Annotated in this window: 58 protein-coding genes and 1 pseudogene (2 of these 59 running past the window's edge); 28 read left to right on the top strand and 31 right to left on the bottom strand. The window is 61.1% G+C overall.

The window, feature by feature from the left end; genetic code table 11:
• The 10 genes from sucD to sdhC all read right to left on the bottom strand — a co-directional run.
• Positions 1–142 carry the start of a succinate--CoA ligase subunit alpha gene (sucD, locus tag NE851_RS31510; RefSeq protein ID WP_063473779.1) on the bottom strand. It extends 761 nt beyond the left edge of the window, so only the first 142 of its 903 coding nucleotides appear in the window; it begins with the start codon at positions 140–142; its stop codon lies beyond the left edge, outside the window.
• Between the two features lie 13 nt (positions 143–155).
• On the bottom strand, positions 156–647 hold the full coding sequence (locus tag NE851_RS31515) for a DUF1579 family protein (protein ID WP_254959739.1): 492 nt from the start codon (positions 645–647) through the stop codon (positions 156–158).
• A gap of 8 nt (positions 648–655) precedes the next feature.
• Positions 656–1,849, bottom strand: coding sequence for an ADP-forming succinate--CoA ligase subunit beta (gene sucC / locus NE851_RS31520; RefSeq protein WP_132574293.1), 1,194 nt, complete (start codon positions 1,847–1,849; stop codon positions 656–658).
• Positions 1,850–1,883: 34 nt separating this feature from the next.
• Positions 1,884–2,846 (bottom strand): malate dehydrogenase, encoded by a 963-nt coding sequence (mdh, locus tag NE851_RS31525; protein ID WP_007822364.1) that lies wholly within the window; start codon positions 2,844–2,846, stop codon positions 1,884–1,886.
• Between the two features lie 177 nt (positions 2,847–3,023).
• A complete protein-coding gene (zapE, locus tag NE851_RS31530) occupies positions 3,024–4,187 on the bottom strand; it encodes a cell division protein ZapE (protein ID WP_047615585.1) in 1,164 nt (387 codons plus the stop codon).
• A 47-nt stretch (positions 4,188–4,234) separates the two neighbouring features.
• Positions 4,235–4,753 (bottom strand): protease inhibitor Inh/omp19 family protein, encoded by a 519-nt coding sequence (locus tag NE851_RS31535; protein WP_047616025.1) that lies wholly within the window; start codon positions 4,751–4,753, stop codon positions 4,235–4,237.
• 383 nt (positions 4,754–5,136) lie between these two features.
• Positions 5,137–5,916: a succinate dehydrogenase iron-sulfur subunit gene (locus NE851_RS31540; RefSeq protein ID WP_003567268.1), complete on the bottom strand. Its 780-nt coding sequence runs from the start codon at positions 5,914–5,916 to the stop codon at positions 5,137–5,139.
• Between the two features lie 18 nt (positions 5,917–5,934).
• Positions 5,935–7,776 (bottom strand): succinate dehydrogenase flavoprotein subunit, encoded by a 1,842-nt coding sequence (gene sdhA / locus NE851_RS31545; protein WP_254959785.1) that lies wholly within the window; start codon positions 7,774–7,776, stop codon positions 5,935–5,937.
• A 7-nt stretch (positions 7,777–7,783) separates the two neighbouring features.
• Positions 7,784–8,164, bottom strand: coding sequence for a succinate dehydrogenase, hydrophobic membrane anchor protein (sdhD, locus tag NE851_RS31550; protein ID WP_047615588.1), 381 nt, complete (start codon positions 8,162–8,164; stop codon positions 7,784–7,786).
• Between the two features lie 10 nt (positions 8,165–8,174).
• Positions 8,175–8,570, bottom strand: a complete 396-nt coding sequence (gene sdhC, locus NE851_RS31555) for a succinate dehydrogenase, cytochrome b556 subunit (protein ID WP_047616030.1) — start codon at positions 8,568–8,570, stop codon at positions 8,175–8,177.
• Between the two features lie 315 nt (positions 8,571–8,885).
• On the opposite strand from sdhC, the gene NE851_RS31560 reads away from it, so the two are divergent.
• The gene (locus NE851_RS31560; protein ID WP_254959789.1) at positions 8,886–9,380 is read left to right on the top strand and encodes a hypothetical protein; all 495 of its coding nucleotides are present in this window, start codon (positions 8,886–8,888) and stop codon (positions 9,378–9,380) included.
• Between the two features lie 166 nt (positions 9,381–9,546).
• On the opposite strand, the gene NE851_RS31565 is transcribed toward NE851_RS31560, so the two are convergent.
• The 6 genes from NE851_RS31565 to NE851_RS31590 all read right to left on the bottom strand — a co-directional run bounded on the left by NE851_RS31565 (position 9,547) and on the right by NE851_RS31590 (position 15,032).
• Entirely contained in the window at positions 9,547–9,900 is a 354-nt protein-coding gene (locus NE851_RS31565; protein WP_047616157.1) for a RidA family protein, read from the bottom strand.
• Between the two features lie 175 nt (positions 9,901–10,075).
• Positions 10,076–10,945, bottom strand: coding sequence for a LysR family transcriptional regulator (locus tag NE851_RS31570; protein ID WP_174824500.1), 870 nt, complete (start codon positions 10,943–10,945; stop codon positions 10,076–10,078).
• A gap of 121 nt (positions 10,946–11,066) precedes the next feature.
• Positions 11,067–12,131 carry an ABC transporter ATP-binding protein gene (locus NE851_RS31575; protein WP_183904474.1) on the bottom strand — a complete coding sequence of 355 codons (1,065 nt, stop codon included), beginning with the start codon at positions 12,129–12,131 and terminating at the stop codon, positions 11,067–11,069.
• 10 nt (positions 12,132–12,141) lie between these two features.
• Complete coding sequence (locus NE851_RS31580) at positions 12,142–12,981, bottom strand: ABC transporter permease (protein WP_047615593.1); 840 nt, start codon at positions 12,979–12,981, stop codon at positions 12,142–12,144.
• Positions 12,978–13,862, bottom strand: coding sequence for an ABC transporter permease (locus tag NE851_RS31585; protein ID WP_127431285.1), 885 nt, complete (start codon positions 13,860–13,862; stop codon positions 12,978–12,980). The genes NE851_RS31580 and NE851_RS31585 overlap by 4 nt, the downstream gene beginning before the upstream one ends.
• A 93-nt stretch (positions 13,863–13,955) precedes the next feature.
• The gene (locus NE851_RS31590; protein ID WP_027682553.1) at positions 13,956–15,032 is read right to left on the bottom strand and encodes an extracellular solute-binding protein; all 1,077 of its coding nucleotides are present in this window, start codon (positions 15,030–15,032) and stop codon (positions 13,956–13,958) included.
• A 260-nt stretch (positions 15,033–15,292) separates the two neighbouring features.
• Here NE851_RS31590 and speB point away from each other — a divergent pair, with 260 nt between their 5' ends.
• The 5 genes from speB (at position 15,293) to lhpI (ending at position 19,818) form a co-directional block, all read left to right on the top strand.
• The gene (gene speB / locus NE851_RS31595; RefSeq protein WP_063473786.1) at positions 15,293–16,354 is read left to right on the top strand and encodes an agmatinase; all 1,062 of its coding nucleotides are present in this window, start codon (positions 15,293–15,295) and stop codon (positions 16,352–16,354) included.
• Between the two features lie 84 nt (positions 16,355–16,438).
• Complete coding sequence (locus tag NE851_RS31600; protein WP_047615601.1) at positions 16,439–17,236, top strand: transporter substrate-binding domain-containing protein; 798 nt, start codon at positions 16,439–16,441, stop codon at positions 17,234–17,236.
• A 140-nt stretch (positions 17,237–17,376) separates the two neighbouring features.
• Positions 17,377–18,045, top strand: coding sequence for an amino acid ABC transporter permease (locus tag NE851_RS31605; RefSeq protein WP_047615602.1), 669 nt, complete (start codon positions 17,377–17,379; stop codon positions 18,043–18,045).
• A complete protein-coding gene (locus tag NE851_RS31610) occupies positions 18,042–18,689 on the top strand; it encodes an amino acid ABC transporter permease (protein WP_027682549.1) in 648 nt (215 codons plus the stop codon). Before NE851_RS31605 ends, NE851_RS31610 begins: the two co-directional genes overlap by 4 nt.
• A gap of 157 nt (positions 18,690–18,846) precedes the next feature.
• Positions 18,847–19,818 carry a bifunctional Delta(1)-pyrroline-2-carboxylate/Delta(1)-piperideine-2-carboxylate reductase gene (gene lhpI / locus NE851_RS31615; protein WP_254959798.1) on the top strand — a complete coding sequence of 324 codons (972 nt, stop codon included), beginning with the start codon at positions 18,847–18,849 and terminating at the stop codon, positions 19,816–19,818.
• Positions 19,819–19,954: 136 nt separating this feature from the next.
• On the opposite strand, the gene NE851_RS31620 is transcribed toward lhpI, so the two are convergent.
• Positions 19,955–20,638, bottom strand: a complete 684-nt coding sequence (locus NE851_RS31620) for a GntR family transcriptional regulator (RefSeq protein ID WP_063473790.1) — start codon at positions 20,636–20,638, stop codon at positions 19,955–19,957.
• Between the two features lie 112 nt (positions 20,639–20,750).
• Here NE851_RS31620 and NE851_RS31625 point away from each other — a divergent pair, with 112 nt between their 5' ends.
• The 10 genes and pseudogenes from NE851_RS31625 to NE851_RS31670 all read left to right on the top strand — a co-directional run bounded on the left by NE851_RS31625 (position 20,751) and on the right by NE851_RS31670 (position 32,170).
• Complete coding sequence (locus NE851_RS31625; protein ID WP_174824501.1) at positions 20,751–21,404, top strand: GntR family transcriptional regulator; 654 nt, start codon at positions 20,751–20,753, stop codon at positions 21,402–21,404.
• 115 nt (positions 21,405–21,519) lie between these two features.
• Positions 21,520–22,356 carry an ABC transporter substrate-binding protein gene (locus NE851_RS31630; RefSeq protein WP_127431288.1) on the top strand — a complete coding sequence of 279 codons (837 nt, stop codon included), beginning with the start codon at positions 21,520–21,522 and terminating at the stop codon, positions 22,354–22,356.
• 77 nt (positions 22,357–22,433) lie between these two features.
• Complete coding sequence (locus NE851_RS31635; RefSeq protein ID WP_127431289.1) at positions 22,434–23,126, top strand: amino acid ABC transporter permease; 693 nt, start codon at positions 22,434–22,436, stop codon at positions 23,124–23,126.
• Positions 23,127–23,141: 15 nt separating this feature from the next.
• On the top strand, positions 23,142–24,032 hold the full coding sequence (dapA, locus tag NE851_RS31640) for a 4-hydroxy-tetrahydrodipicolinate synthase (RefSeq protein ID WP_063473794.1): 891 nt from the start codon (positions 23,142–23,144) through the stop codon (positions 24,030–24,032).
• Complete coding sequence (locus NE851_RS31645; RefSeq protein WP_127431335.1) at positions 24,029–26,977, top strand: FAD-dependent oxidoreductase; 2,949 nt, start codon at positions 24,029–24,031, stop codon at positions 26,975–26,977. The genes dapA and NE851_RS31645 overlap by 4 nt, the downstream gene beginning before the upstream one ends.
• Positions 26,974–27,702, top strand: a complete 729-nt coding sequence (locus tag NE851_RS31650; protein ID WP_063473796.1) for an amino acid ABC transporter ATP-binding protein — start codon at positions 26,974–26,976, stop codon at positions 27,700–27,702. Before NE851_RS31645 ends, NE851_RS31650 begins: the two co-directional genes overlap by 4 nt.
• Before the next feature lie 11 nt (positions 27,703–27,713).
• Complete coding sequence (gene hydA, locus NE851_RS31655; protein WP_254959806.1) at positions 27,714–29,147, top strand: dihydropyrimidinase; 1,434 nt, start codon at positions 27,714–27,716, stop codon at positions 29,145–29,147.
• Complete coding sequence (locus NE851_RS31660; RefSeq protein WP_063473798.1) at positions 29,144–29,557, top strand: DUF3830 family protein; 414 nt, start codon at positions 29,144–29,146, stop codon at positions 29,555–29,557. Before hydA ends, NE851_RS31660 begins: the two co-directional genes overlap by 4 nt.
• A gap of 476 nt (positions 29,558–30,033) precedes the next feature.
• Positions 30,034–30,204 (top strand): annotated as a pseudogene (locus tag NE851_RS31665) (bifunctional Delta(1)-pyrroline-2-carboxylate/Delta(1)-piperideine-2-carboxylate reductase); the annotation flags it as partial.
• A gap of 163 nt (positions 30,205–30,367) precedes the next feature.
• The gene (locus NE851_RS31670; protein WP_127431290.1) at positions 30,368–32,170 is read left to right on the top strand and encodes an adenine deaminase; all 1,803 of its coding nucleotides are present in this window, start codon (positions 30,368–30,370) and stop codon (positions 32,168–32,170) included.
• Positions 32,171–32,253: 83 nt separating this feature from the next.
• Here the strand turns inward: NE851_RS31670 and NE851_RS31675 are convergent, their stop codons facing one another.
• From NE851_RS31675 to tsaD, 5 genes are read right to left on the bottom strand one after another with little or no spacing between them, the layout of a single operon-like run.
• Positions 32,254–32,901 (bottom strand): class I SAM-dependent methyltransferase, encoded by a 648-nt coding sequence (locus NE851_RS31675; protein WP_127431291.1) that lies wholly within the window; start codon positions 32,899–32,901, stop codon positions 32,254–32,256.
• On the bottom strand, positions 32,898–33,329 hold the full coding sequence (locus NE851_RS31680; protein ID WP_127431292.1) for an EVE domain-containing protein: 432 nt from the start codon (positions 33,327–33,329) through the stop codon (positions 32,898–32,900). Before NE851_RS31680 ends, NE851_RS31675 begins: the two co-directional genes overlap by 4 nt.
• Before the next feature lie 2 nt (positions 33,330–33,331).
• Positions 33,332–33,625 carry a YciI-like protein gene (locus NE851_RS31685; RefSeq protein WP_127431293.1) on the bottom strand — a complete coding sequence of 98 codons (294 nt, stop codon included), beginning with the start codon at positions 33,623–33,625 and terminating at the stop codon, positions 33,332–33,334.
• 9 nt (positions 33,626–33,634) lie between these two features.
• Entirely contained in the window at positions 33,635–34,618 is a 984-nt protein-coding gene (locus tag NE851_RS31690; RefSeq protein ID WP_127431294.1) for an NAD(P)H-dependent glycerol-3-phosphate dehydrogenase, read from the bottom strand.
• The gene (tsaD, locus tag NE851_RS31695; protein ID WP_127431295.1) at positions 34,615–35,712 is read right to left on the bottom strand and encodes a tRNA (adenosine(37)-N6)-threonylcarbamoyltransferase complex transferase subunit TsaD; all 1,098 of its coding nucleotides are present in this window, start codon (positions 35,710–35,712) and stop codon (positions 34,615–34,617) included. Before tsaD ends, NE851_RS31690 begins: the two co-directional genes overlap by 4 nt.
• A 72-nt stretch (positions 35,713–35,784) precedes the next feature.
• Here tsaD and hemC point away from each other — a divergent pair, with 72 nt between their 5' ends.
• From hemC to NE851_RS31725, 6 genes are all read left to right on the top strand, one after another.
• Positions 35,785–36,714, top strand: a complete 930-nt coding sequence (gene hemC, locus NE851_RS31700; protein WP_127431296.1) for a hydroxymethylbilane synthase — start codon at positions 35,785–35,787, stop codon at positions 36,712–36,714.
• 8 nt (positions 36,715–36,722) lie between these two features.
• A complete protein-coding gene (locus NE851_RS31705) occupies positions 36,723–37,430 on the top strand; it encodes a uroporphyrinogen-III synthase (protein WP_127431297.1) in 708 nt (235 codons plus the stop codon).
• Between the two features lie 68 nt (positions 37,431–37,498).
• Positions 37,499–38,782, top strand: coding sequence for a COG4223 family protein (locus NE851_RS31710; RefSeq protein ID WP_254959807.1), 1,284 nt, complete (start codon positions 37,499–37,501; stop codon positions 38,780–38,782).
• A gap of 4 nt (positions 38,783–38,786) precedes the next feature.
• The gene (locus tag NE851_RS31715) at positions 38,787–40,403 is read left to right on the top strand and encodes a heme biosynthesis protein HemY (protein WP_127431298.1); all 1,617 of its coding nucleotides are present in this window, start codon (positions 38,787–38,789) and stop codon (positions 40,401–40,403) included.
• A 17-nt stretch (positions 40,404–40,420) separates the two neighbouring features.
• A complete protein-coding gene (locus tag NE851_RS31720; protein WP_028757788.1) occupies positions 40,421–40,906 on the top strand; it encodes a tellurite resistance TerB family protein in 486 nt (161 codons plus the stop codon).
• Positions 40,875–41,648 (top strand): glutamine amidotransferase, encoded by a 774-nt coding sequence (locus tag NE851_RS31725; RefSeq protein WP_254959808.1) that lies wholly within the window; start codon positions 40,875–40,877, stop codon positions 41,646–41,648. Before NE851_RS31720 ends, NE851_RS31725 begins: the two co-directional genes overlap by 32 nt.
• 31 nt (positions 41,649–41,679) lie before the next feature.
• On the opposite strand, the gene NE851_RS31730 is transcribed toward NE851_RS31725, so the two are convergent.
• On the bottom strand, positions 41,680–42,915 hold the full coding sequence (locus NE851_RS31730; RefSeq protein ID WP_127431300.1) for an MFS transporter: 1,236 nt from the start codon (positions 42,913–42,915) through the stop codon (positions 41,680–41,682).
• Positions 42,916–43,055: 140 nt separating this feature from the next.
• Between NE851_RS31730 and NE851_RS31735 the strand changes: the two genes are divergently transcribed.
• Positions 43,056–43,346 carry a YggT family protein gene (locus NE851_RS31735; protein WP_028757791.1) on the top strand — a complete coding sequence of 97 codons (291 nt, stop codon included), beginning with the start codon at positions 43,056–43,058 and terminating at the stop codon, positions 43,344–43,346.
• Positions 43,343–43,654, top strand: coding sequence for a DUF167 domain-containing protein (locus NE851_RS31740; protein WP_028757792.1), 312 nt, complete (start codon positions 43,343–43,345; stop codon positions 43,652–43,654). Before NE851_RS31735 ends, NE851_RS31740 begins: the two co-directional genes overlap by 4 nt.
• A gap of 4 nt (positions 43,655–43,658) precedes the next feature.
• Here the strand turns inward: NE851_RS31740 and ppa are convergent, their stop codons facing one another.
• From ppa to NE851_RS31760, 4 genes are all read right to left on the bottom strand, one after another.
• A complete protein-coding gene (gene ppa, locus NE851_RS31745) occupies positions 43,659–44,195 on the bottom strand; it encodes an inorganic diphosphatase (RefSeq protein ID WP_028757793.1) in 537 nt (178 codons plus the stop codon).
• A gap of 182 nt (positions 44,196–44,377) precedes the next feature.
• Positions 44,378–44,884 carry a GNAT family N-acetyltransferase gene (locus tag NE851_RS31750; RefSeq protein WP_127431301.1) on the bottom strand — a complete coding sequence of 169 codons (507 nt, stop codon included), beginning with the start codon at positions 44,882–44,884 and terminating at the stop codon, positions 44,378–44,380.
• Between the two features lie 205 nt (positions 44,885–45,089).
• A complete protein-coding gene (gene typA / locus NE851_RS31755; RefSeq protein WP_018243938.1) occupies positions 45,090–46,910 on the bottom strand; it encodes a translational GTPase TypA in 1,821 nt (606 codons plus the stop codon).
• Between the two features lie 157 nt (positions 46,911–47,067).
• Entirely contained in the window at positions 47,068–49,155 is a 2,088-nt protein-coding gene (locus tag NE851_RS31760; protein ID WP_127431302.1) for a M3 family metallopeptidase, read from the bottom strand.
• Positions 49,156–49,384: 229 nt separating this feature from the next.
• On the opposite strand from NE851_RS31760, the gene NE851_RS31765 reads away from it, so the two are divergent.
• The gene (locus NE851_RS31765; protein ID WP_127431303.1) at positions 49,385–49,816 is read left to right on the top strand and encodes a hypothetical protein; all 432 of its coding nucleotides are present in this window, start codon (positions 49,385–49,387) and stop codon (positions 49,814–49,816) included.
• A gap of 26 nt (positions 49,817–49,842) precedes the next feature.
• On the opposite strand, the gene NE851_RS31770 is transcribed toward NE851_RS31765, so the two are convergent.
• Entirely contained in the window at positions 49,843–50,484 is a 642-nt protein-coding gene (locus tag NE851_RS31770; protein WP_028757797.1) for a LysE family translocator, read from the bottom strand.
• Positions 50,485–50,833: 349 nt separating this feature from the next.
• Between NE851_RS31770 and NE851_RS31775 the strand changes: the two genes are divergently transcribed.
• Positions 50,834–51,334 (top strand): GFA family protein, encoded by a 501-nt coding sequence (locus tag NE851_RS31775; protein WP_047615624.1) that lies wholly within the window; start codon positions 50,834–50,836, stop codon positions 51,332–51,334.
• Positions 51,335–51,557: 223 nt separating this feature from the next.
• On the opposite strand, the gene NE851_RS31780 is transcribed toward NE851_RS31775, so the two are convergent.
• Positions 51,558–52,781 (bottom strand): argininosuccinate synthase, encoded by a 1,224-nt coding sequence (locus NE851_RS31780; protein WP_127431305.1) that lies wholly within the window; start codon positions 52,779–52,781, stop codon positions 51,558–51,560.
• A 177-nt stretch (positions 52,782–52,958) separates the two neighbouring features.
• Here NE851_RS31780 and NE851_RS31785 point away from each other — a divergent pair, with 177 nt between their 5' ends.
• The gene (locus tag NE851_RS31785) at positions 52,959–53,810 is read left to right on the top strand and encodes an SDR family NAD(P)-dependent oxidoreductase (RefSeq protein ID WP_127431306.1); all 852 of its coding nucleotides are present in this window, start codon (positions 52,959–52,961) and stop codon (positions 53,808–53,810) included.
• Positions 53,811–53,895: 85 nt separating this feature from the next.
• Positions 53,896–54,537 (top strand): LysE family translocator, encoded by a 642-nt coding sequence (locus NE851_RS31790; RefSeq protein WP_028756603.1) that lies wholly within the window; start codon positions 53,896–53,898, stop codon positions 54,535–54,537.
• A gap of 33 nt (positions 54,538–54,570) precedes the next feature.
• Here the strand turns inward: NE851_RS31790 and NE851_RS31795 are convergent, their stop codons facing one another.
• The gene (locus NE851_RS31795; protein WP_254959818.1) at positions 54,571–55,365 is read right to left on the bottom strand and encodes an ABC transporter ATP-binding protein; all 795 of its coding nucleotides are present in this window, start codon (positions 55,363–55,365) and stop codon (positions 54,571–54,573) included.
• A protein-coding gene (locus NE851_RS31800; protein WP_127431307.1) for an ABC transporter permease crosses the window boundary here: on the bottom strand, positions 55,362–55,702 show its 3' portion. 538 nt of this gene lie beyond the right edge of the window; 341 of the gene's 879 nt are visible here — the last part of the coding sequence; its start codon lies beyond the right edge, outside the window — the gene reads right to left on this strand; the stop codon is at positions 55,362–55,364. Before NE851_RS31800 ends, NE851_RS31795 begins: the two co-directional genes overlap by 4 nt.

A 55,702-nucleotide genomic window follows, 5' to 3' on the forward strand; every position in this document is an offset into this window, starting at 1 on the left:
TTTCGCCGCCCTTCTTCGGATGGATGCCGCCGACCATCTGGGTGCCGTAGTAAGCGAGCGCCTGTTCGGTGTGGAACGTGCCGGTCTTGCCGGTTAGGCCCTGAACGAGAACCTTGGTGTCTTTGTTGACGAGAATGGACATGCGAGGCCTTTGTTTAGGAGAGGTTGGAAGACGTGGAGGACGCGCGACGATAGACGCCGCTGACGACCTCCTGCCAAGTATCGCTGCCTGCAGGCGAAAAGCTGACGCCCATCCGGTAGCAGTCTTCATTTTCAAACGTGAATACGGTGCGCTGGCTGCCGCGCGGCGAAGTCTTCATCAGCACAAGCTCACTGCCGTTCCACTCGCCGGACGCCGGTACGGGCGGCGCAAAACCTGCGGAGTCGAACTGGTAGAGTTTGTAGGTCTGGTCCGAAGCATCGAAGCCGAAAATATTTCGCGCCTCGAACGAAACAGCACCATCCCGCGTCTGGCGATAGCGCTGCTCGAGGAAGAATCCGCCGAACAACGCCTCGCCGGAAAACTCAGCACTGGCCTTGCCTTCGCTCGTCCACGCCGACGCCGCGACGCGCTCGTCCCCTACCCACACGCCGGCGAAGGCGTTGAGGCGGAAATGAGCAGCGGAGGGCGTGGACTGGAAGGCCATGATCGTTCTCAGCCGTTGATCGCCGCGACGATCTTCTTGGCCGCATCGTCCAAGTCGTCAGCCGCCGTGATCGCGAGACCCGACTCGTTCAGGATCTTCTTGCCGAGCTCGACATTGGTGCCCTCAAGGCGCACGACGAGCGGAACCTTGAGACCGACTTCCTTGACCGCGGCTATCACGCCCTCGGCGATGACATCGCACTTCATGATGCCGCCGAAGATGTTGACGAGAATACCTTCGACCTTGGGGTCCGCGGTGATGATCTTGAAGGCCGCTGCCACCTTCTCCTTGCCAGCGCCGCCGCCGACGTCGCAGAAGTTGGCCGGCTCCTTGCCGTAGAGCTTGATGATATCCATGGTCGCCATGGCAAGGCCGGCGCCATTGACCATGCAGCCGATATTGCCGTCGAGCGCGACATAGGCGAGGTCCCACTTCGAGGCCTCGATTTCCTTGGCATCTTCTTCGGTCTCGTCGCGCAGCGTCTTGACGTCGTCGTGACGGAAAAGCGCGTTGCCATCGAAAGACATCTTGGCATCGAGGACGCGCAGATGGCCATCCTTCATGACGATCAGCGGATTGACTTCCAGGAGAGCCATGTCCTTTTCGCCGAAAGCCTTGTAGAGCGCCGGGAAGAGCGACTTCGCATCTTCGGCGGCAGCGCCGTCAAGCTGAAGCGCCTTGGAGATCGCGGCAACGTCGGCAGCCGTCACGCCGGCTTCCGGATCGATGGCGATCGTCTGGATCTTTTCGGGTGTGTCGTGGGCGACAGCCTCGATGTCCATGCCGCCTTCGGTCGATACGACGAAGGCAACCCGGCCAACCGAGCGGTCGACCAGCAGCGAGCAATAGAGCTCGCGGGCGATGTCGGCGCCGTCTTCGATGTAAAGGCGGTTGACCTGCTTGCCGGCTTCGCCGGTCTGCGCGGTCACCAGCGTGTTTCCGAGCATTTCCTTGGCGTGGGAAATGACTTCCTCGATCGACTTGGCGAGGCGAACGCCGCCCTTGGCATCCGGACCGAGTTCCTTGAACTTGCCCTTGCCGCGGCCGCCGGCATGGATCTGGCTCTTGACCACGTAAAGCGGACCGGGAAGCGACTTGGCGGCAGCCTCGGCTTCTTCAACCTTGAGAATGGCCACACCCTCGGCAACCGGCGCGCCATAGCCCTTCAGCAGAGCCTTGGCCTGATATTCATGAATGTTCATGGGTCTATCCCTGTTTCGATTACTTCAGCGCCGATTACTTGAGGGCAGGCGCGATGTTGATGCAGGCCTCGCAGAGACCGGCGACGGCGCCGACGGACTTGTCGAAGGCTTCCTTCTCGGTCTTGTTGAGATCGATCTCGATGATGCGCTCGACGCCGCCGGCGCCGATGACGGTGGGAACGCCGACATACATGTCCTTGACGCCGTACTGGCCGGTGAGATGGGCCGCGCAGGGCAGAACGCGCTTCTTGTCCTTGAGGTAGGATTCGGCCATCTCGATCGCCGAGGCGGCCGGCGCATAATAGGCCGAGCCGGTCTTCAGCAGGCCGACGATTTCGGCGCCGCCGTCACGGGTACGCTGGATGATTTCTTCGAGGCGTTCCTTGGTGACCCAGCCCATGGTGACGAGATCGGTGAGCGGAATGCCGCCGACCGTCGAGTAGCGGGCGAGCGGCACCATCGTGTCGCCATGACCACCGAGCACGAAGGCCGTGACATCCTGGACGGAGACGTTGAATTCCTTGGCGAGGAAAAGACGGAAACGCGAGGAGTCGAGAACGCCGGCCATGCCGACGACCTTGTTGGCCGGAAGGCCGGAGAATTTCTGCAGCGCCCAGACCATGGCGTCGAGCGGGTTGGTGATGCAGATCACGAAGGCGTTCGGCGCATACTTCTTGATGCCGGCACCGACCTGCTCCATGACCTTGAGGTTGATGCCGAGAAGGTCGTCGCGGCTCATGCCAGGCTTGCGCGGAACACCGGCAGTGACGATGCAGACGTCAGCGCCCTCAATCGCCGAATAGTCGCTGGCGCCGGTCAGATTGGCATCGAAGCCTTCGACCGGAGAGGACTGTGCGATGTCGAGACCCTTGCCCTGGGGAATACCGTCCGCGATGTCGAACAGGACGATGTCGCCCAGTTCCTTCAGGCCGGCGAGGTGCGCCAGCGTGCCACCAATCATGCCAGAACCAATGAGTGCGATCTTGTTACGCGCCATTTCGCTGTTTCCTTTGCGATCAAATTCGTCGGACGGACGCAACAAGGCACCGCCCAATGACGCAATCGCATAGACCCAAAGCCAAAAAATGGCAATCCATTAATTTTGATGCAGCGTTTTCAATCGTTTAGATACAAAAATTCTTACGTAAACGTAAAATATTCTGTCACCGGATTGTTACTCGGCGGCGCGTTTCTCATGGTGCAGCGCAAGATATTCTGCACTGCGCATCTCGAAAAGCCGCGACGTCGTGCGGTCGAATTCGAAACCTTCGGTACCCTTGCGGTGCACCAATAGTTCCTCCGGCATCGCCGCCGCGGAGATGTAAAGCCGCACGGCATGATCGTAGAGCGTATCGACCAGAATGATGAACCGTTTGATCTGGTTCCGCTTTTCCGGCCCGAGCAACGGAATGTGATCGACGAAGACCATATCGAAGCGTTCGGCGATTGCCAGAAAGTCGGCTGCTCCGAGCGGCTTGTCACAAAGATCGGCGAAGGAAAACCGCGCCATCCGGTCGACGGCGAGCGGCACATGGATGTGGCGCCCCTTCATCGGGATATCCAGCGGCTGCGCCTTGCGCCCATGCAGCGCCTGCGTCCAGGACGCATCCATCGCCATGTCATTATGCTCGTTGATCGGCACCAGATAGACCGGCTGGCTGTTCAGCTTCTCCATCCGGTAATCGGTGGGCGAATCCAGCGTTACGACATCGACATGCTGCTTGAGTAAGGTGACGAAAGGCAGGAAGAGGCCGCGATTGAGGCCATCCTTATAGAGATTGTCGGGCTCGACGTTCGAGGTCGCGACCAGCACGCATCCGCGTGCGAAAAGCTCGGAGAACAGCCGCGACAGGATCATCGCATCGGCGATATCGGTGACCGTGAACTCGTCGAAGCAGAGAAGCTCGGCTTCCTCGTAAAGCGCGGCAGCGACGGGCGGCATCGGATCGGCCTGCTTCGTCTCGCCGTTCTTGAGCTTCAGCCGGTGCGCGGCGATGCGGTTATGCACATCCGCCATGAATTCGTGGAAATGCGCCCGGCGCTTCTTCCTGCACGGCGCCATCGAGAAGAACATGTCCATCAGCATGGTCTTGCCGCGCCCGACGCTGCCGTGGATGTAAAGCCCCTTGTGGCCATCGACGGATTTCTTCTTGGCGGCAAACAGCCAGCCAAGCGCGCTCGATTTTGCCGCCGGGCGCCGTTGCTTGAGCCCGGCAAGCACCCGGTCGAGGCTCTTTGCCACGTCCATCTGTGCGGAATCGACCTGAAGTGCCCCCGATGCGGTCAGCGCTTTAAGCTGTTCGCAGACGCTGAGCGCATAATCCGGCATTGGTTGCATGAGGGCATATCCGCCTGTCAGTCGTCGCAGCAGAGCTGCCGGAACATTTACCGGCTGAGGCTGATCGGCTGACCCGTGTTCGTCTGTCCGTCAAAGCGGTTGTCGGCCGTCTTGTAGACGCTGCCGATCTGGTTGCCCGAACGGTCCTTGAGCAGCACCTGCTTGCCGGAAACTTCCCAGGACCCCATTGCCGTCAGCTCGCCGACACAGCCGCGGGTACCGCCGCGCGAACCGCTGCCGAGATTGGTCAGCGTCAGGAACATGTCGCAGCCGCCGTTGACGCGCCAGCTTCCGACCATCGATTCCTTGGTGACATCAAGCGCATTCGCCGCCATTGCGCCAGGCTGAGCGCCCGGCATCGATGCCGTCGTCGCCGTCGGCGCCGCCGGAAACTGCGAGCTGCCGGTCGGCGGCGGAAGCTGCCCGCCCTGCACCGAGGGAACCGGCTGCGCCGTCAACGGCGCCGGCCCGGCATTCGGGCTGGAGCTGTAATCATATGCCGTACGCTGACAACCGGCTAGCGCGAGAGCCACCACCAGACCTGTCATCGCATATCGCAACTGCATCATCATACTCCTGAATTCGGCTATCGCCGTAGAGAAACGGGCGTGAGACAAGTCCGATTATCGTAATTCGCTTTGGTTAATCAAGTCGGGCTGAACAAATTGCCCGTGACAACAACTAACCGAAAAACGATACAGTTCAACTGTCCCGCTGCAAAACTTCCTGCACATAGAATTTGTCAGCAAGGTGTTGCGCGCGTTCATCTCTGTCAGGATGCCTGTCGAACTCGCGCAATGTCTCGGAAGAGCGCTCCAGCGAACTCAAGAGAATTGCACCATCACCATGATGCGAATGCCCTCTTCGTGCACAGATGCTAAGCCGCGACCTGATCTCTGTGACGGCTTCGGGATCGAAGCCGTCTATTCCGTCGTGGCATGCACGCTGATCAAACCCGGCGCTCGACCATCATCTTCTTGATTTCGGCGATCGCCTTGGCCGGGTTGAGGCCCTTCGGGCAGGTCTGCGCACAGTTCATGATCGTGTGGCAGCGATAGAGACGGAACGGATCCTCGAGATTGTCGAGGCGTTCGCCGGTCGCCTCGTCTCTGGAATCGATCAGCCAGCGATAGGCCTGCAGCAGAACGGCCGGACCGAGATAACGGTCGCCATTCCACCAGTAGCTCGGACAGGAGGTCGAGCAGCAGGCGCAGAGGATGCATTCATACAGGCCGTCGAGCTTCTGCCGGTCCTCATGGCTCTGCTTCCATTCCTTGGCCGGTGCCGGCGACACCGTCTTCAGCCACGGCTCGATCGAACGATGCTGGGCATAGAAGTTGGTGAGGTCGGGAACCAGATCCTTGACGACGGGCAGATGCGGCAGCGGATAAATCTTCACCGCGCCCTTGATATCGTCGAGGCCCTTGGTGCAGGCGAGCGTGTTGGTGCCGTCGATATTCATCGCGCAGGATCCGCAGATGCCCTCGCGACAGGAACGGCGCAGCGTCAGCGTCGGGTCGATCTTGTTCTTGATGTACAGCAGACCGTCGAGCACCATCGGCCCACAATCGTCGACATCGATGTAGAACGTATCGATCGACGGGTTCTGGCCGTCATCCGGGCTCCAGCGATAGACGCGAAACTCGCGGGTGTTCTTGGCACCCGCCGGCTTCGGCCAGACCTTGCCTTCGCGCATCTGAGAATTCTTGGGGAGAGCGAGTTCAACCATAGCAGGTTCCTCTTGAGATCAGTACACGCGAGCCTTCGGCGCGATCTTCTGCGGATCGATGCCTTCGGCGATGAGCTCGGTGTGAACCGGCCGGTAGTCGAGTTTCACGTCGCCTGCCTCGTTGACCCAGGCGAGCGTGTGCTTGCGCCAGTTGACGTCGTCGCGGCCGGCGAATGCACCCTCGGTATAGTCCTCGCGCGCATGCGAACCACGGCTCTCCTTGCGGGCCTCGGCGCCGTAGATCGTCGTGATGGCGTTGGCCATCAGGTTCTGCAGCTCGAGTGTCTCCACGAGATCGGAGTTCCAGATCATCGAACGGTCGGTGACCTTCAGATCGCCCATTTCCTGCCAGATCGCCGAAATGCGCCGGCAACCGGATTCCAACGATTCCTGCGTGCGGAAGACGGCGGCGTCTTCCTGCATGGCGCGCTGCATCTTCTCGCGCAGTTCCGCCGTCGGCGTGCCGCCGCTGGCGTAGCGCAGACCGTCGAAGCGGTCCATGATCCTGTCGCAGGCTGCGACGTTGAGATGCGGGACCGGCGCCGCGCGGTCGATCACCTCGCCGGCGCGGATCGCAGCGGCGCGGCCGAAGACCACGAGGTCGATCAGCGAGTTGGAGCCGAGGCGGTTGGCGCCGTGCACCGAAGCGCAGCCGGCTTCACCCACGGCCATCAGGCCGGGGATGATCCGTTCCGGATTGGCGCTGTCGGCGTTCAGCACTTCGCCCCAATAATTCGTGGGAATGCCGCCCATATTGTAATGAACGGTCGGCAGAACCGGGATCGGCTCGCGCGTGACGTCGACGCCAGCGAATATCTTGGCGCTCTCGGAAATCCCCGGCAGGCGTTCATGCAGAACGGCCGGATCGAGATGGTCGAGATGCAGGAAGATGTGGTCCTTGTTCTTGCCGACGCCCCGGCCCTCGCGGATCTCAAGCGTCATGCAGCGCGAAACGACGTCGCGCGAGGCAAGGTCCTTGGCCGAAGGCGCGTAACGCTCCATGAAGCGCTCGCCCTCGGAGTTGACGAGGTAACCGCCTTCGCCGCGAGCGCCTTCGGTGATCAGACAGCCCGAACCATAGATGCCGGTCGGGTGGAACTGCACGAATTCCATATCCTGCAGCGGCAGGCCGGCACGCGCCACCATGCCGCCGCCGTCGCCGGTGCAGGTGTGGGCCGAGGTTGCCGAGAAATAGGCGCGACCGTAACCGCCGGTCGCCAGCACCACCATCTTGGCGGCGAAGCGATGGATCGTGCCGTCGTCGAGGCACCAGGCGACGACGCCGGTGCAGCGGCTGCCGTCTTCCGACATGATCAGGTCGAGCGCGAAATACTCGATGAAGAATTCGGCATTGTTGCGCAGCGACTGGCCGTAGAGCGTATGCAGGATGGCGTGGCCGGTACGGTCGGCAACGGCGCAGGTGCGCTGGACCGGCGGGCCTTCGCCGTAATTCTGCATGTGGCCGCCGAACGGGCGCTGGTAGATCTTGCCTTCCTCGTTGCGCGAGAACGGCACGCCGTAATGCTCGAGCTCATAGACCGCCTTCGGCGCTTCCATGGTGAGATACTGCATGGCGTCGACGTCGCCGAGCCAGTCGGAACCCTTGACGGTGTCGTAGAGGTGCCATTGCCAGCTGTCCGGCGTCATGTTGCGCAGCGAGGCGGCGATGCCGCCCTGGGCCGCGACCGTGTGCGAGCGGGTCGGGAATACCTTGGTGATGCAAGCGGTGCGGAAACCCTGCTCGGCCATGCCGAGCGTGGCGCGCAAGCCGGCGCCGCCGGCGCCGACGACGATCACGTCGTAGGAGTGATCGACATACTTGTAGGCCTTGCCATTCTGGGCGGGTGAAGTCGGTGCCATATCAAGCTTATCCTACGAATGCGATTTTCAGAATGGCGAAGAGACAGAGGCCGGCGATCAGGATTGCAAAGAACGTGTTCAGCATCAGCAGCGCGATCTTGCCGAACTCGCCATGCACGTAATCCTCGATGATGACCTGCATGCCGAGTTTCATGTGGATGACGCCGGAGATCACCATCAGCCCCATGACAACAGCGACGAAGGGGTTCGACAGCGCGCGAACCACATCCGCATAAGGCGCGCCGGCATAGACGAGCATGAAGATGAGAAAGAAGAGGATGAGCGGAACATTGGCGACGGCCGTCAGCCGCTGGCGCCAGAAATGGTCCGTGCCGTCCTTGGCGGAGCCGAGCCCGCGAACCTTGCCGAGGGGGGTGCGCATATCCATGAGAGGACCTTCAGAAGCGAATGAGGAAGCCGATCACCCAGACCAGCACGGTCAGACAGAGCGACCCGATGATGTTGGCGATGGCGAGCTTGGTCGAGAATTCCTTCCCGAAACCGTAACCGAGATCCCACATGAAGTGGCGAAAGCCGCCGAGCATGTGGTGCAGCAGCGCCCAGGTGTAACCGAGAAGCACGAGCTTGCCGAGAAGGCTGCCGAGCACCCAGTTGGCCCAGTCATAGGAGCCCTGGCCGCTTGCCGCCGCGATCAGCCACCAGGCGACGAGCAGCGTGCCGACGTAGAGCGCGCCACCGGTAATGCGGTGGACGATGGACATGATCATGGTGGGAATAGGTTTGTAAATCTGCAGATGCGGCGATAGGGGCCGGTTATTTGTCACGTTCGCCATCAGAACCTCGCGGCGGCTTCTCTGCGCTCCCGGATTTCGGAGCATGCTCAGTCAACCACACGAATGACAAAATTCTCTGTGTGCGTTGCATCAATTGCGACGTTTAATCACCGGAAACGCCGACGACAAGCACAATCGCTGTCTGCTTTTAATTTAATCGATTCGCGTTACCGGGAAGTTTGCAGGCTAAAGAAACTGGTCTCTTCCGCTCAAATTTGATGCCGATGCTCGGACCTGAATGGACAAGCTTCGGCTTTTGGCGCAATCTGGCGTTAACGATTTGTTAAGGATCGGAATTCCGGAGGCCGGCCACCCATGTTTCGCAGTCTGTCCGCAGTCACCCTGCTTGCCCTGTCCGCACTTGCCGCCTTGCCCGCCGAAGCCGGCGACCGCCGCAGCGATCATCGCTTTCCCGGCCATCGCCACGCTGTCCACGGCGGATTGTTCCTCGGCGAACGTGCCGGCTGGCGCGATCGCGGCATCCGTTTCGACAATGCCTATCGGTATCGCAACCGCAAAGAGCGAATGCCGTTCCTGAAACAGTTTTCATCGCCGGCGACAAATCGCATCGCCCGCAGCAATCTCATCTTCGTCCTGCCCCAAGGACAGGGTGGCGACAGCGGCGGCACCTATGCCGGTTCTTCCTATGCCTATCAGGTCGATGGCGGAACCTATGTCGGCGGCGACGGCTATGGTTTCTATCCGGCCCCGCGGCCTGAACAGCTGGCGCCGAAGGCGAAGGTCATCGACGTCGCCGTGCAGGACGATCCCTGTGCCTACGAGGCCAATGTCTGCATCATCCGGCCTTAGGCCGTAATGCATGTCGCACAAAAGTGTGCAGCGGTTTTGGGACAACGACATGCATAAAACAAAGACTTAAAGCGCGTCGCATGATTCCGATTTGACGCGACGTGCTTTAGAGCCTTTCGTGGTCAGCTTTGCTGACAAGGATATGAAGATGACGAACGCCGGCGGCTCAAATTTGCCCGGCCCCACTCTTTCGCGACGCGGCTACGTCAATACGGATGGCGCACATCGGCGGGAGATTCTTGTCCTCAAACGTCGCCCGCCGTGGCGTTCCGCTTTCCGGCATCCAGGCATCCCAGGCTCTGTTCATTTCCTCGAATGAGGCAAGGTCGCTGAGCCAAATGTTGGCGAGAATGATCTCCGCCTTATCGGTCCCTTCGCGCAGCAGCATGTCATCGATGCGCTCCAGTATTTCGTTGGTTTGCGCCGTCACGCTCGCTCCTCTCGTCAGGTTTGCGACCTGACCGGGCAGATAGGCGGCATCTGCGAGGAGAGTTTCGTCAACTTTGGCTTGCCCCATCATCGTATTCGCGACTTCCATGAATGCTTGAGATTGGGCCGTTCGACCCTTCATTGGAATCACTGTGGGGCTTGGCTGGCTATTCCGGTAGAGGGAATTAAGTTGAGCCGATATAATAGAAGCTGAACGCTCCTAAAGCCTTCCTGGTCAGATTGAAGCATTCTGTTGGCTCAAGGCTTTAGCTGGACAAAATGGCCGTATGCCGCGAAATGAAGTCCACAAGGTAGCGCGCGCCCTCGGCCGTCTCGGACTGAGCATAGAGACCGATCTCGATGCGCACCGGCCCGGGCAGATCCGCCGATTTGTCAAGCGTCCGGCAGCCCTCCGGTTTCGTGTTGAGCATCATCGGTGCGATACCGATACCGACGCGAACCGCGGTCGCCATGGCCACCAGCGTCGATGCGACGCACGCCGTCTTCCACTTGATGTTCCGCTGAGACAGAGCGGCAATCGTCGGGAGCGTCCAGGGACACTCCTCCTCGAACATAATGATGGGAAGCGGTTTTTCCGCATCCGCCACAAAGTCGGATCTGACCGTCCACATCAAATATTCGGTCCAGATCAGGGTCGGTTTTCGCGAGAGGCAGGTGATGTCGCAAACCACGAGATCCAGCTTCCTGTCTTCAAACAGGCTGGCGAGGCGGCGATTCGGCTCGACGATGATATCGATCTCGACCTTCGGGTTCTGGGCTCTGAAGTCGCTAAGAATGTCGATCAGGTGGCCGGCTGCGAAGTCCTCAACGACGCCGAGGCGGATGCGGTCCTCGATCATCTTGCCTGTCAGCCTTTTCTCGACCTCGTCGCTGAGGGCGACCATTTCGCGGGCATAAGCCAGCATGATCTGCCCATGGCTCGTGAGCTCGAGGCCTTTTGACGAACGCGAAAACAGCGTAACGCCGACAAGCTCCTCCAGCTTGCGGATCTGCATGCTCACCGCCGCCTGCGTTCTGTTCAGCTTGGCGGCTGCTCCATTGACGGTGCCGATCTCCGCGACGGTCAGAAATGCACGAAGCAGATAGGAATCAAGATCAAGCATCAGGAGCCGCATTCCATACTTTGTGGCGCTCGAGAGCCGAGGGCTTCTCTGCCGATAAGCGGATATTGGACGAACCATGTTCTTCCGGCAACCGGCGATCCTTTGCCCGGGGCTGCGTCCCGTCAATGCCAGCTTATCGCGCGAAGAGGACGCATGCCTCCGGCGGAATGGAAACGCTGATCTCCTGCCCGCGAGCGAAGGCTATGTCTGGACGGTTAGGGCAAGCCGAGATTATGCGGTCACCGCTGACGAGGTCCAGAACGATATGCCTGAACGCACCTAGTGTCACAACGTCGGCAACGCGTCCGGGCATGGCCCCGGCTCCCGGAGCGCCGGACGATATCTCGACGCTTTCCGGCCTCACGCAAATCTCGGCGGCACCGGAAAGGCTTCCCGTGGACGCGACCGGAAACTCCCAGCCGGATTCGGAGCGAAATTTGCGCGCCGATCCGCCCGCTGCCAAAATCGAGCCGTGAATCCAATTCGTCCGTCCCATGAAATCCGCGACGAAACGCGAGTCTGGACGCCAATACACATCATCCGGCCTGCCGGATTGCATGATTGCTCCACGGTTCATCACGAATATGCGCTCTCCCAGGCTCATCGCCTCTTCCTGGTCGTGGGTTACCACGATTGCGGTCGAGCCGACCGCGGCGAGCACATCCTTCAATTCGGTGCGCAACTCATGCCGAAGCTTGGCGTCGAGGGCCGACAAGGGCTCATCCAGAAGAACAAGGCTCGGATGGGTGGCAAGCGCCCGCGCCAGCGCAACACGCTGCTGCTGGCCGCCGCTCAACTGGTGCGGCCGCCGCTGTCCGAAACCGACGAGCCGGACGAGCTCAAGCATCTCGGCAATGCGGCGAGGTATTTGCTCCGGCGGATGGTTGCGATGGCGAAGTCCGTAGCCGATGTTCTGTTCGACGGTCATATGCGGGAAAAGAGCGTAATGCTGGAACAGCAGCCCGACATTGCGCTCATAGGGTTTCAATCCGGCCATCGGCTCGCCGTCGATCAAGATCGAGCCTTTGTCGGGCCGCTCGAATCCGGCAATGAGCCGAAGAATGGTGGTCTTGCCGCAGCCGCTTGGTCCGAGCAGTGCGATTGTTTCACCTGGATTCACCGAGAAGGAGATATTACCGAGGGCGACGGTTTCGCCGAAGCGCTTGCTGACCCCTTGAAATTCCACGGCAGAAATCATCGTATTGTCCTCAAGAACGAAACAAACCCTGGCCGACGACAGTGTCGAAGCCGACGACCCGGTCCAGCACGACGATCAGCAACGCGGTGACGGCAATCAGGACCACGGCCGCCGCAGCGATCGTCAGGTCGAAAGCCGCCCGCATGTTGCTGACCAGCGTAACAGGCAAGGTCGTTGCGGACGGATCGCTCAGAAAGAGACTGATCGATACGTCATCTATTGAAATGGCGAAGGCGAAGATCGCCCCGGTGACGACGCCCGTCCGCATGAGCGGCAGGGTAATGGTCCAGAAGGCCTGGCGCTCGGTGGCGCCGAGAACCATTGCGGCTTCCGTCAATCGTTGATCGCTGCCGAGAAGGCTGGCGAGACTGGTCCTTATGCAATAGGGCAACGTCACGATCACGTGGCCGAGGAGCAGGCGCGCCATACCATTCGTGATGCCGGCCTTGGAAAGAAAAAGCAGCAGGCCGAATCCAATGACGACGGGCGGGACGATGAGTGGCGAGAGAAAGGCCGAAGTCAGGGCCGCCTTTCCTGGAAAATTGCCACGGGCAAGGCCAACAGCCGCCGCAGTTCCAATCGTGACGGACAGAACCGTCGTGAGCACCGCCAAGATGAGGCTGGTGCGTAGGCTGGTAAGGATATCCGCCTGGGAAACCAGCCGTTCGAACCAGTGAAGCGACAAGGCAGGTGGCGGCATTGGACCAAGGTAGGTCCTGGCGTCAAAAGCCATGATGCATGTTATCACCAACGGGATGGCGAGGAACGCCAATCCAAGGCCGATGACACCGTAGGCAAGGGAAACGGCGATCCGGTCTCCGGTTCGCGCTGCAAGAGACTGTCTGCTCATCGGGAAACCTTCCAGGCCTGCGCAAACGTTATGACAGCGACCACCGCCAACGCCGCCGCAAGCATGACGAGCGAGATCGCCGCGCCGCTCGGATAGTTGGCGATATCGCTGAACCGGGTGTAGATGACGTTCGATATGAAAAGCACCCGGCCCCTCCCGAGCACCATGGGAATGACGAAGGCGCTGATCGCGAAAGTCAGCGAGACAAGCGTGCTTGAGATCAGAGCCGGGAAGCTCAGGGGAAGCGTGATCGACAGATGGGCTTTCCATCCCGGCGCGCCGAGCGACTGGGCTGCATCGAGCAGACGCGGATCGATCGATTGCATCGCGCCAATCAGCGTCAGCGTTGCGACCGGTATGATCGAGTGAACCAGACCCGCAGTCACGACGATATTGATATATTCGCGGCTGTTTGGCGAAAGGCCAAGTGTCAAGAGGAAGGGGCGGAAGATGCCGACCGACCCGAAGGTCAGTTCGATCGCATAGGTCTTGATCAGGACGCTGGAGAGAACAAGCGTAATCAAAAAGCCGAGAGTGAGCGCCCGCATCCGCGGGGGAATGCGCCGTACGATGAAGTAGGCCAGCGGGAATGCCACGAGCTGGCCGATGATCGCGGCAGCTCCACCGATCCAGAAAGTCGTCAGCAGGACGCTCGCAAACGCCTGGTTTGCAAGCTCGTAGTAGTTTTGAACTGTCGCCGCGGCATTTTCAACGGAACCGACGCGCCCCGGCGTAAACTCCTTGAAGCTTTCGATTGCCAGATTGACCAATGGCGACAGAAAACCGAAGGCGAATACCAGGAGGGCTGGTCCGAGCGTCAGGGCGACATCTCGGCGATCAGGAATAGAAATGGCAACGGGTTGCCGCATTGCTTTGGTCATGGTGGAACAGCCTTTTCCTCGCCCTTGCGGGGCATGAGAAAGGGAGGTTATCGAAGCCCGCGCCGCGCCTTCGATAACCTGCCCGGAGGTGCTTTAGAGCAACGGGGCGATGTCCTGTTCCCAGCGTTTGGACCAGGCATCCTGCTGTTCGAGAACGACATTGTAGTCCGGCACATAGACGAAGCTCGAAAACTCGTCCGACGTGAAGGACAGATGCTTGAGATTGTCGGGCGTGACAGCTTTGCTGTTCAACGGCGCTTCGCCCGCCACCTTGGCGTAGAGCGAGTTCATGTCCGGGCTGATCGCGAAGTTGACGAAATCGAGCGTTGCCTTGGTGTTCGGCCTATTCTTCAGCACGCCGAAACCGCTCTGGTAGAGGAAGGCCTTGAAGTTGCTGTCCTTGGTGAAACGCGTAACCGGGAAGTTCTTCGCCACGGCCGCCCAGCCGGGCTCAGCGAAGAAGCCGACGGAGGTCTCGCCCGACGTCAACGAATTGGTGAAATCGATATCGGTGATGGCGACGCGGCCGATATTGCCGGATTTCGCCAGTTCCGTCATGAGCTTCCACCCGGGTTCCATATTCGTTTCACTGCCGCCGGCGTGAAGGGCGAGCGCGACGATCTGGAGCATCATGCTCTGTGTCGGGCCTGGCCAGCAGATCGCCCCCTTAAGATCGGGGCTCAGCAGATCATCGATGGTCTTCACAGCGATCGGAGCCGTGTCGGTTCGGGCGCCGAAATACATGCCGCCAACGGCGCGTGGGACCGCTTTGATATTCCCCTTGCCGTCCCGAATGATGATTTTCTCGGGAATATTCGCAAGGTTGGGAACATCGGCAGGATTGATGGTCTCGAGCCAATCCTCCTTCACCATGCTGTTGAATGAGCCCTCCCAGCCGGCGACGTAGTCGTAGTCGACATTCGGCCAGACGGCCTTGATCTTTGGCAGGATCGCGCCCGCGCCGCCCTGATGGAGAACCCAGTTGAACGTCGCCGCATTCTGGTCGGCGGCAATCTGCTTCATGGCCTCGACGACATCGCCGCCCCATTCAACGGCGGTCAGATTGCCGCTGCCGGCTGCGGCGGATCTCGCAAACCCGGTCATCGTGCCGGCAATCCCCGCGGCAGCGGCGGATCCGAGGAAGCGGCGGCGTGTCATATCGTGCAACATGGTAGGTTCCCTTTGTTGTCGGCCCTCTGCCGGACCGTTCGTATCGGAGACTGCTGGGAGGTTGCCGACCGCGGTAGTGGGAAAATTCTCGCCGGGTTATAAAGTTTTCTGAACATACCGATGAATGCACAACCCGCATCGCGGCGCCTCGGCGGATCCGAGCTATCAGCAATCGTTATATCCCCTCTCGAATTTTCGCGGTTCCAAGAGAAGCGTGCGGCGCTGATGATGACGGCTGCATCAATACGTGGGAGCCTGCCTTGACCATTGATCGGGATTTTCTGGAAAACTTGAGAAAGCGCTTCGGCAGCGCCGCAGGCGGGGAGATGGAAGATCCGCACTTCCGCGCCGTGGCGGCGAGCGTGTTCAAGGACGGCGACAGCCGCAAATGGCCCTTTGCCGATCCTGCGACCTTTCTGGACGCCCGTTTCATCGAGAACGGCTTGCGGCCCGAGGTGCTTGAGGCGCTTGACGTGGCTCTGATCGGCGTGCCGATGGACCTCGGCGTCACCAATCGCGCCGGCGCGCGGCTGGGGCCGCGGGCCGTCCGGGCGATCGAGCGTGTCGGCCCCTACGAGCATGTTCTGCGTGTCGCGCCGATGGGAGGGTTGAAAGTCGCCGATGTCGGCGACGTGCCGATGCGCAGCCGGTTCGGCCTGGCCGAATGCCATGCCGATATCGAGGCCTGCTACCGGATGATCGCGGCAACCGGGGTTATTCCGCTGTCGGTCGGCGGCGACCATTCGATCTCCGGCGCCATTCTCAAGGGCCTGGCGGCCAGCCGGCCGGTAGGCATGATCCACATCGACGCTCATTGCGACACCGCAGGTCCCTATGAGGGCTCCAAGTTCCATCACGGCGCGCCGTTCCGCGAGGCGGTTCTGGCGGGCGTGCTCGATCCGAAGCGGACGATCCAGATCGGCATCCGCGGCGGCGGCGAATATCTCTGGGAGTTCTCCTTTGCCTCCGGCATGACCGTCATCCACGCAGAAGAGGTGGCGGAGATGGGTCTCAAGGCCGTGATCGCAAAGGCTCTGGAGGTTGTCGGCGCCGGTCCGACCTATCTCAGTTTCGACGTGGACAGCCTTGATCCGGCCTTCGCTCCGGGAACCGGCACGCCAGAAGTGGGCGGGCTTCAGCCGAGGGAGGCCTTGACCCTGCTGCGCGGCTTCAAAGGCATCAACCTCATCGGCGGCGACGTCGTGGAAATCGCGCCGCAATACGACAACACCACCAACACCGCGCAGATCGCCGCGCAGGTCCTGTTCGAACTCCTGTGCCTCGCGATGTTCAGTCCCGCGGCCAGGACAAACGTGACCTGAGAACCAGCTTCACACCGGCAGCGTGCCTCGTGTCCGCTGCCATCCATCACCTGTCGCACAAGACGTCTCAAAAAGGGGAACGACATGACTGCTCTTATGAAATTGCGCTACGCCGCCACCGCAGCAATTGCCGTGTTCGGCATCCTGGCAGGGGCCGCACAGGCCGACGAACTTGCCGATATCAAAGCTGCAGGCGAGATCAACATCGGCATCTTCTCCGATTTCCCGCCCTTCTCTTCGGCAAGCGCCGATATGAGCATCAAAGGCTATGACGTCGACGTCGCCCAGAAGATCGCCGACGGGCTCGGCGTGAAACTCAATCTCGTGAGCGTGACTGGTCAGAACAGGATCGCCTACCTGAACGACGACCGCGTCGATCTGCTGATGAGCGTCGGCTATTCGAAGGAGCGTGCCGAGGTTATCGATTTTGCCGCCCCGTACGCCCCCTACTATATCGCCGTCATCGGTCCGGCTGCGCTGAAGGTGAGCGGCAAGGAAGACCTTGCCGACAAGACCGTCGCCGTCAATCGCGGGACGCTCGAAGACACCTCGCTGACCGCCGCCGCCCCCGGCTCGGCTGCGATCCAGCGTTTCGAGAACTACAATTCGGTCATCCAGGCCTTCATATCCGGCCAGACCCAGTTGATGGTCGTTGGCAACGATGTCGGTGCGCAGGTTCTGGCACGACAGGACGAACTGAAGCCGGAGCAGAAATTCCAGCTCCTCAGCTCTCCCTCGCACATCGCGCTCCGCAAGGGCGAGGAGGGCCTGAAGAAGGCCGTCAATGATAGCGTCGCCGCAATGATTGCCGATGGTTCACTCGACGCAAGCTCGAAGAGCTGGCTGAAAGCACCGCTCAACCCTGAAAACCTGAAGGACTGAGGTCGGCCTCCCCTCACCAGAGCATGATGTCGAAAACCGCAAGCGATTCCGGTGGCATCATGCTCCAATTCTTTGGTTGAGAGGCGGATCGAGATTTCGGGCCGACCCAGCCCAGGTCATCCGGCTCCAAAGGACAAGCGATGAGATACAGCCTGGATTTCAATTGGCTTTGGGACGGAATGGGCGCTCTGGCTTATGGCGCAGGCACGACGCTTGCACTGACGGCCTCCACATCGGTCCTCGGCATCGTTCTCAGCGTTCTCGGCGCGGCGGCGCGCCGGGGACCTTATCCATGGTTGCGCAAGGCCGTCGGCCTGTATGTGGAAGTCATGCGCAATACGCCATTCCTGGTGCAGCTGTTCTTCATCTTCTTCGGCTTGCCCAGCCTCGGCATTCGCCTTGATCCGATCTCTGCCGCAGTTCTTGCCATGACACTCAACATGGCGGCCTACACGATCGAGGTGGTCGGGGCCGGGCTCGATGCCATACCGAGAGGCCAGAAAGAGGCGGCGCAGGCACTCGGCCTCAGGCCTCGGCTGGTGTTCTTCAAGATCATCCTGCCGCAAGCGCTCGCCATCATTTTTCCGGCGCTGACGAGCCAGATCATCATCATGATGCTGGAATCGGCGGTGGTTTCGCAAATATCCGTCCGCGAGCTGGCGCAGGAGGCCGATCTGCTTCAGTCGCGCACCTTCCGCTCCTTCGAGACCTATCTGGTGGCGACGTTGATCTACCTTTTGATGTCCGCCGCTCTTCGCCGGCTCCTTTTCGCCGGGAAACGCCGTTTTCTGGGAGCCGGTCTGGCATGATTGAGTTCACCTTCTGGGACATTCTGCGCAATCTTGTCTTCGCAACACGCTGGACCCTGTTGCTTTCGCTCGCAGCCTTTGCCGGCGGCGCCATCGTTGGCCTGGCGATCCTCTCTGCACGAATATCGAAAACGCGCTGGCCGCGCAGCTTCGCGTCCGGCTACATTGCCCTGTTTCAGGGAACACCGCTCCTCATGCAGCTCTTTTTGATGTTCTTCGGCCTGCCGATGCTCGGTTTCCGCATCGAGTCATGGACTGCCGCCGTCTGCGGCCTGACGTTCTATGCCAGCGCCTATCTGGCCGAAATCTGGCGGAGCGGCGTCGAGGCGGTGCCGCGCGGGCAATGGGACGCCGCAGCCAGCCTGGGTTTGCACCGTCTCCTCGAACTTCGCCTTGTCATCCTGCCGCAGGCTTTCCGGATCACGCGCGCGCCGACCGTCGGGTTCTTGGTTCAGTTGATCAAGAGCACCGCACTGGCCTCGATCCTCGGCTTCGAAGAACTGCTGAAGACCGCAAACGCCATCAACAACGCGACCTTCGAACCGTTCAAGGTCTACGGTCTCGTCGCCGTGATCTTCTTCGCCCTGTGCTATCCGCTGACGCAATACGCCAGAATTCTGGAGAAGAAGGCGGCGTTTGGCTGAGCGGTGCCGCGTTGCCCCGCATTCCGATCGCAACGGAATGTCCAAAGGGCCGATGCCGGTTGAAAAGCTGGTGCGCCGCGCAGCGGCGACGCGGCCTCGTTCAATCACACAGAACTCGCTTTATCCAGCAGTCAGAACTCACTGAGAGATCGCTTCAATGACCGACTCACAAATCCGTATTCTCGATGCCCGGACAACGGGCGAGCTTCTCCCTTTCGACGCGCTGGTTGCGACTTTGCGGCAAGCATTTGCCGAAGGCTGTGTTGTGCCGGTACGGCATCACCACACGATAGCCAATAGCGGCGAGCCGGATGCGACCCTGCTTCTCATGCCGGCCTGGCACGAAACGCACCGGTCGGAGCGCTACCTTGGCATCAAGATCGTTACTGTCTTTCCCGGCAACACGGCGCGCGGCATTCCCGGTTTGACCTCGACCTATATGCTCTATGATGGCCGGACCGGGATGCAGCTTGCGCTCCTTGACGGTAACACGATCACGGCGCGCCGTACGGTGGCGGCATCGGCCCTTGCCGCGGACTATCTCGCTCGAAAGGACGCGCACCGTCTGCTGGTGATCGGCGCAGGCCGCGTCGCGAGCCTCATACCCGATGCCTACCGCCCCGTCCGGCCGATCGCGCATGTCGATATCTGGGATATCGATCCCGCCAGCGCGGAACGGCTGGCGCAGAGCCTCCGGCAACGCGGCCTCCAGGCCACCGCCGTCACGGATCTGGAAGCCGCGACGCGGCAAGCCGATATCGTCAGCGCAGCGACGCTGGCGACCGCACCGCTTATCCGAGGCGAATGGCTGAAGCCGGGCACCCATGTCGATCTGATCGGCGGCTTCACGCCGGCGATGCGCGAGGCCGATGACGAAGCGCTTCGGCGCTCCTCGGTCTATATCGACACGCACGAAGCCCTTCACGAAGCAGGCGATCTGGTTCAGCCGATCAGGGCTGGCGTCATGTCTACAGATGCAGTGCGTGCGACACTTGATGAGCTGTGCCGCCGGGATATTCCGGTGCGGACGTCCAACGACGAGATCACTCTCTACAAGGCAGTCGGAACGGCGTTGGCTGATCTTGCCGCCGCGACGATGGTGTATGAAGCCGCCTTGATCGCCGGCTGACGTCTTTTGGTCCGGGCGATGCCCAGCGAAAAGAAGATGGCTGATCGAGGCATCGAGGACTTTGACTCGAACAAAAGCCTCTGATTGAGGCTCCATCATCGTTTCACCGGGCTTGCTCCTACGGTCCACTCGATCGCTAGAGGTCAGCGACGTGTAGATGCATCCGGGTAAATGCGATTAAGCTTTCGATGTGGTGGGCGACAGCTCGGCGAGTTTCCTCGACGTCGCCCCGGTCGATCGCCTCGATGATAACGAGGTGTTCCGTGGAGTCCGGCTTCAGGCGATCTTTCAGGCGGTCGATTTCGAAGAGACGCGTGGTCGCCCGAAGCTCCCGCAATACCTTGGCCATTACCGCGTTGCCGCAATGATCGATGATCATATTATGGAGATTGTCGTCCGAGAACCAGTGCGCGTCTGTGTGATACGCCGTGGCGTCCAGAAGGTCGTGGATTTCCTGCCGGACGCTCATCAAAAGTCGTCGCGGAATAGCGTTTATCGACAGTACTGCTGCTTCAGGTTCGATCAACAACCTCAGTTTCAAGCTTTGAAGATACTCGCCGACATCCACCTGTCGCACGACGTAGTTTCGGCCGTCGCCCTTGCGAACCAGGCCTTCGCCCTCCAACCTCTGCAGCGCTTCCCGCAGCGGCGTCCTCGAAATCCCAAGTGTCTCGGCAAGCCTTGCCTCAACGATGACATGCCCGCCTTTCAGCCGGCGATGCCGGATCATGTCGGACACGGCCTTGTAGGTCAGCGATGCAAGATTATGCTGCCCTTTCTCCGCAATTTTCCGACCCGAGGCCTCTAAGGCGTCTGTCACCGTTTGCCATTTCCTTGTTCTTTAGGTCGTTGGCCGCTCGACGCGGCATCGTGCTTTCCTTACGCGATCACTTGTTACATATGATAGCCGATTTGGAAAAGGACTGGAACGAGTGCAGATGGACGATGGTCTGAATGAAGTTGGCGACTCCAGCCTTGCTGACGAAACCTACCGTTCCCTGCTGGCCGATATTCTATCAGCCAGGCTCGCGGGGGGATCGGTCGTCCAGCAACGTCGCCTGGCGACCAAACATGCTGTTTCGCGTTCTCCTATGCGTCACGCGCTGGGACGTCTCGAAGGGGAAGGACTTCTTGTCAGAAACGAAAAAGGCGTTCTCTCGGTCAGGGTCATCAGTCTCAAGGACTACCTTGACAGCCTCACCATGAGGATGCTGCTCGAACCAACTGCGGCCGCGCTCGCCAGTCCCCACGTTTCGCGACTTGAACTGGACGCTTTGACAAGGATGCTTGACGAGATCGAGGACGACCCCGAACCTGACCCTGAGGCAGTCTGGGCGTTTGACGATGCGCTTCACAACTATATCGCAAGCGAGAGCCGCAACCCCTTTATGGCAACCACGATCGCGGAGATGCGGCGCTACACAACGATCTTCGAGCGACAGCTGCCTGTCGTACGCGCGAAGCCGGGCGTGCGAGAACATCGAGCGATCCTGCTTGCCTTGGCCTCCAGCGATGCCGAGGCGGCTCGCCAAGCCATGACCGATCATCTCGAAGTCGTACGTCAGGGCGTCCTAGCAAACTACTGAATCGATGAATTGAGAATGCACTTGCATCAACGGTGAACTTTTGTATAAAAGTGGGATCCCACTTGAATGCAAGGTTGGGATCCAACGATAAAGAACCGAACTCCAGAGGCTCTCCATGCTCCGTTCACACTTCTCTCGCAGCATTCTTTCCGCGTCCTTCCTGTCGATCACAGCGTCTTTTGCCTTCGCTCAATCCTGCGAACCAAAAGTGGCGGCAGGCGAGTTGATCAAGCCCGGCACGCTCGTCATGTCGACCAATCCAACGCTTCCGCCGCTCCAATTCATCGACTCCACGGGTGATCTGAAGGGCATGCGCATCGACCTCGGCAAAGAGATCGCCAAGCGCCTTTGCCTTGAGCCCGAATATGTCCGCATCGAATTCTCCGCGATGGTTCCGGGCCTGCAGGCTCGCCGCTGGGACATGATCAATACGGGCATTTTCTTCACCGAAGAACGCGCCAAGATCATGCAGATGATCCCCTATGAAGATCAGGCCATCAGCATCTCCGTGGCACCAGATTCGAAGAAAAACGTCGCCGCAAAAGATGATCTGGCCGGCATGACGATCGGTGTCGAAATTGGTGGTTTCGAGGAAACAAAGACACGCCTTCTCGACAAGGAACTGCGTGACGCTGGCAAAGAAGGCTTGACCATCCAGACGTTCGATAATTTCGCCCTGGCCTACCAGGCTCTGCGGGCGGGCCAGGTGCAGGGTGTCGTGTCGATCGACGCCGTCGCCAAGGAGTACGATTCTCGCGGGGACTTCAAACGGGCAATCAGTGGCCTCTACCCCGCTCCGGTTTCTGTCGCATTCAAAAGCCCGGCTTTGGCTGATGCCGTGTCTGCGACTTTGAAAGACATGAAGGCGGATGGATCTCTGAAGGCGCTCTTTGACAAATACGGTCTGCCGATGGTCGCGGGTGACTATTCGGTCAAAGGCCCCGGTCGCTGAACTGATTTCAAAGATCGTTTAGAGATGAGGCGGGACGCGACCACGTCGCGCCAAACCTCTCGCAGAAAGTCGTCTTCATGTCGCTTTGGAACTGGTCTGGTTTTTTCGGGTATCTGTTCAACCCCTTTATACTTGGCGGGGTGTTCACGACCGTTTGGCTCACCATCGTCTCGTTGGTTGCGGGGCTTATTCTGGGCTTTGCTCTTGCATTGATGCGGCGATCGTCGCGGCGGGTGCCATACTACATTGCCAAGGCGTATATCTGGCTTTTTCGCGGCACGCCGCTTCTCGTACAGTTGATTGCGATCTATACGGCGCTTCCGCTGTTCGGCATCAAGTTCACCGTCATAGAAGCGGCGTTGCTCGGATTGGCTCTCAACGAGGCAGCTTATCTCGCGGAGATCATTCGCGCCGGTATCGAAGCCGTGCCGGAAGGCCAGACCAGGGCAGCGCGCGCGCTCGGCATGACGGAGCGTCAGATCATGCGCTACATCGTGATGCCGCAAGCCTTCAAAGTGATTGTTCCGCCTCTCGGCAATTCGGTGAACGGTCTCTTGAAAACGACTTCTGTCACCTCCGTCATCTCGGTCGAAGAACTCCTTCGCCGGACTCAGGTTCTCATCCAGGAGCGGTTCATGGTGCTCGAACTGTTTGCTGTCGCGGCGATTTATTACCTCCTCCTCACAACACTCTGGGACTTCTTCCAGAGCCACATCGAAAAGCGTCTCGGTCAAGCCGGATCTCGGCTTTCCATTAACGAGAAGCGCTAGAACCAGGATTTTCAAATGCAGAAGACGTTCCGCGGTGTCTACACCGTGATGATTACGCCCTTGGATCCCAGCGGCGCGGTAGATCTGAAGGGGCTGGCTGCCTTTACCGACTGGCAGGTCAAGGAAGGTATCCATGGCCTGATCCCTCTTGGATCGACGGGTGAGTTTCTATCGCTCAGCGAGGATGAGCGCGATAGTGTGGCGAGGATCGTCATAGAAACTGTCGCGGGACGAGTGCCTGTTCTGATCGGCACGGGAGCGGAAGATACGCGGGAGTCCATTCGCCTTAGCGTCAAGGCCGAGGCAATGGGAGCTGACGGTGTCATGATTATTCCGCCGTTCTATTCCACCCCAACGGATGACGAACTCGTTCATCACTACAAGAGCATTGCGTCTGCCGTGGCCATCCCGATTATGGTCTACAACAATCCCGCGACCGCAAACGTCGACCTGACGCCGGAGTTGGTCAAGCGCATCGCCGAAATCGACGGCTGCGACTATATCAAGGAGTCCACCCTCGAAGTGACACGCGTGCGCGATATCATCCGGCTGGCTGGCGACGATATGACTGTGTTTGGCGGTATTCTCGGGTTTGAGTCTTTCGTTATGGGTGCGCAGGGCTGGGTGGCAGTGGCTTCAAATGTTGCGCCAGGACCGATGGCGCGGATCTTCGAACTTGTTGCAAATGAGAAAAAGTTCGATGAGGCAAGAGAGCTTTACCTCAAATGGTTGCCCGTCATTCAGGCGGTCGGCGGCCAGGCCTATGTCGCAGGAACGAAGTCACTGCTGACCCACATGGGATTTGGCGCAGGCCTGCCGCGGCCGCCGCGCCTACCGTTGCCGCCCGCGCAGGACGCCGCCATGAAGACGCTGGTGGCCGATTTCGGTCTGACGTTCGGCGCCTGAGGAATTCCATGATGCCCGTCGCTTCCATAAACCAGAGCTTGAGACCCGACGATGCGCGGGTCAGGCTCTCGGTCGACGGTCTGCAGATATTTGCCGAAAAGGGCATGTCTGTTGCCGCTGCCATCGAGGCGACGGGGCGGCATGAATTTTCCCGAGGCATCAAAGGCGAAGGCCGTGGCCTCTTCTGCGGAATGGGTGTCTGTCACGATTGCCTCGTGACGATCGACGGGAAAGTCAGCCAGCGGGCCTGCATGACCATCGTCGGCGAGGACATGCAGGTCCTGCGTCCTGCTGCGCGGCCCGACCTTGCCACTGGTCAGATTGCCGATCTCTGCAGTGTGCCGCATTCCTTAGCGACAAGGACGATGGACGTTCTCATTGTCGGAGCGGGGCCTGCGGGACTGGCCGCAGCTAAGGTCCTTGCTGCGGCCGGCGCCAAGGTGACTGTCATTGATGAACGGCCGTCTGCCGGCGGGCAGTATTTCAAGCAACCCTCGACACGCAGCGCCGCCGAGCGATTGAGTGGCGACGAGCAGGCTTTATCCGGCGCAGCACTTATAGGGGAAGTGCGCGACCATGGCGTGACATTTCTAACCGCTACAGTGGTGTGGGGTGCCGCACGTGACGACGACGGTTCGCCTATTATCGCCTGCTATGGGTCCGGCCATGCGTTTTACTGCAAGCCGAAAATACTCATCATCGCGACGGGGGCCTACGAACGCCCAACGCCAGTGAGGGGTTGGACACTTCCTGGTGCGATGACAACAGGGGCCGCCCAGACGTTGCTGAGGAGCTATGGAACCGTTCCCGGCCGAAGGATCATCATCGCCGGAAACGGTCCTTTGAATATGCAGGTCGCAAACGAACTTCGAAAGGCGGGAGCCTCCATAGTCGCTTTGCTGGAAGCAGCACCGCCACCGTGGTCTCGGCCTGTCGCAGCCCTCGGCCTTCTGACAACGGATCCCGCTCTCGCCCGTCACGGATTGCGCCAGATATCAACGCTCAGGTCCGCGGGCGTCAAGATAGGCTGGAATAGCGTGCTTGCCTCGATCAACGGTTCTCAGTGTGTGGAGAGCGTCACCTTCGCCGGACCAAGCGGTGAGACCAATCTCGAAGCTGACACGGTCCTTATCGGCGGCAATTTCGCATCCTCCAATGAGCTGTCCCGGCTGCTCGGCTGCGGCCATGAGGTCGTCGGCGGCGATCTGCGGGCAGTGCGAGATCTCGACGGTCAGACAACGCTTGCAAACGTGCATGTTGTCGGTGAAGCGGCGCATTTCGGCGGCGCGCATGTTGCGATGGCAGAAGGGCAGATCGCCGCCGCGGCGATTGCGCGAAAACTGGGCCTCCTTGTCCAAACTGACGAAAGCGTGGTGAAAAGGCTTGCCCGCCATCGACGGTTTCAAGAAGCCCTTTGGCAGGTCTTTGCGCCGAAGGACGATGCAGGGACAAAGACGGCAATTCTGCCAGACGATGCATTGATCTGCCGTTGCGAAGGGGTGACTTACGGTGTCTTGAGGACGCTCAGCGCAAATAGTGCGCAGGACATTTCGACATTAAAGCGCCTGTCGCGTGCGGGCATGGGGCGATGTCAGAGCCGCTACTGCGGCAAAGCGATCGCTGACGTCACGAAAGAACGGCACCTCACTGGCGAAACAGGCGGTTTTCTGGCTCCGCAAATGCCACTTCGACCTATTCCGCTGGCGGCGCTTGCGATCGAAAAGCCGGAATGGGGCGGCCACAAGCGCGCACTTTTGCCGGAAAAACCCCCAGTGGCGAATTCTCAAGCTTTGCCGGTGACGGAAACGTCCACGCTGGTAATCGGCGCAGGCATTGCGGGCCTTTCGACGGCGCTCTTCCTTGCCAGGGAAGGCGAGGACGTTGTGGTGGTGGAGCGCGCTTTTGCGAACTCGCTGGCATCTGGAGGTAATGCAGGAAGCCTTCATGCCCAGTTGCTTTCCTTCGACCACGGTGCCCGTGCCGAAGGTGGCGGCGGAGCGGCCGCTCAAACACTTCCCCTCCAGCGTGATTCAATCGCTCTTTGGGCCGCGCTGCAAAGCGAGCTCGGACAGGATTTCGAGATGAAGGTTACAGGCGGCCTCATGGTGGCCGAAACCAATGACCACATGCGTTTTCTGGCGGAAAAGGTCAGGGTGGAGTGCGCGGCCGGGATCGATTGCCGCTTGATCGGGCAAGAGGAACTGCGCTGCCTGGAGCCTGCTCTGTCTTCTCATTTCGTCGGCGCTGCCTACTGCTCCCAGGAGGGCAAGATCAATCCTCTCGTCGCTACGCAATATATATTGGAGGCGGCACGGCGAGACGGCGCGCAAGTCTTCGAAAATTGCGAGGTCACCGGAATAAGAACCTCGGACGACGGGTTCGAGGTCAAGACATCGAGGGGCATCTTGCGGACAAGACGCATCGTCAATGCAGCCGGAGCCTTCGCTTCAAGGATCGGCGCGATGCTCGGTGTCGACGTGCCGGTCTTTGGTGCTCCGCTGCAGATGGTGGTTACCGAGGCCGCAGCACCTTTGATCTCGTGTCTCGTCGCCCATGCCGACCGCCATTTGACCCTGAAGCAGGCGGCAAACGGGAACTTCATCATCGGCGGTGGCTGGACCGCAGGCCTCGATCCCGTCCATCAACATCCACGCCCGCTGCTGTCGAGCCTTGAGGGGAACCTTTGGGTTGCCCAGCACGTCGTTCCTGCTCTGCGCAAACTTCACGTCATCCGAAGCTGGGCGGCGATGAACATCAACATCGACGGTGCGCCGATCCTCGGCGAACATCCGTCAATGCCGGGGTTCTTCAACGCCGTCACTTCAAACGGCTATACGCTCGGCCCGATCGTCGGCCAGTTAACATCTCGGCTCGTTCTCGGTCGCGAGACCGATAGAGCCTTGCAACCCTTTTCCATCGCGCGTTTCCAGAAAGGCCGGGCATGATTGAGATCACTGGCGTTACCAAATATTATGGACAGTTCGCTGTCCTTAAGAACTGCTCGGTGAACGTCGAACGCGGTGAGGTCGTGGTTGTCTGCGGTCCCTCGGGGTCGGGCAAATCGACATTGATCAAATGCGTCAATGGGCTCGAGCAGTTTCAGGAAGGTTCGATCCGGGTGCATGGTATCGAAGTCGGCGACCCGAAGACCGACCTGCCGAACCTTCGCACGCGGGTAGGTATGGTCTTCCAGAACTTCGAGTTGTTTCCTCATCTGACGATCATCGACAATATCATGCTGGCGCAGAAGATTGTCATTGGCCGCAGCGAAACGGCAGCTCACACCAAGGCCATGGCGCTTCTTGATCGCGTCGGGCTGACGGACCACGCGAAAAAATATCCAAGTCAACTCTCCGGCGGGCAGCAGCAGCGCGTGGCGATCGCGCGGGCGCTCGCGATGGATCCGCTCGCCATGCTCTTCGACGAGCCGACCTCCGCGCTTGATCCAGAGATGATTTCCGAAGTGCTCGACGTCATGACCGGACTGGCAAAGGACGGCATGACGATGATGGTCGTCACCCATGAGATGGGATTTGCCCGCCGGGTGGCGACACGCGTGATTTTCATCGATCAGGGCGAGATCGTCGAGGATCGTCCGAGCGAGGAGTTTTTCGCGGGAAAACACAACCCACGAACCGAAGCCTTCCTTGGCAAAATCCTGCAACACTGAAGGTCAGGCTTGTGAGCAACTACGATCTCATCATTCAGAACGGCACGGTGGCGACTGCTGCGGATGTTTTCCAGGCGGATATCGGCATTAAAGACGGCAAGATTGTCCAGATCGGGCAAAGCCTGTCGGGTGCTGCGCACACGATCGACGCCTCGGGCAAATATGTCCTTCCAGGCGGCATCGACAGCCATGTCCATATCTCCCAGCCTTCGGGCGACGGGATCGAGATGGCGGACGACTTCGAGAGCGGAACGCTGTCGGCGGTGTTCGGCGGCAATACGACCGTCATGCCGTTCTGCCTTCAGGAAAAGGGCAAGTCGCTGCGAGAGGTGCTAACGGCCTATCATGCGCTCGCAGAGGGCCAGTGTTATACCGACGTCAGTTTTCATCTGATCATATCCGACCCGAGCGACGCCGTGCTGGGGCAGGAGCTGCCAGCGCTTGTGGCCGACGGCTATCCGTCGCTGAAGGTTTTCATGACCTATGAGAGCCTGCGCCTTGATGACGCACAGATCCTGAAGACGCTCGATGTCGCGCGACGGACGGGCGCCACCGTCATGGTCCATTGTGAAAACGAGGACGCAATCAGGTTCCTGATCGAAAAACACGAGCTGGCGGGCGACGTTGCCCCACGCGCTCATGCCTCCACCCGTCCGGTCGCCGTCGAACGCGAAGCTACGCACCGCGCCCTGACGCTGGCCGAAATCGTGGACGTTCCCGTTGTCATTGTGCATGTCTCGAACGGCGAGGCCATGGAAGAGATCGCTCGCGCAAGGATGAGAGGCGTCAAAGTCGTCGGGGAAACCTGCCCGCAATATCTGACGCTCACCGCCAAGGACCTCGACGGCATGGATTGGGAGGGCGCCAAACTTGTCTGCTCTCCGCCGCCGCGCGATGAAGATGCTCAGAAGGAATGCTGGCGCGGGATCGAGACCGGGGCATTCGAACTCTTTTCATCCGATCATTGTCCATTCCGTTACGACGACCAGCACGGGAAGCTTAATCCCAAAGGTCGCATGAATTTCAGGCACATCCCCAATGGCATTCCAGGCGTCGAAACCCGCCTTCCCATCCTATTTTCGCAAGGGTTCATGGCCGGGCGCATCGATCTGCAGCGCTTTGTCGCCCTGACATCAACGAACCATGCAAAGACCTATGGCCTCTATCCACAAAAGGGAACGATTGCCGTAGGGGCGGATGCAGACATCGCGATCTGGGATCCAACCATCGAGCGGACCATCCGTCATGCGGAACTGCATGATGGCGCAGACTATTCGCCCTACGAGGGGATCGAGATCACCGGCTGGCCGATAACGACAATTGTCGCCGGAAAGCCTGTCGTCGAAAACGGCGTCCTAGTGGGTACTAAGGGCCACGGGCAATATCGGAAAGCCGCGGCGAGACAAATCAACAAACGGTCAAATCTAACAAGAGCGACATCATGAAACTGAAAATTACAGCAGGGCCATTCATCTTCGACGCTGTCCTGGAAACTGCCAGAGCGCCCAAAACCTGTGACGCATTCATCAAGCAGATGCCGTTCGATGGTAAAATCGTGCACGTTCGCTGGTCTGGCGAGGGCGTTTGGATTCCGCTTGGCGACCATGATTTCGGCGTCGGTTATGAGAACCATACGAGCCATCCGGCCCCCGGTCATATCATCCTTTACCCAGGAGGCATTAGCGAAACGGAAATCCTGCTTGCCTATGGAGGTGTCGATTTTTCATCGAAAATGGGCCAACTGGCTGGCAATCATTTCATCACAATCACATCCAATCTCGACCAACTCGCCGAAATAGGGCGCCTCACGCTGTGGGAAGGCGCGCAATCCATTCGATTTGAGGCCGTATCCTAGAGCATGATGCCGAAAAGTGTGGGCGGTTTTCGGATGACATCATGCTCTAACTATCTAATTTAGAACAGGATTCAGATTTTAGGCCGACGCGGCCTAAAATCATCCTGTTCTAGGCGCAATAGCGCGAGACGACAGGGTTGACGCCGGCGTGCCAGCACCGCCTAACGTAGCGGTTGGCACGTTTCCTGCATTCTAGTCTTCGAGATTTCCAAATGGTGGACGAGGCCCGAAATGTCTTTTGATTTTGACTTCGAACTTGCGAAAAGAGCGGCGCAAGAACTGCCTCCGCCGCAGAAGCAGCCAAAACCGCGTAAGATGTCTCTTCTACAGAGACTCATGGCTTCGCCGCCAAGTCCTCCTCGTCCGTCTCTCAGTATTCCGCGCCCATATAGAGGTGGTGATGCGCGATGACGCTGTGATACCCCTGTTGAGCAGATAAGGCGGTGCTGTGCACACGGTTCTATTCCCGTCAAGGCGGTGTCCTTTCCACAGATGTGGTGCGTGCAACACTTGACGAGCTGTGTCGCCGGGATGTTCCAGCGCGGACGTCCAACGACGAGATCACTCTCTACAAGGCAGTCGGAACGGCGTTGGCTGATCTTGCCGCCGCGACGATGGTCTATGAAGCCGCCTTGATCGCAGACTGACGCCTTCTGGCCCGGGCGATCGCGCATGATCGGAACGCGGCTGTTGCCCGGTTCCAGCAGCCAGGGACCCGCGCCAGAAGCAAGAACTATTCGTGCTTCCCTCCCCCGACGGCGTTCCCTACACTCTGGCCTGTCCTCCCCGAGTCCTGGAAATGAGGTTTTCATGAGCACGCTTACCCGCTTCTCCGTTCAGCCGCTCTCGACCATGACCCGCCGTCTTGCGGATGTCGCCTCAGCTCGTCGCGAACCCGACCTGGTCATCCAGGGCGCGCGCGTCCTGTCTACCTATTCGGAGCGCTTTCTCGACGGACGCGAAATCTGGATTTCGGGGGGCCGCATTGCAGCCGTCAAGCCGGCCGGCAGCTACAGAGGCGGGAGCGCCAAGCTCTACGACGCCAGAGGCGGCATCATCGCCCCCGGCCTGGTCGATCCGCATATCCATATCGAATCCTCGATGGTCACGGCCTGCGCCTATGCGGAAGCGGCACTCCTCAACGGCACGACGACGATCTTCTGCGACAGCCACGAGATCGGCAACGTCATGGACGTCGCCGGCGTCGAGGCCATGCTCGAGGATGCGCGGCAGGCGCCGCTGTCGATCTTCCTGACCGTGCCGAGCACCGTGCCGGCGACGACGCCGGACCTGGAAACAGCCGGCGGCGACCTGACGCCGGACAAGATCGCCGCCCTGTTCGACAAATGGCCGGAAGCCGTGGCTCTCGGTGAGAAGATGGATTTCGTCCCCGTTGCGATGGGCGACGAGCGCAGCCATGCGATCCTGGCTGCAGCACTCGAGCGCGGCAGGCCGGTGTCGGGCCATGTCTACGGACGAGAGTTCGTTGCCGCCTATGCCGCATCCGGCGTTACCGACACGCATGAAGCCATCGACCGCGATATTGCCGACGACCTGCTGGAAGCCGGCGTGTGGATCTTCCTGCGCGGCGGCCCGCCGACGACTCCCTGGCATTCGCTGCCGCAGGCGATCAAGACGATCACCGAGCTCGGCGCCTCCCACAAGCGCGTCGCCGTCTGCACCGACGACCGTGATGCGGAAGATCTGCTCGCCTTCGGCCTGGACTGGGTAACGCGCGAAGCCGTGAAATACGGCATGAGGCCGGAAGAGGCCTGGGCGATGGGTTCGCTGCACGGCGCGACGCGGTTCGGCATGGAAGGCGAAATCGGCGGTCTGGGCGGCGGGCGCCGGGCCGATCTGGTGCTTCTCAGCGACGACCTTACGCCGGTCAGCACCTGGTATGGTGGCGAACTCGTCGTCGACGGCAAGAAGATCACGCCGATCCTCGACGAAGCTCTGTCGAAACCGTACCGCTATCCGGATGCCGCCTACCACACGGTCAAGCTGCCCAAAAATCTCAAGCTGACACCGGACCTGCCGACGGAGACGGTCGTCGCTCATACGATCAAGACGGAGCTGCCCGGCATTACCCTCGGCCACGTCACCGTCACGCTGGAGCCGGCCAATGACTGGCAGGCGCATTTCGACAGGCACGACCTCTGCTTCGTGACGGTGGTGGAGCGCCACGGCAAGTCAGCCGGCAATGTCGCCCACGGACTGCTCAACGGCTTCGGGCTCAGACAAGGCGCGGTCGCATCCTCGGTCGGCCACGACAGCCACAACATCATCGTCGCCGGCACCAATGCCGCCGACATGCAGGTGGCGCTGGACGCGATCGAAGAAAGGCAGGGTGGCGTCTGTGTCGTCATGGACGGCAAGGTGACGGCCATGGTGCCGCTGCCGATCGCCGGGCTCTTGTCCGACCAGCGCGTGCACCAGGTCGCGGACGAAGTAAAGGCCTTGAAGCTCGAATGGGAAAAGGCAGGCTGCACCATCGCCTATATGGGCTTCAACCTCATCCCGTTGTCGGTCATCCCGGAAATCCGGATAACCGACAAGGGCCTGGTGCTGGTGCCGGACATGGTGATCTCGCCGCTCTTCGAAAAGGCTTGACCGGCAAAAACCAGCCGGCGAGTGCTTGCTGGAATGCCAACATAGAATAGCCCGCGTGATCGAAACCTGAATGTCGGCCCGACCTAGGGAGCGAAACGCCACACCGTCGTCCTCTTGATTTCGCTGTCCTCTAGCGCCCGCGTCACCGGCACCTCGTAAACCGCGCAAAATTCCAGCCGATCCCGCGGCAGGTAACTGCGTCCGGGATCGCCGACCAGCACCGCCTTGCCCTCGGCCGCCAGCATCGCGAACCAGGGAACGAGCGCATCGGCGAAAGCGCGGTCGTAGAAGACGTCGCCGGCAAGCACGATATCCGCATCGACGGCCTGGCCGATCAGATCGGCGCCGGTAAATCCGAGCAAAACGCGATTGGCCTCGGCATTCATCCGGACTGCGGCTTGCGCCCAGGGATCGATATCGCAGGCGGTGACCTTGCGGGCACCGGCCATCACAGCCGCAATGCCGACAAGGCCGGAACCGCTGGCGAAATCGAGCACGCGCTTGCTGCGCACCGTTTCCGGTTGGTCGAGGATGTAGCGCGCCAGTCCCTGACCGCCCGCCCAGGCAAAAGCCCAGAAGGGTGGCGGCAGACCGATCGCCTCCAGCTCCTCCTCCGTCTTCAGCCAGAGTTCATGCGCCTCGCTCGCCAGATAGAGCGAAATCTCCGGCACATGCGGCGGCGGCATCAGGCTGGTATTGGCGCGGATGAAGGCTTCGGGATCGGTCTTCAATGCGGCGGATTGTCCAGCCCGCCCATGCGGCAGACTTCGAGATATTCTTCTTCCGTCACCGGCTGCACCGACAGCCGCATCGAGGTGACGAGCGCCATCTTGGCAAGCTTCTCGCTCGCCTTGACATCCTTCAGCGTCACCGGCTTCGGCATGTCCATGACGGCGCGGATATCGACGCAATCCCACTTCGGATCGCCCTTGGCGGAAGAATCGGGATGGGAGAGGGCGCAGACTTCGACGATGCCGACAATCTCCAGCCCGTCATTGGAATGATAGAAGAAGCCTTTGTCGCCGATCTGCATCGCTCGCATATTGTTGCGCGCCAGATAGTTGCGGACGCCGGTCCATTCCGTGCCCTTTTCGCCGGCAGCCTTCTGCTGCTCCCAGGACCAGGAGGCGGGTTCGGATTTATAGAGCCAGTGCGCCATGCTCACGCCTCCGGTTTGTTGAAGACCCAGTTGTAGGCCTGGACCTCGACGCTTTCGAACAGTCCGGCCTTGGCGTAAGGGTCGGCATCGGCAAGCGCCCGCGCCGCCTCTTTCGATTCCGCCTCGACGATGATCAGGCTGCCGCAGGGCTTGCCGTCATCGTCGAGAAACGGGCCGGCGATCTTCAGCGTGCCCTCGGCATTCAGCTTGTTCAGATGCTCGACATGCGTCGGACGCGTATCCATGCGCACGTTCAGATGTCCCGGTTTGTCCTTGCAGAGAAGGGCGAAAAGCATGTCTGTCTCCTATTCGGTGGTGATCGGACGCGTCATCAGCTGCTCGATCGCCTCTGATATATCGAGCCTGCCGTCGATGATGGCGGAAACGGCATCGGTGATCGGCATGCTGACCTTCAATTCCGCCGCAAGCCGCGAGGCGACGGAGGCGGCAAACGCGCCTTCCACCAGCGCACCATGCAGGGGATCGGTTTTGTCGCCGCGCCCGAGTGCGATGCCGAAGCGCAGGTTGCGCGATTGATGGCTGGTCGCCGTCAGCACCAGATCGCCGAGGCCGGAAAGCCCGCGCACCGTATCCGCCTGCCCGCCCTTGGCGACGACGAAACGCGACATTTCCGCAAGCCCGCGCGCAATCAGCGCCGCACGCGCGGAATCGCCGATGCCGCGGCCTTCGACGATGCCGCAGGCGATCGCCAGCACGTTCTTGAGCGCGCCGCCGAGCTGCACGCCGATCCGGTCGCTGGAGGCATAGAGCCGGAAGGTCCGGCCTGATATCGCCTGCGCCAGCCGCTCCGCCGTCTCCATGTCGGCTGCCGCAATCGCCATCGCCGTCGGCAGGCCCTTGGCGATATCGGCGGCAAAACCCGGGCCTGAGAGCACGGCGACGGAATGGTCCGGCAGTTCCCGTTCCAGCATGTCGGTCAGAAGATTGCCCGTCGCCCGCTCGATGCCCTTGGCGCAGGTGACGACGACGGCATCTTTGGCAAGATAGGGGCCATATTGCCGCGCCGCATCGGCCTGCGCCTGCGATGGCATCGCAAAAAGCACAATGGAGGCGCCGGTGATTGCATCCGCCTCGGCGGAAAATTCCAGCGTGTCAGGCAGAGAAATGCCGGGCAGCACCGCATCATGCAGCCGCTCGCTCTTCAGATCTTCCATCAGCGCCGGATTGCGCCCGACAAGCGTCACCGCACTGCGCCCGGCAAGGGCGATGACGGCGGCAAGCGCCGTGCCGAAAGCCCCCGATCCAACGACGGCGATGGTCTCGCTCATGCCTTGGCTCCTCTTTTTCCGAAACCGACCAGCCTTTCCGCGTTGGAATCGAGCGGCCAGCGCGACCGCGGCTGTACGTCGAGCGCATCCGGCGCGGCACCCGCTGCCATCCGCTCCAGTCCCGCCCAGGCGATCATCACGGCATTGTCGGTGCAGAGGTGCAGCGGCGGTGCAATAAAACGGAAGCCATTCTTGTCGCACAGCGCCTGCAGCGTGCCGCGCAGTTCGAGATTGGCGGCGACGCCGCCGGCAACGACGAGCGCCGGCTTTTCGCTTGCAGCAGGGAATTCCGTCTTGAACCGCTGCAGGCCGCGGCCGATGCGATCCTTCAGCGTCCGCGAAATCGCCTTCTGGAACGAGGCGCAGATATCCGCCACGTCCTGATCGCTGAGCGGCGCGATATCCTGTGCCGCCTGCCGCACGGCCGTCTTCAAACCGGAGAAGGAGAAATCGAGCCTTGCCTCACCGACCAGCGGCCGCGGAAAATTGAAACGATCGGGATTGCCGTCCCGCGCCATGCGCTCCACCGCCGGTCCGCCGGGATAGGACAGGCCGAGCAGCTTTGCCGTCTTGTCGAAGGCTTCGCCGAGCGCATCGTCGATCGTCGTGCCCCAGCGCTCGTATTGCCCGACGCCGCGCACCAGGATGAGCTGGGTATGGCCGCCGGAGACGAGCAGCATCAGATAGGGAAAGGTGAGCCCGTCCGTCAGCCGCGCCGTCAGCGCATGGCCTTCGAGATGGTTGACCGCATAGAGCGGCTTGCCGGCGGCTCTGGCGATCGCCTTGCCGGTCATCAGCCCCACAAGCAGCCCGCCGATCAGCCCCGGCCCCGAGGTGGCGGCAATGGCGTCGACATCGCCCAGCGACACATTGGCGCGCTTCAGCGCCTCTTCGATCAGCTCGTCCAGCGCCTCGACATGGGCGCGCGCGGCGATCTCCGGCACCACGCCGCCATAGGCGCTGTGCTCGTCGAGCTGCGACAGCACCACGTCCGACAGCACGTTGGAATGCCCCTCCGCATCGCGCTCGACGACGGCGGCGGCGGTCTCGTCGCAGCTTGTTTCGATGCCAAGGATGCGTAGAAAGGGAACCATGAAGCCTGTTCGTTGATTGCGATGGGATGGAAACCCGTTTACGAGAACTCCGGTAACAACGGAATTGAGCGGATGCAAACAAAACCTTTCCGGATCGGCACGCGGGGTAGCCCGCTGGCGCTTGCCCAAGCGCATGAGGCCCGCGACAGGCTGATGGCGGCGCATCATCTGCCCGAAGAAATGTTCGAGATCGTCGTGCTGACGACCAAGGGCGACCGCATCACCGACCGGTCGCTTTCCGAGATTGGCGGCAAGGGCCTCTTCACCGAAGAGCTCGAACAGAAGCTTGCCGCTGGCGAGCTGGATTTCGCCGTGCACTCCGCCAAGGACATGCCGACGCACCTGCCCGAGGGCCTTCATCTTTCCGCCTATCTGCCGCGCGAGGATATCCGCGACGCCGTCATCGGTCGCACCGCGCGCAAACTGATCGACCTGCCGCATGGCGCCACCGTTGGTTCCTCGTCGCTGCGCCGCCAGGCGCTGATCCGCCGCATGCGGCCTGATATCAACGTCATCACCTTCCGCGGCTTGGTGGAAACGCGCCTGCGCAAGCTCGAGGAGGGCCAGGTGGACGCGACCCTGCTGGCGCTGGCCGGCCTGAAGCGTCTCGGCAAGGTCGATGTGGTGACCGATATCCTCGATCCCGACACCTTCCCGCCGGCGCCGGCGCAGGGGGCGATCTGCATCGAAAGCCGCATCGGCGATGCCAGGGTCGACGATCTGCTGGCACCGGTCAACGATATCACGACTTTCGACACTGTCTCCTGCGAACGCGCCTTCCTCGCCGCACTCGACGGCTCCTGCCGCACGCCGATCGGCGGTTATGCCGTCTGCGAAGGCGACCTGATCCGCTTCTCCGGCCTCATCATCACCCCCGACGGCCGCAGCCAGCATGCCGTGACGACCGACGGCCACCGCCGCGACGCGGCAGCACTCGGCACCCGCGCCGGCCAGGACGTGCGCGCAAGGGCAGGCAGCGCCTTTTTCGACGATTGGCACTGAGGCGGCTGATGCGCGTGCTCGTCACCCGCCCCGCCCATTCGGCGACGAGAACCGCACAACGTTTGCGCGATATGGGCCACGAGCCCTTGCTGCTGCCGCTGCGTCAGCCGCTGCACGACAGCGCCGCCGCCGCAGCGGCCCTGGCGACCACCAGCGGCGCAATCGCGGTGACCAGCGCCGAAGCGATCAGGGTCGTTTCCGCCCTCGGTGAGCAGCTTCGTGCGCATCTTACCCGCCCGTTTTTCGCGGTCGGAGAGACGACGGCGGGAGAGGCGCGCAGCCTTGGCTTCCGATATGTCGCCGCATCCGCGGGCAACGGCCGCGATCTTGCCGATCTCATCGCGGCGCAGGGAGCCGACGGGTTGCTCTATCTTGCCGGCACCCCGCGTGCCGAAACTTTCGAAGGAAGATTGCGCGAACTTGGCATCCAATTTTCCGTCGCCGAATGTTATCGCATGCAATCGGCCGTCCCCGATTCTGCCGAGGTCGACGCGATCTTCGCTGACGGTGGCCCGGACGTCATCCTCTTCTATTCCCGCCAGACGGCTGAGGATTTCTTTCGTCTGCCGGAGCCGCGGTCCGCCCTACCGAAGCGCAGCACAATTCGCCTCCTTTGCCTGAGCGAGGCGGTGGCGGGGGCCGTTCCGGCAGTACTCCGAAAAAACGTGACGATTGCGCCAATGCCGGATGAGAGAAGCCTTTTGTCGCTGCTTTGAAGGCTCTAACTGCCCAAATTTGATCTAACCTCTTCCCTTAACTGGGATCACTGTCTAGTTTCGTTGCAATGCAGGATAAAGAGGACCTCATGGTATCGGGAAACCCGCCACGCCATTCGAAGAGCGCCGACGAGCCGGTCACGATCGACCTCGATGCACAGGAATTCGCCTCCGCAGCCGATACCGAAAAGCCGGTAGAGAGCCCAGCCGGTGATGCCGACACTACCGCCGCCACGGACGACGGCCTGACGCCCGAAACCGAAGCTGCCTCGCATGCCGAATATGAAGAAAAGCCTGCGGCGGAGGCGCTTGAGGAGGAACCGGTAGCTTCGGAACCGTCCTACACCCCTCCTCCCGAACAGCCCGCGCCGAAGAGCGCCGGCACCTCCGGTCTCATTGCCGCCGGCATCTTCGGCGGCCTCGTGGCGCTGCTCGGCGCCGGCGCCATCCAGTATGCCGGTTACCTCCCGAGCTCGTCTGCGCCACAGGCGACCTCGCCGGAGACCGCCGAGCTTTCCGCCGAGCTTTCCGGCGAGATCGACGGCCTGAAACAGGCCGTCGCCAACCTTGCCGCCAACCCGGCGAGCACGGATGACGGCGCGCTCGAGAAGCGCGTCGCTGCGCTGGAATCGGCGGCGAAGGCTCCCGCAGCCGGTGCACCGGCCGATTCGGCAAATGTCGAGGCGCTCAACCAGAAGATTGCGGAACTGACCGGCCAGGTCGATCAGCTGCGCGCCACACTTGCCCAGTCTTCCGAACAGCAGACGACGAACGGCGCCGATATATCCAAGCGCCTCGAAGAGGCCGAAAAGAAGCTGAACGAGCCGCGCGAGGACGTCGCCGTCGCCCGGGCGATCGCGGCCGCCGCCCTTAAGGCGGCGATCGATCGCGGCGGTCCGTTTGTGGCCGAACTCGACACTTTCGCCGGCGTCGCGCCCGACGATCCTGCTGTCGCCGACCTCCGCGCCTTTGCCGAGACCGGCATTCCCTCACGCGCCGAACTGGTGGCAGCGGTTCCCGATGTCGCCACCGCGATCGTCGAAGCCGTCAACCAGCCGGATCCGAACCAGAGCTGGTCGGACCGGCTGATGTCGAGCGCCAAGTCGCTGGTGAGCGTTCGCCCCGTCGGCAATATAGAGGGTGAAAGCGTCGAAGCCATTGCTGCCCGCATGGAGGACAAAGTGAAGAGCGGTGACCTGCCCGGCGCTTCCGCCGAATGGAACAATCTGCCCGCCCTCGGCAAGCAGGCGTCGACCGCCTTCAAGCAATCACTCGAAGCGCGCATCCGCGTCGAGGAACTGGTCGGGGGCGCGCTGTCGAAAGCCGTTTCCGGCACCGGCAAGGAAGGATAAGGCCATGCTGATCCGCCTTGTCGCCTTCGCCCTCTTCGTGCTGCTTCTCGCCTATGGCTTCTCCTGGCTTGCCGATCGCCCCGGCGATCTCTCGCTGATCTGGGAGGGCCAGATCTACCAGACGAAGCTGATCGTTGCCGCCAGCGCCATCATCGCTCTCATCGCCGCCGTGATGATCGCATGGTGGTTCGTCCGCCTGGTCTGGACTTCGCCGCATTCGGTGACGCGATATTTCCGCGCCCGCAAGCGCGACCGCGGTTATCAGGCGCTGTCCACCGGCCTGATCGCCGCCGGCGCCGGCAATGCCCTGCTTGCCCGCAAGATGGCCGCCCGCTCGCGCGGCCTCATCCGCGCCGATCAGGAACCGCTGATCAACCTGCTCGAAGCTCAGGCCGCCCTGATCGAGGGCCGCCATGACGAGGCGCGCGCCAAGTTCGAGGCCATGGCCAACGATCCCGAGACGCGCGAACTCGGCCTGCGCGGCCTTTATCTCGAAGCCCGCCGTCTCGGGGCCAACGAGGCGGCCCGCCAATATGCTGAAAAGGCGGCCGACAACGCGCCCTATCTGCCTTGGGCCGCCCAGGCGACGCTCGAATATCGCAGCCAGGCCGGCCGCTGGGACGATGCGATCCGCCTGCTCGAACAGCAGAAGGCTGCCCGCGTCGTCGAAAAGGCCGAAGCCAACCGTTTGCACGCCGTCCTGCTGACGGCGCGCGCCGGCGAGAAGCTGGAAAGCAACCCGGCCGGTGCCCGCGACGACGCCCAGCAGGCGCTGAAGCTCGCCGCCGATTTCATTCCGGCAGCTCTCGTCGCTGCAAAGGCGCTGTTCCGCGAAGGCGGCGTGCGCAAAGCCGCCTCGATCCTCGAACAGGCATGGAAATCGGCACCGCATCCGGAGATCGGCCAGGCCTATGTCAGGGCTCGCAGCGGCGATTCCACGCTCGACCGGCTGAAGCGTGCCGAACGGCTGGAAGGGCTGCGCCCGAACAATGTCGAATCCCTTCTCGTCGTCGCGCAGGCGGCACTCGACGCGCAGGAATTCGCCAAGGCGCGCGCCAAGGCGGAAGCGGCGGCACGCATGCAGCCGCGTGAAGCCGCCTTCCTGCTCTTGGCCGACATCGAAGAGGCCGAGACCGGCGACCAGGGCCGCGTGCGCCACTGGCTGGCCCAGGCGCTCAAGGCGCCGCGCGATCCGGCCTGGGTGGCGGATGGTTTCGTCTCCGACAAATGGCTGCCGATATCGCCGGTGACCGGCCGTCTCGACGCCTTCGAATGGAAGGCGCCTTTCGGCCAGATCGAAGGTTCGCTCGAAGACGGTTCGACGCCGGCCTCGATCGAAACAGCTCTGAAGACGCTGCCGCCGCTGCGTGACGTCAGGCCGGAAAGCCCCGTCAACGACCATCGCATCATCGAGCTGGAACGCGCTGCGACGATTGCCGAGGCTGTGCGCCCCACGCCGGCACCAGCGCCGGCAAAATCGAAACCCGTCGAACCGGCCGTGAGCGATAAAGCGCCGGCGCCGAATGAGGCAAAACCTTTCTTTGGCGGGTTGCCGGATGATCCCGGCGTTCGCGATCCCAGGGTGGAACCGGAACCCAAGACACGGCTCCGCCTTTTCTGAAATGGAACGAAAACCGCATGTTCGAACGCTTTCAGGCATTCTTCCAAAAGCTCACCGCCGACCACCCGAAGAAAGGATTTGCCCCTGATGATCCGCGCATCGCAGTGGCAGCGCTCTGCATGCAGGTCATGGAGGCCGACGGTCAGATCAAAGCCAGCGAGAAAAAGCGGCTGCGCAAGCTCCTGAAGGAGCAGTATGCCCTCGACGGCAAGCAGCTCGATGCTCTGATGGCCGCTGGTCTGGAGGCGGAAAGCACCGCCGTCGACTATTATCGCTTCACCGCCGACCTGAAACGCCATCTCAATACCGAGCAACGGCTGGAGCTGATCGGCATCCTCTGGGACATCGTCTATGCCGATGGCGAACGCAGCGAGATGGAAGACCATGTGATCTGGCGTATCGCCGATCTGCTCGGCGTCTCCTCGCGCGAGCGCATCCAGAAGCGGCAAGAGGCCGCCGCCAGGGTGACCGATGTCCAGGTTGCGCAAGATGATGCCGACTGAGCAGAGTCCGAACCGCGACGGGCGCCCGATCTTGATCGTCCTGCATCAGGAACGATCGAGCCCCGGCCGCGTCGGCCAATTGCTCGTCGAAAAGGGCTACCGTCTCGATATCCGTCGCCCGGTTCTCGGCGAGGCGCTTCCGACGACGCTCGAAGACCATGCCGGCGCCGTCGTCTTCGGCGGACCGATGAGCGCCAACGATCCCGATGACTTCGTCAAGAAGGAGATCGACTGGATCGACATTCCCCTGCGGGAGAAGCGCCCTTACCTCGGCATCTGCCTGGGGGCGCAGATGCTGGTGCGTCATCTCGGCGGCAAGGTGCAGCCGAATGCCGACGGCTCGACGGAGATCGGCTGGTATCCGCTGCACCCGACCGAGAAGGGCCGCCTGCTGATGCACTGGCCGAAGATGGTCTATCATTTCCATCGCGAGGGTTTCGAGCTGCCGCGCGGCGCCGAGCTACTGGCCGAAGGCGATGCCTATCCGAACCAGGCCTTCCGCTATGGCGGCAACGCCTGGGGCCTGCAGTACCATGCCGAACTCACCCGGGTGATGATGCATCGCTGGGTCGTGCATGGCGCCCATCGCTTCATCCTGCCGAACGCTCAGCAGGGCCGCGAACATCTCGAGGGACGCATGCTGTTCGACGCGCCGCTGAAAGCCTGGCTGACCGAGTTCCTCGACATCGTCTTCGAGGGAAAGACGGCGAAAGCCGCTTCCCCGATCACGCTTCCCGCATAAAGCGTCGTTCGGCAGGACCGCTCTGTCGCGGTTATGTGCTGGGCGCGTCGAGCGTATCGATCTGCCGCAATTTCGGGAAACGCGAAGCCCAGATCGCTGCCACGGCAAGCGTTCCGATCCCGCCGATAACAACCGCCGGCACCGCGCCGAAGATCGACGCCATGGTGCCTGCCCTGAATTCCCCGAGTTCGTTCGAAGCGCCGACGAAGACCATGTTGACCGCATTGACCCGGCCGCGCAGATGATCCGGCGTCCAGAGCGCAATCAGGCTCTCGCGCACATAGACCGACACCATGTCGGCCGCCCCCATCAGCGCCAGCGCCGCGATCGAGACCTCGGTGTTGGTCGAGATGCCGAAGATGATCGTTCCGACGCCGAACAGGGCGACGCCGATGAACATGTAGATGCCGGCGCGGTGTTTGAGCGGATAGGCGGCAAGGAAGATCGCCATGACGATGGCGCCAAGGCCGGGTGCGGCGCGCAGCAGTCCGAGCCCCCAGGGACCGAGTGTCAGGATATCGCGCGCGAAGATCGGCATCAGCGCCGTCGCGCCGCCGAGCAATACGGCGAAGAGATCGAGTGAGATCGCCCCGAGCACCACCCTTTCGGCGCGGATGAAGCTGAAGCCGCCGAGGATCATCGCCCAGCTCTTGGTCTCGCCCGTCGTCTTCTGCTCCGGCTTCGGGATCATGTAGAGAAGGGCCGCACCGAGCACGGAAAAAATGACCGCCACACTATAGGCGGTCGTCGCGCTGACGCCGTAGAGCAGGCCGCCGAGCACCGGCCCGGTGATCGCCGCGAGCTGCCAGGACGACGAATTCCAGGCGATCGCATTGGAAAGAGCGTGCTCCGGCACGAGATTGGGCGCCAGCGATTGCACCGCCGGCGACATGAAGGCGCGTTCGATGCCGAAGATCAAAAGGACGGCGAAAACAGGCAGGGGCGTGAAGGTGCCCATCACAGTCATGACCAGCAGCGCCAGCGTGCAGAGCGCGCTCACCAGCGAGCAGAGAGCCGCGATCGCCCGGCGATTGTACCGGTCGGCCACCGAACCGGTGACGAGCATGAGCAGCAGCGACGGCAGGAACTGCACGAGACCGATCAGGCCGAGATAGATCGCCTTGCCCGTCTGGTCGTACATCTGCCAGCCGACGGCAACGCTGACGATCTGCTGCGAGAAGGAAAGCAGGAAGCGCGCGAAGAAGAACCGCGTGTAGGACGAATGCCGAAACGCGGCAAAACGGTCTCCGGTGGGCGCAAACGACATGGATGTTTTCCGAGGAGACGGGCGCCGCAATAGCTGCAGAGCCGCCCGTTAAACATGATTCACCGCGCGTCTCCACACGGCACTTGCTCGTTTAGTCGCCAATGTCTACATGTCTGTCAACAACGAATTTGGAGATGACGATGTTTGCGCTGTTTCAAACCATTGATTTGGCTTTGAATATTTACACCTGGATCCTGATTGGCAGTGCCATTTTTTCCTGGCTCTATGCCTTTAACGTCATCAACTCCAGCAATCAGTTCGTCAATTCGGTCGGCACTTTTCTCTATAACGTCACCGAACCGGCGCTGAAGCCGATCCGCCGCTTTCTGCCGAACCTTGGCGGCATCGACATTTCGCCGATCATCCTGCTGCTGATCATCTTCTTCCTGCGCACCTTGCTGTGGACCACGCTGTACCCGCTGGTCGCTTGAGCCGTCCCTGGCGCCTTTTCGATGACCATCTGCGCCTCGCCGTCCGGCTGACGCCGAATGGCGGGCGTGACGCAATCGATGGCATCGAGGCCGACGGCGAGGGTGAAGCCCTCCTGAAGGCGCGCGTCACATCGGTCCCGGAAAAGGGCAAGGCAAACAAGGCCCTCATCCTGCTGATCGCGCAATCGCTGCGCATTCCCAAATCCAGCGTCAGCTTTGTCTCCGGCGAGACCGCACGCAAAAAAATCCTCCGGATCGACGGCGACCCGGAGGATTTGGCAAGAAAGCTCGAAGCGTTTCTTCGCTGAACGATCAGCCCTTCGTCGTCTTGGCGCGCTCGACGGCTTCGAGGATCAGTTCGCCGGCTTCCTTGGAGTCGCCCCAGCCGAAGATTTTCACCCACTTGCCGGGCTCCAGATCCTTGTAGTGCTCGAAGAAGTGCTCGATCTGCTTCAGCGTGATCTCGGGAAGATCGGTGTAGTCCTTCACCTTCTCGTAGCGCAGCGTCAGCTTCGGCGACGGCACGGCGATGATCTTCTCGTCCTTGCCGGAATTGTCTTCCATCTTCAGGACGCCGATCGGGCGGACATTGATGACGCAGCCGGGAACCAGCGGGCGGGTGCTGGCGATCAGCACATCGATCGGGTCGCCGTCTTCCGACAGTGTGTGCGGCACGAAACCATAATTGCCGGGATAGGTCATCGGCGTATAGAGGAAACGATCGACCACCAGCGTGCCGGCTTCCTTGTCCATCTCATACTTGATGGGATGACCGCCGACCGGAACCTCGACGATAACGTTGACGTCCTCAGGTGGATTATTACCGATGGAAATAGCGTCGATGCGCATAGGAAACTCCCGCGAGGTTGAATTTGTTCGCAGCCAGATAATCAGTTTCATGTGGCAACGCAACATCGCACAGCGCCAATGCTTGACTGCAGCGGCGCACATTCACATCAAAAACTTCCGGTAGGAGATAGGCGAAGGCCGACTCTAGCGCCGTGCGTCTTTTCAGACACGCTAGGGATCGATCAGCTCCAGATGAAGCCGATCTTCTTCAATTGCCTGTGGTCGAAACTTTCCATGCCTTCGCAGAAATCGACACCGCCGTGATGGCGGTAGAAGCGGCTGGCAGTCTCGTTTTCCTCGAGGCACCAGACCACCAGCCCGTTGCAGCCCAGCGACTTTAACAGCCGGCGCGCCTCGCCGAACAGCATCCTGCCGAGGCCGATGCCCTGATATTCGGGCCGAAGGTAAAGCTCGTAGATTTCGCCTTCCTGCGGTAAAGCGCGGGCGCGGTTCAGGCCAAGCGTCGCATAGCCGGCGACGGTGCCGGCAACATCGAGAACCAGCAGCGTTGCCGGCCCGCGCGTCGCCTTGCGCCACCAGCTTTCGCCGCGCCGCTCGATCATCTGCGTCAGCGCACGATGCGGAATGATACCCGCATAGGTATGCTGCCAGGCGAGCCTGTGTGTTTCCGATATAGCGCGGGCATCATGCGGCTCGGCCCGCCGGACATCGATCGACAACGTCTTCATAACGTTTACTCTGGTCCCGCCAGAGGCAATTAACCATATGCGATACCGCATTCCGGTCCATTGCCCACAGACTTAACATGTGGACGATGGTCAAAAGTTAACGCTTTTTTAACGATTGTCACAAGATGGAATCGACGCGGCGCACAACAAAAACCCCGGCGCGAGGGCCGGGGTTTTAAGGACTTCTCTAAACTGCGCCAGGCTCTCAGAGGGCCGCCTTCGACTTTTCGAAACGCTTGCGATCGTTTGCGTCGAGATACATCTTGCGCAGACGAATATTCTTCGGCGTCACTTCCATCAGCTCGTCGTCCTGGATCCAGGAGAGTGCGCGATCAAGCGTCATGCGGATCGGCGGCGTCAGCTTCACCGCTTCGTCCTTGCCGGCGGCGCGGATGTTGGTGAGCTGCTTGCCCTTCAGGACGTTGACTTCAAGGTCGTTGTCGCGCGAATGGATGCCGATGATCATGCCGGCATAGACCTTTTCGCCCGGCTCGATGATCATCGGGCCGCGATCTTCCAGGTTGAACATCGCATAGGCGACGGCTTCGCCGGGAGCGTTGGCGAGCAGCACGCCGTTGACGCGGCCACCGATCACACCCTTGTAGGGCTGGTAGTCGTGGAACAGGCGGTTCATGATCGCCGTGCCGCGCGTATCCGTCAGCAGCTCCGACTGGTAGCCGATCAGGCCGCGGGTCGGTGCGTAGAAACGCAGGCGGAGACGGTTGCCGCCCGACGGACGCAACTCGACCATTTCGGCCTTGCGCTCGGACATCTTCTGCACGACGACGCCGGAATGTTCTTCGTCGACGTCGATGACGACCTCTTCGACCGGCTCCAGAAGCTGGCCGCTTTCATCCTTGTGCATCACGACACGCGGACGCGACACGGCAAGCTCGAAGCCTTCGCGACGCATGGTTTCGATGAGGACGGCGAGCTGAAGTTCGCCGCGGCCGGACACGTAGAACGAATCCTTGCCTTCGGCTTCTTCGATCTTCAGGGCGACGTTGCCCTCTGCTTCCTTGAAGAGGCGGTCGCGGATGACGCGGCTCGTGACCTTGTCGCCTTCGGTGCCCGCCAGCGGGCTATCGTTGACGATGAAGGACATGGTGACGGTCGGCGGATCGATCGGCTGCGCCGGCAGCGGTGCTGTGATCGAAGGATCGCAGAAGGTGTCGGCGACCGTGCCCTTGGAAAGGCCGGCGATCGCAATGATGTCACCTTGATGCGCTTCTTCGATCGGCTGGCGTTCGATGCCGCGGAAGGCGAGGATCTTGGAAATGCGGCCGGTTTCAATCGTCTTGCCGTCGGCGTGGAGAACCTTCACCGCCTGGTTCGGCTTTATGGAACCGGAATTGATGCGGCCGGTGATGATGCGACCGAGGAAGGGGTTGGCTTCGAGGATCGTGCCGATCATCGTAAACGGACCTTCGTGGACGGTCGGCTCCGGAACATGCTTGAGCACCAGGTCGAGAAGCGGGGTAAGACCCTGATCCTTCGGACCTTCTGGATTGACGTTCATCCAGCCGTCGCGGCCCGAACCGTAGAGGATCGGAAAGTCGAGCTGCTCGTCGGTCGCGTCGAGGTTTGCAAAGAGGTCGAAGACTTCGTTGATGACTTCTTCGTGGCGACCGTCCGGACGGTCGATCTTGTTGATCGCGACGATCGGGCGAAGGCCAACCTTCAGCGCCTTGCCGACGACGAATTTCGTCTGCGGCATCGGGCCTTCCGAGGCATCAACGAGAACGATCGCGCCATCCACCATCGAGAGAATGCGCTCGACTTCACCGCCGAAGTCGGCGTGGCCGGGGGTGTCGACGATGTTGATGCGGACACCCTTCCATTCCACCGAGGTCGCCTTGGCGAGAATGGTGATGCCGCGTTCTTTTTCGAGATCGTTCGAGTCCATCACGCGTTCAGCGACACGCTGATTTTCGCGGAACGAGCCGGACTGCTTGAGAAGCTCATCCACCAGGGTCGTTTTGCCATGGTCAACGTGCGCGATGATCGCGATATTGCGAAGTGCCATATGTGAAATCTCTGAGGCTGGGGCGCACGCTCTAGAGGACGCGCCTATTAGTTTGGGGCGTCCATACAGTTTTTTTTGCGTTTGCGAAAGGGGGGAACGCGCAAAAGCTGCGGCAAGGCTTTCGCCCCGCCGCATCACAGCGTGTCATCAAATTGTCTTAGGCGTCGCTGCCTGTCAATTCCTCGAAGGTCGAAAGTCCTTTTTTGACGAGCATCGCATCCGGGCTCGGCAGCTTGCCGCGGAAGGCCTTATAGGCGTCCTCCGGATCGATCGAGCCGCCGATGGAATAGATATTCTCCTTGAGCTTGCGCGCCATCTCGCCATTGAAGGCGTCGCCCGTCTCCTCGAAGGCGGCGAAGGCGTCGGCGTCGAGCACCTCCGACCACATGTAGGAGTAATAGCCGGCCGAATACCCGCCGGAGAAGATGTGCTGGAAGTGCGGCGTCGCGTGGCGCATGACGATAGACTTCGGCATGCCGATCTCGGCCAGCACCTCCGCCTGCACCGCCATCGGGTCCTCGACGGTCGTTCTCGTGTGAAACGCCATATCGACCAACGCCGACGAGGTGAATTCCACGGTATTGAAACCGGCATTGAAGGTTCGCGCGGCCAGCACCTTGTCGAGCAAGGCCTGCGGCATCGGCTCGGCGGTCTCGAAATGCACGGCGTAGCGCTTCAGGATAGCGGGCACCGTCAGCCAGTGCTCATAAAGCTGCGACGGCAGCTCGACGAAATCGCGCGAAACACTGGTGCCGGAAACGGAAGGGTAGGTAACATTCGACAGCATGCCGTGCAGCGCGTGGCCGAATTCGTGGAACAGTGTGCGCGCGTCGTCGAGCGACAACAGCGCCGGCTTGCCTTCCGCCGGCTTGGCGAAGTTGCAGACATTATAGATGATTGGCAATTCGCCGTGGCGGCCGTTCTTCAGCTCAAGCCGGTGCTGCGATTGCAATGAGCTCATCCAGGCGCCGGAACGTTTCGAGCTGCGGGCGAAATAATCGCCGAGGAACAGGGCGACCAGCCGGTCCTCGCGGTCCCTGATTTCGAACACCCTGACGTCAGGATGATAGGCGGCCACACCCTTCTTCTCGACGGCGCGGATGCCGAACAGCCGCCCGGCCACATCGAAGCAGGCCTCGATGATCTTCTCGAGCTGCAGATAGGGCTTGAGTTCGGCCTCGGAGAAATCGAACTTTTGCGTCCGGATCTTTTCGGCATAGTGGCGCCAGTCCCAGGGCATCACCTCATGGTTCCGGCCCTCGTCTGATATCAGCGCCGCGATATCGGCCTCCTCCTCGCCGGCGCGTTTCACCGCCCGCGCCCAGACGGCTTTGAGCAGGCCGTTCACCGCCTCCGCCGTCTTCGCCATCGTGTTGTCGAGCTTCAGCTCGGCGAAATTGCCGTAGCCGAGCAGCGTCGCTACCTGATGGCGCAGCGCCAGCGTTTCCTTGATGACGGCGCGGTTGTCCGTCTCCCCGTCATTTTCGCCGCGCGCCACCCACGCCTTGAAAGCCTGCTCGCGCAGATCGCGGCGCTCCGAAAAGGTGAGGAACGGCTCGATGATCGAGCGTGACAGCGTCACCGCATATTTGCCCTCTTCGCCGCGTTCGCGCGCGGCCGCCGCCATCGCGTCGCGAAGGAATTCCGGCAGCCCGGCGAGCTCGGCGCCGTCGGAAAGCAGCAGTGCCCAGGCCTTCTCGTCGGCCAGCACGTTCTGGCCGAATTGCGTCCCGAGGCCGGCAAGCTTTTCGTTGATCGCGGCGAGCTTCTCCTGCTCGGCCTTGTCAAGCTTGGCGCCCGACTTGACGAAGCCTTTCCAATGGCGTTCCAGCACGCGCGTCTGTTCGAGCGTCAGGCCAAGGCTCTCGCGTCTCTCCCAGAGCGTATCGATGCGGGCAAAAAGCGCAGCATTCATCCCGATCTTGGAATAGTGGCGCGACATTTTCGGCGAGATCTCCCGCTCCAGCGCCTGGATCACATCATTGGTATGGGCGCCCGCCTTGTTCCAGAACAGCGCCGAAACGCGCGACAGTGCGTCGCCGGCAATCTCCAGCGCCACGACTGTATTGTCGAATGTCGGCGCATCGCCGTTTCCGGCGATCTCGTCGATCTCCCTTTCATGCGCAGCAAGGGCGGCTTCGAAGGCGGCGGCAAAGTCGCCGTCATCAACGGCATCGAAGCGCGGCAGGCCGTGAAGACCGTCCCAGCTTACCAGCGCCGGATTGAAATCATGTGGAGAAGGCATTGGAAAATTCCTTTTTGGCATGCAGGTGGATCGTCAATATAGGAGAGCAACCATGGAATTGGTATGTTGGCGGGGAAGACCTTTTGCCTCGTCCACCAAATCTGGCGAACGCCTGCCAAATCCGGTGGACAAAAGTTGACGCGTGACAATTAACCAATCGTTAACGATTGACGCGAATCACGCGCAAGCGCTAGTTTTCAGGTGTTCTTCTTGTAAGGGGACATGCGCCATGGAAATTTTTTCTGTGCGGTCTTCTCAGAGTTTGCTATTTAACAACAATCCTAATAACGCAAAAAGTTCGAAGACCTCTGATATTCAAATCGAGACCAAAGCTCCGGCCCCGGCCTCGTTCCAGATCGAAGACAATGTTGACGAAGGGCCTGATTTTACCGCGGTCAGCCCTGGAGAGCTGCGCAATTACGCGCGCCAGAGTTTCGACAGCGGCCTGATCGATCAGAACACCTATGCCGCGATCTCCGAGCCGCTGCCGATGCATGCGATCGATCCGCATGGCAACGTCATCGACCTCTCCAGCGTCACCGACGGCACCAGCTTCAATTTCCTCGATTATTACAAGAACCAGCTCCAGGTCGCCATGTCGATCGGTGACCCCGACGAGGTCCAGACACTGAAATCGATCGTCAACTTCCTGGACGGCTGATCAGAACAGGATGCGCCCTCTTCTGATCAAGCCTTGCGCCAGCCGAGCAGGCCGGGTGTGGCATGCCAGAGCGCCTGGGCGGCAAACCCCATGAAGAGTACGCCGGAGCAGCGCACGATCAGCCGCTCATGGGCGCGGTAGAAGCGGCGGACCGCGCCCGCGCCGATGACGCCGATCAGGATGATATCGGCAGTGACGAAACCGACGAACGACACGCCGAGAAGCACCGGCAACGCCTCGAAATCGAGCGCGCCGGCCGAGCCCGCGACCAGCGCCGTGAAGGTCGCGAGCGCCACCGGATAACCCTTCGGATTGGTGACGCCGAAAATCAGGCCGCGACGAAACGGCCGCTCGACCACGACAAGCGCCTGCCCTTCCGCTTTCGGCTTGGCATTGACGGCACTCCAGCCGATCCAGGCGAGATAGAAACCGCAGGCAAGGCCGAGCAGATCGAAGACGAAGGTTCCGATCGTCTTCGCGCCGACGATCGCGATCAGCGCTAGCGACGACCAGATGATATCTCCGACCAGATGCCCCATCATGAAGAAGGCGCCGGCCTTGCGGCCCTGCCCGGCGCCGATGCCGAGCAGTTGCAGGAAGGCGGGGCCTGGAATGAGCACATAGAAGAGCGCCGCCAGAAAGGCGCCGAAGAGCAAGGACTGCGTCATGGAAATGCTCCGGAGGATGATGACGGCAGACTAAGCGATCACAGCCATCCGTCAAGGGTGGTGCACCGCCATGAAAAATGGATCAGGTAGCAAAGGCGACCAGAGGCAGACTTCGCGGCTGCGGACCCACCCAACACTCTCTGCGAGCTTCGGCTACCGCTTAACCGGCGGTTGAAGCGGAAGTTATGGGCTGACGGCAGAGGGGCTTGATCGGGGCCATTCTTCTGGGCCGGCAAACCACGCCCACTGGCACCAGAATTGAACCCGCCGCTTGGGAGGCTGGACGATCAAAAGACGAAAACCTAAAAGAGATTAAGCCCAAACCCCGCCTCTTGAAGGACGAGAAAAAATGAAACGCATCGAGATGGAAGTGAGCGGCGGCTGCCAGTGCGGTGCCGTGCGCTACCACGCAACCGCTATGCTGGACAATTCACATCTCTGCCATTGCCGCATGTGCCAGAAAGCCTCGGGCAACATCTTTGCCGCGCTCGTCGCCGCGCCTGACGATGCGCTCAACTGGACACGCAGCAAGCCGAGCATCTGGAAGAGCTCGGAGCTCGTCGAGCGCGGCTTCTGCGCCAATTGCGGCACGCCATTGTTCTTCCATCACCTCGAAAACGGTCGCACCAACCTGATGATCGGTTCGCTTGACGATCCGCACGCCTTCTCGCCGCTGGCCAATACCTGCACAGAGAACATGGTGACATGGTTCGATACGATCACGGGCATCGAAAATACCGGTGCGACCGAAAACAACGGCGCCGACTGGGCCGCGGCGATCAGGGAGAGCAACAACCAGCATCCCGATCACGATACCACCTCATGGGCGGTGAGGAGGCGTGATGGCTGAGTCCGATCCGGCGGTTGCCAGTGCCGCGATGTCCGTTGCCGCTATTCCGAAAAGCCGAGAATGCAGCAGGGTGCCGCAAGATGAGTGGCAATGTCCGCTGTCGGCGCAATCCGACCATCCAGAACATTCCAAGGGTGTTGGTGGCGCCTTGCTACCTCACTCCACGAAAAAGCCCGCGCGACAAGGCCGGCGGGCTCGTATCCGGCTCGAAAATGAACCTCGATCACTTCATGAGATTGCGCTTGCCGAGCGTGCGCAGGCGCAGCGCATTGAGCTTGATGAAACCGGCCGCATCCTTCTGGTCGTAGGCACCCTGATCGTCCTCGAACGTGACAAGCTTGTCGGAATAGAGCGACTTCGGGCTCTCGCGGCCGATGACCATGACATTGCCCTTGTAGAGCTTCAGCGTCACTTCGCCTTCGACATGCTCCTGGCTCTTGTCGATCAGCGCCTGCAGCATTTCGCGCTCCGGCGAGAACCAGAAGCCGTAATAGATCAGCTCGGCGTAGCGCGGCATGATCTCGTCCTTGAGATGGGCAGCACCCCGGTCGAGCGTGATCGATTCGATGGCGCGATGCGCCGAGAGCAGGATCGTGCCACCTGGCGTTTCGTAGACGCCGCGCGACTTCATGCCGACGAAGCGGTTCTCGACGAGGTCGAGACGGCCGATGCCGTTGTCGCGGCCGTAATTGTTGAGCGTCGCGAGCAGCGTTGCCGGCGACATCTCGACACCGTTGATCGAGACCGCATCGCCCTTGCGGAATCCGACCTTGATGGTGGTCGCCTTGTCGGGCGCAGCCTCAGGCGAGATCGTGCGCATATGCACATATTCCGGCGCCTCCTGGGCGGGGTCCTCGAGAACCTTGCCCTCGGAAGAGGAATGCAGAAGGTTGGCGTCGACGGAGAACGGCGCTTCGCCCTTCTTGTCCTTGGCAACCGGGATCTGATGCTGTTCGGCAAAGGCCAGCAGGTCGGTGCGGCTCTTGAAGGCCCAGTCGCGCCACGGCGCGATGATCTTGATGTCGGGGTTCAGGGCATAGGCGGACAGTTCGAAACGAACCTGGTCGTTGCCCTTGCCGGTGGCGCCGTGGGCGATCGCATCCGCGCCCGTCTTGCGGGCGATGTCGATCAGATGCTTGGAAATCAAAGGACGGGCGATCGAGGTGCCGAGCAGATAGACGCCCTCATAGACGGCATTGGCGCGGAACATCGGGAAGACGAAATCGCGCACGAATTCCTCGCGCACGTCCTCGATGTAGATCTCCTTGATGCCGAGCATCTCGGCCTTCTTGCGCGCCGGCTCCAGCTCTTCGCCCTGGCCGAGATCGGCGGTGAAGGTGACGACTTCGGCGCCGAGTTCCGTCTGCAGCCACTTCAGGATGATCGAGGTGTCGAGGCCGCCGGAATAGGCGAGCACGACTTTCTTCACGTCTTTGTATGATGCCATGATGATGAGGTCCGTTGCATAATAGGCCGGCGAAAACCCGGTGTCGCGGCACTTTTAGCGAGATTGGCGCGTGACGCAAGGCCAAGTGCGACAGCGACCGTGCCGATACCGTTTGACAGCGCGAAAGCGGAGCCCATATTCGCCAGCGTCCGCAAATGCTCGAGGAGAGGCTGCCCCGTGACGAATATTCAAGACATTTTCAAGAAGTCCAATGTTGCCGTCATCACCGGCGGCGCTTCCGGCATCGGCCTTGCCGCGGCGAAATATTTCGCCGCACGCGGCATGAGCGTCGCCATCGCCGATCTCGGCGGCGACCGGCTGGCCGCGGCCGCCGACGAACTCAAGGCCATTGCCGGCGAGGAAAATGTGATGGCGGTCGAGACCGACGTCGCCGTCAAGGAATCCCTGGAAGCGCTCGAACGCGCCGTGCTCCAGCGTTTCGGCCGTGTGCACGTGCTGATGAACAATGCCGGCATCGGCCCGGAAACCTCAATCTTCAGCCCGCAGGCGAACTGGGACCATATCTTCGCCGTCAACCTGATGGGCGTGATCAACGGTACGCGCACCTTCGGCCCGAAGATGCTGTCGCATGGCGAGCCCGGCCTCATCATCAACACCGGCTCCAAGCAGGGCATCACCACGCCGCCCGGCAACCCCGCCTACAATATCTCCAAGGCGGGTGTGAAGGTCTTCACCGAAGCCTTGCAGCATGAGCTTCGCAATACCGAAGGCGGAAAGATCTCCGCCCATCTTCTGATCCCCGGCTTCGTCTTCACCGGCCTCACCAAGGGCGACCGCGCGGAAAAACCGGCCGCCGCCTGGACACCAGAGCAGACGGTCGATTTCATGGTCGAAAGCCTCGAACGCGGTGATTTCTATATTCTCTGCCCCGACAATGACGTGGCGCGTCCGGTCGACGAACGCCGGATGGCCTGGGCCGCCGGCGACATCATCGAGAACCGTCCGCCGCTGTCGCGCTGGCACAAGGACTACGCCGACAAATTCAAAGCCTTCCTCGAACAGAAGTGATCGGCGCCATCATCAGGTTTGATTGGTAATTTTCCGAAAGCCGGGTAAGAGATCGTCAGGTCTTTCCCGGCTTTCAGAGAGTGCCATGGATTTCCTGCCCAGCCTACCGACCCTTCTCGCCTTTGCCGCCGCGACGCTGCTGCTCGCGGCGACCCCAGGCCCCGACATGACGCTGTCGATCAGCCGTGCGCTCGCCCAGGGCAAGAAGGCAGCCCTCTTCGTCGTCGTCGGCACCAGCCTCGGCATCGTCGTCCACACCATGCTGGTCGCTTTCGGCATTTCGGCGCTGATCACCGCCTCGCCGACCGCTTTCCTGATCCTGAAGACCGGCGGCGCCGCCTATCTGTTCTGGCTGGCGGTGCAGGCGATCCGCTTCGGCTCCAAGCTTACGGTCGCCAAGGTCGAGGAGCAGAAGGGCACGGCACTTTCCAACATCTCGTCGGGCTTCTGGGTCAATCTCCTGAACCCCAAGGTCATCATCTTCTTCATGACCTTCCTGCCGCAATTCGTCAGCGCCGGCGATCCGGCCGTCACGCACAAGCTGCTTTTCCTCGGGCTTTGCTTCATCCTGATCGGCATGCCGGTCAATGCCAGCGTGGTCTTTGCCGCCGACTGGCTGGCCTCATGGCTGCAGAGCAACAAGAAAGTGCTGCGTGGCATGGACTATACCTTCGCGGGCGTCTTCTCGATCTTCGCCGCGAAGATCCTGCTCACCCAGGCGAAATAATCAGCGGTCGGGTACCGAACCGCCGCTGTCGCCTCAGCCGATCAGCAGCGCATCGTCATCCAACGTCTGGCCGCGCATCTTGCGGAACATGGCGATCAGGTCCTCGACCTGCAGGTTCTTCCTGTTGTCGCCCGCGACATCGAGAACGATCTCGCCGCCATGCAGCATGATCGTGCGGTGGCCGTAATCCAGCGCCTGGCGCATGGAATGCGTCACCATCATCGTCGTCAGCTTGCGTTCGGCGACGATCTTCTGCGTGAGGTTCATCACGAACTCAGCCATGCCGGGGTCGAGTGCCGCCGTATGTTCGTCGAGCAGCAGCACTTCCGATCCCGCAAGCGTCGCCATGACGAGCGAAACGGCCTGCCGTTGGCCACCGGAGAGAAGATCCATGCGGTCCTTCAGCCGGTTCTCCAGCCCAAGATTGAGCTCGGCGATCCGTTCCTTGAAATAGTCGCGCCTGTTTCCGCCGAGCGCCGATGCCAGCCCGCGCTTCTCGCCGCGCCGGGCAGCCAGAGCAAGGTTCTCCTCGATCGACAATGCGCCGCAGCTTCCCGTCAGCGGATCCTGGAAGACACGCGCCACAAGGCCGGCGCGCGCCGCCGTCGACTTGCGCGTCACGTCGCTCTTGCCGATCAGCACCTGCCCTTCCCTCGGAATGACGTCGCCGGCGAGCACGCCGAGCAGCGTCGATTTGCCGGCGCCGTTCGAACCGATGACGGTGACGAAGGAGCCTTGCTCGATGGTCAGGCTGACGCCGTTCAGCGCCTGTTTCTGCAGCGGCGTGCCGCGTCCGAAAACGACTTTGATGTCCTTGACGCTGATCACGATGCGGTACCTCCGCGAAGACGGGGAAGGATGAGCGCCACGGTCACCAGCACGGCGGTCACGAAATTGAGGTCGGACGCCTGCAGACCGATGACGTCACTGGAAAGCGCCAGCTGGATCGCGATGCGATAGAGGATCGAACCGAGCACGCAGCCGACGAGCGCGATCAGCAACCCGCGCCGCCCAAGCAGCGTCTCGCCGATGATGACCGCGGCAAGCCCGACGACGATCGTGCCGACGCCCGAGGTGACGTCGGCAAAGCCGTTCGTCTGGGCAAACAGCGCGCCGCCGAGCGCCACCAGCGCATTGGAGATCGCCATGCCGAGATAGATCTGTC

Source organism: Rhizobium anhuiense bv. trifolii (assembly GCF_024346605.1).
GTDB lineage: Bacteria > Pseudomonadota > Alphaproteobacteria > Rhizobiales > Rhizobiaceae > Rhizobium > Rhizobium anhuiense.

What these genes read in the sequence shown, in the direction of transcription:
- NE851_RS31770 (WP_028757797.1), bottom strand. Translation starts at nt 50,484, where the DNA reads ATGACGCAGTCCTTGCTCTTCGGCGCCTTTCTGGCGGCGCTCTTCTAT.
- NE851_RS31515 (WP_254959739.1), bottom strand. Translation starts at nt 647, where the DNA reads ATGGCCTTCCAGTCCACGCCCTCCGCTGCTCATTTCCGCCTCAACGCC.
- NE851_RS31690 (WP_127431294.1), bottom strand. Translation starts at nt 34,618, where the DNA reads ATGAGCGAGACCATCGCCGTCGTTGGATCGGGGGCTTTCGGCACGGCG.
- NE851_RS31715 (WP_127431298.1), top strand. Translation starts at nt 38,787, where the DNA reads ATGCTGATCCGCCTTGTCGCCTTCGCCCTCTTCGTGCTGCTTCTCGCC.
- mdh (WP_007822364.1), bottom strand. Translation starts at nt 2,846, where the DNA reads ATGGCGCGTAACAAGATCGCACTCATTGGTTCTGGCATGATTGGTGGC.
- NE851_RS31605 (WP_047615602.1), top strand. Translation starts at nt 17,377, where the DNA reads ATGAGATACAGCCTGGATTTCAATTGGCTTTGGGACGGAATGGGCGCT.
- lhpI (WP_254959798.1), top strand. Translation starts at nt 18,847, where the DNA reads ATGACCGACTCACAAATCCGTATTCTCGATGCCCGGACAACGGGCGAG.
- NE851_RS31790 (WP_028756603.1), top strand. Translation starts at nt 53,896, where the DNA reads ATGGATTTCCTGCCCAGCCTACCGACCCTTCTCGCCTTTGCCGCCGCG.
- NE851_RS31670 (WP_127431290.1), top strand. Translation starts at nt 30,368, where the DNA reads ATGAGCACGCTTACCCGCTTCTCCGTTCAGCCGCTCTCGACCATGACC.
- NE851_RS31565 (WP_047616157.1), bottom strand. Translation starts at nt 9,900, where the DNA reads ATGATGGGGCAAGCCAAAGTTGACGAAACTCTCCTCGCAGATGCCGCC.
- NE851_RS31660 (WP_063473798.1), top strand. Translation starts at nt 29,144, where the DNA reads ATGAAACTGAAAATTACAGCAGGGCCATTCATCTTCGACGCTGTCCTG.
- NE851_RS31765 (WP_127431303.1), top strand. Translation starts at nt 49,385, where the DNA reads ATGGAAATTTTTTCTGTGCGGTCTTCTCAGAGTTTGCTATTTAACAAC.
- NE851_RS31730 (WP_127431300.1), bottom strand. Translation starts at nt 42,915, where the DNA reads ATGTCGTTTGCGCCCACCGGAGACCGTTTTGCCGCGTTTCGGCATTCG.
- NE851_RS31720 (WP_028757788.1), top strand. Translation starts at nt 40,421, where the DNA reads ATGTTCGAACGCTTTCAGGCATTCTTCCAAAAGCTCACCGCCGACCAC.
- NE851_RS31680 (WP_127431292.1), bottom strand. Translation starts at nt 33,329, where the DNA reads ATGGCGCACTGGCTCTATAAATCCGAACCCGCCTCCTGGTCCTGGGAG.
- NE851_RS31600 (WP_047615601.1), top strand. Translation starts at nt 16,439, where the DNA reads ATGACTGCTCTTATGAAATTGCGCTACGCCGCCACCGCAGCAATTGCC.
- dapA (WP_063473794.1), top strand. Translation starts at nt 23,142, where the DNA reads ATGCAGAAGACGTTCCGCGGTGTCTACACCGTGATGATTACGCCCTTG.
- NE851_RS31585 (WP_127431285.1), bottom strand. Translation starts at nt 13,862, where the DNA reads ATGACCAAAGCAATGCGGCAACCCGTTGCCATTTCTATTCCTGATCGC.
- NE851_RS31580 (WP_047615593.1), bottom strand. Translation starts at nt 12,981, where the DNA reads ATGAGCAGACAGTCTCTTGCAGCGCGAACCGGAGACCGGATCGCCGTT.
- NE851_RS31685 (WP_127431293.1), bottom strand. Translation starts at nt 33,625, where the DNA reads ATGCTTTTCGCCCTTCTCTGCAAGGACAAACCGGGACATCTGAACGTG.
- sdhD (WP_047615588.1), bottom strand. Translation starts at nt 8,164, where the DNA reads ATGGATATGCGCACCCCCCTCGGCAAGGTTCGCGGGCTCGGCTCCGCC.
- sdhC (WP_047616030.1), bottom strand. Translation starts at nt 8,570, where the DNA reads ATGGCGAACGTGACAAATAACCGGCCCCTATCGCCGCATCTGCAGATT.
- NE851_RS31735 (WP_028757791.1), top strand. Translation starts at nt 43,056, where the DNA reads ATGTTTGCGCTGTTTCAAACCATTGATTTGGCTTTGAATATTTACACC.
- typA (WP_018243938.1), bottom strand. Translation starts at nt 46,910, where the DNA reads ATGGCACTTCGCAATATCGCGATCATCGCGCACGTTGACCATGGCAAA.
- NE851_RS31705 (WP_127431297.1), top strand. Translation starts at nt 36,723, where the DNA reads ATGCGCGTGCTCGTCACCCGCCCCGCCCATTCGGCGACGAGAACCGCA.
- NE851_RS31560 (WP_254959789.1), top strand. Translation starts at nt 8,886, where the DNA reads ATGTTTCGCAGTCTGTCCGCAGTCACCCTGCTTGCCCTGTCCGCACTT.
- NE851_RS31590 (WP_027682553.1), bottom strand. Translation starts at nt 15,032, where the DNA reads ATGTTGCACGATATGACACGCCGCCGCTTCCTCGGATCCGCCGCTGCC.
- hemC (WP_127431296.1), top strand. Translation starts at nt 35,785, where the DNA reads ATGCAAACAAAACCTTTCCGGATCGGCACGCGGGGTAGCCCGCTGGCG.
- NE851_RS31710 (WP_254959807.1), top strand. Translation starts at nt 37,499, where the DNA reads ATGCAGGATAAAGAGGACCTCATGGTATCGGGAAACCCGCCACGCCAT.
- sdhA (WP_254959785.1), bottom strand. Translation starts at nt 7,776, where the DNA reads ATGGCACCGACTTCACCCGCCCAGAATGGCAAGGCCTACAAGTATGTC.
- NE851_RS31535 (WP_047616025.1), bottom strand. Translation starts at nt 4,753, where the DNA reads ATGCAGTTGCGATATGCGATGACAGGTCTGGTGGTGGCTCTCGCGCTA.
- NE851_RS31725 (WP_254959808.1), top strand. Translation starts at nt 40,875, where the DNA reads ATGTCCAGGTTGCGCAAGATGATGCCGACTGAGCAGAGTCCGAACCGC.
- zapE (WP_047615585.1), bottom strand. Translation starts at nt 4,187, where the DNA reads ATGCAACCAATGCCGGATTATGCGCTCAGCGTCTGCGAACAGCTTAAA.
- NE851_RS31570 (WP_174824500.1), bottom strand. Translation starts at nt 10,945, where the DNA reads ATGCGGCTCCTGATGCTTGATCTTGATTCCTATCTGCTTCGTGCATTT.
- NE851_RS31610 (WP_027682549.1), top strand. Translation starts at nt 18,042, where the DNA reads ATGATTGAGTTCACCTTCTGGGACATTCTGCGCAATCTTGTCTTCGCA.
- NE851_RS31775 (WP_047615624.1), top strand. Translation starts at nt 50,834, where the DNA reads ATGAAACGCATCGAGATGGAAGTGAGCGGCGGCTGCCAGTGCGGTGCC.
- NE851_RS31750 (WP_127431301.1), bottom strand. Translation starts at nt 44,884, where the DNA reads ATGAAGACGTTGTCGATCGATGTCCGGCGGGCCGAGCCGCATGATGCC.
- NE851_RS31780 (WP_127431305.1), bottom strand. Translation starts at nt 52,781, where the DNA reads ATGGCATCATACAAAGACGTGAAGAAAGTCGTGCTCGCCTATTCCGGC.
- NE851_RS31650 (WP_063473796.1), top strand. Translation starts at nt 26,974, where the DNA reads ATGATTGAGATCACTGGCGTTACCAAATATTATGGACAGTTCGCTGTC.
- NE851_RS31635 (WP_127431289.1), top strand. Translation starts at nt 22,434, where the DNA reads ATGTCGCTTTGGAACTGGTCTGGTTTTTTCGGGTATCTGTTCAACCCC.
- tsaD (WP_127431295.1), bottom strand. Translation starts at nt 35,712, where the DNA reads ATGGTTCCCTTTCTACGCATCCTTGGCATCGAAACAAGCTGCGACGAG.
- ppa (WP_028757793.1), bottom strand. Translation starts at nt 44,195, where the DNA reads ATGCGCATCGACGCTATTTCCATCGGTAATAATCCACCTGAGGACGTC.
- NE851_RS31575 (WP_183904474.1), bottom strand. Translation starts at nt 12,131, where the DNA reads ATGATTTCTGCCGTGGAATTTCAAGGGGTCAGCAAGCGCTTCGGCGAA.
- NE851_RS31630 (WP_127431288.1), top strand. Translation starts at nt 21,520, where the DNA reads ATGCTCCGTTCACACTTCTCTCGCAGCATTCTTTCCGCGTCCTTCCTG.
- NE851_RS31760 (WP_127431302.1), bottom strand. Translation starts at nt 49,155, where the DNA reads ATGCCTTCTCCACATGATTTCAATCCGGCGCTGGTAAGCTGGGACGGT.
- NE851_RS31540 (WP_003567268.1), bottom strand. Translation starts at nt 5,916, where the DNA reads ATGGTTGAACTCGCTCTCCCCAAGAATTCTCAGATGCGCGAAGGCAAG.
- sucC (WP_132574293.1), bottom strand. Translation starts at nt 1,849, where the DNA reads ATGAACATTCATGAATATCAGGCCAAGGCTCTGCTGAAGGGCTATGGC.